General features: G+C 45.0%; 51 protein-coding genes, 1 pseudogene and 2 riboswitches (1 of these 54 cut by a window edge). All 52 genes and pseudogenes read right to left on the bottom strand.

Annotation, left to right across the window (positions count from 1 at the left end; genetic code table 11):
* Positions 1 to 520 precede the first annotated feature (520 nt).
* Entirely contained in the window at positions 521 to 757 is a 237-nt protein-coding gene (locus HMPREF9624_RS08150; protein WP_009537350.1) for a hypothetical protein, read from the bottom strand.
* 627 nt (positions 758 to 1,384) lie between these two features.
* Positions 1,385 to 1,777: a 30S ribosomal protein S9 gene (rpsI, locus tag HMPREF9624_RS08160; protein ID WP_009428996.1), complete on the bottom strand. Its 393-nt coding sequence runs from the start codon at positions 1,775 to 1,777 to the stop codon at positions 1,385 to 1,387.
* Positions 1,778 to 1,791: 14 nt separating this feature from the next.
* A complete protein-coding gene (gene rplM, locus HMPREF9624_RS08165; RefSeq protein ID WP_009429680.1) occupies positions 1,792 to 2,220 on the bottom strand; it encodes a 50S ribosomal protein L13 in 429 nt (142 codons plus the stop codon).
* Between the two features lie 318 nt (positions 2,221 to 2,538).
* A complete protein-coding gene (locus HMPREF9624_RS08170) occupies positions 2,539 to 4,443 on the bottom strand; it encodes a nucleotidyltransferase family protein (protein WP_009537351.1) in 1,905 nt (634 codons plus the stop codon).
* 83 nt (positions 4,444 to 4,526) lie between these two features.
* The gene (locus tag HMPREF9624_RS08175; protein WP_009537352.1) at positions 4,527 to 4,928 is read right to left on the bottom strand and encodes a hypothetical protein; all 402 of its coding nucleotides are present in this window, start codon (positions 4,926 to 4,928) and stop codon (positions 4,527 to 4,529) included.
* A 113-nt stretch (positions 4,929 to 5,041) separates the two neighbouring features.
* The gene (locus HMPREF9624_RS08180; RefSeq protein ID WP_036595035.1) at positions 5,042 to 5,449 is read right to left on the bottom strand and encodes a flagellar export chaperone FliS; all 408 of its coding nucleotides are present in this window, start codon (positions 5,447 to 5,449) and stop codon (positions 5,042 to 5,044) included.
* 208 nt (positions 5,450 to 5,657) lie between these two features.
* The gene (locus HMPREF9624_RS08185) at positions 5,658 to 6,908 is read right to left on the bottom strand and encodes a dicarboxylate/amino acid:cation symporter (RefSeq protein ID WP_009537354.1); all 1,251 of its coding nucleotides are present in this window, start codon (positions 6,906 to 6,908) and stop codon (positions 5,658 to 5,660) included.
* A 157-nt stretch (positions 6,909 to 7,065) separates the two neighbouring features.
* On the bottom strand, positions 7,066 to 9,612 hold the full coding sequence (fliD, locus tag HMPREF9624_RS08190) for a flagellar filament capping protein FliD (protein ID WP_009537355.1): 2,547 nt from the start codon (positions 9,610 to 9,612) through the stop codon (positions 7,066 to 7,068).
* 341 nt (positions 9,613 to 9,953) lie between these two features.
* Positions 9,954 to 10,778 carry a late competence development ComFB family protein gene (locus HMPREF9624_RS08195; RefSeq protein ID WP_009537356.1) on the bottom strand — a complete coding sequence of 275 codons (825 nt, stop codon included), beginning with the start codon at positions 10,776 to 10,778 and terminating at the stop codon, positions 9,954 to 9,956.
* Positions 10,747 to 11,559, bottom strand: a complete 813-nt coding sequence (locus HMPREF9624_RS08200) for a ParA family protein (RefSeq protein ID WP_009428542.1) — start codon at positions 11,557 to 11,559, stop codon at positions 10,747 to 10,749. The genes HMPREF9624_RS08195 and HMPREF9624_RS08200 overlap by 32 nt, the downstream gene beginning before the upstream one ends.
* A gap of 29 nt (positions 11,560 to 11,588) precedes the next feature.
* Positions 11,589 to 12,659: a hypothetical protein gene (locus tag HMPREF9624_RS08205; RefSeq protein WP_009537357.1), complete on the bottom strand. Its 1,071-nt coding sequence runs from the start codon at positions 12,657 to 12,659 to the stop codon at positions 11,589 to 11,591.
* A gap of 319 nt (positions 12,660 to 12,978) precedes the next feature.
* Entirely contained in the window at positions 12,979 to 13,929 is a 951-nt protein-coding gene (locus HMPREF9624_RS08215) for a chemotaxis protein (RefSeq protein ID WP_009429137.1), read from the bottom strand.
* A gap of 81 nt (positions 13,930 to 14,010) precedes the next feature.
* The gene (locus HMPREF9624_RS08220; RefSeq protein WP_009428502.1) at positions 14,011 to 14,499 is read right to left on the bottom strand and encodes a chemotaxis protein CheD; all 489 of its coding nucleotides are present in this window, start codon (positions 14,497 to 14,499) and stop codon (positions 14,011 to 14,013) included.
* Position 14,500: 1 nt separating this feature from the next.
* The gene (locus tag HMPREF9624_RS08225) at positions 14,501 to 15,118 is read right to left on the bottom strand and encodes a chemotaxis protein CheC (protein WP_009428885.1); all 618 of its coding nucleotides are present in this window, start codon (positions 15,116 to 15,118) and stop codon (positions 14,501 to 14,503) included.
* 32 nt (positions 15,119 to 15,150) lie between these two features.
* Entirely contained in the window at positions 15,151 to 15,954 is an 804-nt protein-coding gene (locus tag HMPREF9624_RS08230) for a flagellar hook-basal body complex protein (RefSeq protein WP_009537358.1), read from the bottom strand.
* 41 nt (positions 15,955 to 15,995) lie between these two features.
* Complete coding sequence (locus tag HMPREF9624_RS08235) at positions 15,996 to 16,766, bottom strand: flagellar hook-basal body protein (RefSeq protein ID WP_036595131.1); 771 nt, start codon at positions 16,764 to 16,766, stop codon at positions 15,996 to 15,998.
* A gap of 205 nt (positions 16,767 to 16,971) precedes the next feature.
* Entirely contained in the window at positions 16,972 to 17,751 is a 780-nt protein-coding gene (locus HMPREF9624_RS08240; RefSeq protein WP_009429807.1) for a sigma-70 family RNA polymerase sigma factor, read from the bottom strand.
* 51 nt (positions 17,752 to 17,802) lie between these two features.
* Positions 17,803 to 19,959: a flagellar biosynthesis protein FlhA gene (gene flhA, locus HMPREF9624_RS08245; protein ID WP_009537359.1), complete on the bottom strand. Its 2,157-nt coding sequence runs from the start codon at positions 19,957 to 19,959 to the stop codon at positions 17,803 to 17,805.
* Complete coding sequence (gene flhB, locus HMPREF9624_RS08250) at positions 19,952 to 21,037, bottom strand: flagellar biosynthesis protein FlhB (protein ID WP_009427896.1); 1,086 nt, start codon at positions 21,035 to 21,037, stop codon at positions 19,952 to 19,954. Before flhB ends, flhA begins: the two co-directional genes overlap by 8 nt.
* Positions 21,038 to 21,164: 127 nt before the next feature.
* Positions 21,165 to 21,917, bottom strand: coding sequence for a flagellar biosynthetic protein FliR (locus HMPREF9624_RS08255; protein WP_009537360.1), 753 nt, complete (start codon positions 21,915 to 21,917; stop codon positions 21,165 to 21,167).
* Position 21,918: 1 nt separating this feature from the next.
* Positions 21,919 to 22,185 carry a flagellar biosynthetic protein FliQ gene (locus HMPREF9624_RS08260; RefSeq protein WP_009537361.1) on the bottom strand — a complete coding sequence of 89 codons (267 nt, stop codon included), beginning with the start codon at positions 22,183 to 22,185 and terminating at the stop codon, positions 21,919 to 21,921.
* A 100-nt stretch (positions 22,186 to 22,285) separates the two neighbouring features.
* The gene (gene fliP / locus HMPREF9624_RS08265; RefSeq protein ID WP_009428714.1) at positions 22,286 to 22,942 is read right to left on the bottom strand and encodes a flagellar type III secretion system pore protein FliP; all 657 of its coding nucleotides are present in this window, start codon (positions 22,940 to 22,942) and stop codon (positions 22,286 to 22,288) included.
* Positions 22,935 to 23,369: a flagellar biosynthetic protein FliO gene (locus tag HMPREF9624_RS08270; RefSeq protein WP_009537362.1), complete on the bottom strand. Its 435-nt coding sequence runs from the start codon at positions 23,367 to 23,369 to the stop codon at positions 22,935 to 22,937. Before HMPREF9624_RS08270 ends, fliP begins: the two co-directional genes overlap by 8 nt.
* Positions 23,369 to 24,784: a flagellar motor switch protein FliN gene (gene fliN, locus HMPREF9624_RS08275; RefSeq protein WP_009537363.1), complete on the bottom strand. Its 1,416-nt coding sequence runs from the start codon at positions 24,782 to 24,784 to the stop codon at positions 23,369 to 23,371. Before fliN ends, HMPREF9624_RS08270 begins: the two co-directional genes overlap by 1 nt.
* 51 nt (positions 24,785 to 24,835) lie before the next feature.
* On the bottom strand, positions 24,836 to 25,285 hold the full coding sequence (gene flgC / locus HMPREF9624_RS08280) for a flagellar basal body rod protein FlgC (RefSeq protein WP_009429142.1): 450 nt from the start codon (positions 25,283 to 25,285) through the stop codon (positions 24,836 to 24,838).
* Positions 25,286 to 25,302: 17 nt separating this feature from the next.
* The gene (locus HMPREF9624_RS08285; protein ID WP_009537364.1) at positions 25,303 to 25,671 is read right to left on the bottom strand and encodes a response regulator; all 369 of its coding nucleotides are present in this window, start codon (positions 25,669 to 25,671) and stop codon (positions 25,303 to 25,305) included.
* A gap of 74 nt (positions 25,672 to 25,745) precedes the next feature.
* A pseudogene (locus HMPREF9624_RS12315) lies at positions 25,746 to 26,932 on the bottom strand (flagellar motor switch protein FliM).
* Positions 26,933 to 27,013: 81 nt separating this feature from the next.
* Positions 27,014 to 27,988: an OmpA/MotB family protein gene (locus HMPREF9624_RS08295; protein ID WP_009537366.1), complete on the bottom strand. Its 975-nt coding sequence runs from the start codon at positions 27,986 to 27,988 to the stop codon at positions 27,014 to 27,016.
* Positions 27,988 to 28,797, bottom strand: a complete 810-nt coding sequence (locus tag HMPREF9624_RS08300; RefSeq protein ID WP_009537367.1) for a motility protein A — start codon at positions 28,795 to 28,797, stop codon at positions 27,988 to 27,990. The genes HMPREF9624_RS08295 and HMPREF9624_RS08300 overlap by 1 nt, the downstream gene beginning before the upstream one ends.
* Positions 28,798 to 28,845: 48 nt before the next feature.
* Positions 28,846 to 29,076, bottom strand: coding sequence for a flagellar FlbD family protein (locus HMPREF9624_RS08305; protein ID WP_009537368.1), 231 nt, complete (start codon positions 29,074 to 29,076; stop codon positions 28,846 to 28,848).
* Between the two features lie 142 nt (positions 29,077 to 29,218).
* Positions 29,219 to 30,238, bottom strand: coding sequence for a flagellar hook-basal body complex protein (locus tag HMPREF9624_RS08310; protein ID WP_009429869.1), 1,020 nt, complete (start codon positions 30,236 to 30,238; stop codon positions 29,219 to 29,221).
* A gap of 153 nt (positions 30,239 to 30,391) precedes the next feature.
* Positions 30,392 to 31,234, bottom strand: coding sequence for a flagellar hook capping FlgD N-terminal domain-containing protein (locus HMPREF9624_RS08315; protein WP_009537369.1), 843 nt, complete (start codon positions 31,232 to 31,234; stop codon positions 30,392 to 30,394).
* A 9-nt stretch (positions 31,235 to 31,243) separates the two neighbouring features.
* A complete protein-coding gene (locus HMPREF9624_RS08320; RefSeq protein ID WP_009537370.1) occupies positions 31,244 to 32,470 on the bottom strand; it encodes a flagellar hook-length control protein FliK in 1,227 nt (408 codons plus the stop codon).
* Positions 32,471 to 32,486: 16 nt separating this feature from the next.
* Positions 32,487 to 32,924, bottom strand: a complete 438-nt coding sequence (fliJ, locus tag HMPREF9624_RS08325) for a flagellar export protein FliJ (RefSeq protein ID WP_009537371.1) — start codon at positions 32,922 to 32,924, stop codon at positions 32,487 to 32,489.
* 37 nt (positions 32,925 to 32,961) lie between these two features.
* Complete coding sequence (locus tag HMPREF9624_RS08330) at positions 32,962 to 34,272, bottom strand: FliI/YscN family ATPase (RefSeq protein ID WP_009428973.1); 1,311 nt, start codon at positions 34,270 to 34,272, stop codon at positions 32,962 to 32,964.
* 3 nt (positions 34,273 to 34,275) lie between these two features.
* Entirely contained in the window at positions 34,276 to 35,082 is an 807-nt protein-coding gene (locus HMPREF9624_RS08335; RefSeq protein WP_009537372.1) for a FliH/SctL family protein, read from the bottom strand.
* Complete coding sequence (fliG, locus tag HMPREF9624_RS08340) at positions 35,069 to 36,148, bottom strand: flagellar motor switch protein FliG (RefSeq protein WP_009537373.1); 1,080 nt, start codon at positions 36,146 to 36,148, stop codon at positions 35,069 to 35,071. Before fliG ends, HMPREF9624_RS08335 begins: the two co-directional genes overlap by 14 nt.
* A complete protein-coding gene (gene fliF, locus HMPREF9624_RS08345) occupies positions 36,114 to 37,778 on the bottom strand; it encodes a flagellar basal-body MS-ring/collar protein FliF (protein WP_009537374.1) in 1,665 nt (554 codons plus the stop codon). Before fliF ends, fliG begins: the two co-directional genes overlap by 35 nt.
* A 24-nt stretch (positions 37,779 to 37,802) precedes the next feature.
* Entirely contained in the window at positions 37,803 to 38,123 is a 321-nt protein-coding gene (gene fliE, locus HMPREF9624_RS08350) for a flagellar hook-basal body complex protein FliE (protein WP_009429810.1), read from the bottom strand.
* 391 nt (positions 38,124 to 38,514) lie between these two features.
* Complete coding sequence (locus tag HMPREF9624_RS08355) at positions 38,515 to 40,656, bottom strand: bifunctional diguanylate cyclase/phosphodiesterase (RefSeq protein ID WP_009537375.1); 2,142 nt, start codon at positions 40,654 to 40,656, stop codon at positions 38,515 to 38,517.
* A gap of 187 nt (positions 40,657 to 40,843) precedes the next feature.
* On the bottom strand, positions 40,844 to 41,653 hold the full coding sequence (locus tag HMPREF9624_RS08360; protein ID WP_009537376.1) for an ABC transporter substrate-binding protein: 810 nt from the start codon (positions 41,651 to 41,653) through the stop codon (positions 40,844 to 40,846).
* Entirely contained in the window at positions 41,638 to 42,099 is a 462-nt protein-coding gene (locus tag HMPREF9624_RS08365) for a hypothetical protein (RefSeq protein WP_242822637.1), read from the bottom strand. Before HMPREF9624_RS08365 ends, HMPREF9624_RS08360 begins: the two co-directional genes overlap by 16 nt.
* Positions 42,080 to 42,295 carry a hypothetical protein gene (locus tag HMPREF9624_RS08370; protein WP_009537378.1) on the bottom strand — a complete coding sequence of 72 codons (216 nt, stop codon included), beginning with the start codon at positions 42,293 to 42,295 and terminating at the stop codon, positions 42,080 to 42,082. Before HMPREF9624_RS08370 ends, HMPREF9624_RS08365 begins: the two co-directional genes overlap by 20 nt.
* 180 nt (positions 42,296 to 42,475) lie before the next feature.
* Complete coding sequence (locus tag HMPREF9624_RS08375; protein WP_009537379.1) at positions 42,476 to 42,907, bottom strand: CAP domain-containing protein; 432 nt, start codon at positions 42,905 to 42,907, stop codon at positions 42,476 to 42,478.
* 63 nt (positions 42,908 to 42,970) lie between these two features.
* Positions 42,971 to 43,046: riboswitch (cyclic di-GMP riboswitch) on the bottom strand.
* Positions 43,047 to 43,204: 158 nt separating this feature from the next.
* Positions 43,205 to 43,280, bottom strand: a riboswitch (cyclic di-GMP riboswitch).
* Between the two features lie 345 nt (positions 43,281 to 43,625).
* Positions 43,626 to 44,735 carry a phosphonopyruvate decarboxylase gene (gene aepY / locus HMPREF9624_RS08380; RefSeq protein ID WP_009537380.1) on the bottom strand — a complete coding sequence of 370 codons (1,110 nt, stop codon included), beginning with the start codon at positions 44,733 to 44,735 and terminating at the stop codon, positions 43,626 to 43,628.
* Positions 44,736 to 44,747: 12 nt separating this feature from the next.
* The gene (locus tag HMPREF9624_RS08385) at positions 44,748 to 45,911 is read right to left on the bottom strand and encodes a phosphonoacetaldehyde reductase (RefSeq protein ID WP_009537381.1); all 1,164 of its coding nucleotides are present in this window, start codon (positions 45,909 to 45,911) and stop codon (positions 44,748 to 44,750) included.
* 185 nt (positions 45,912 to 46,096) lie between these two features.
* Positions 46,097 to 48,127, bottom strand: a complete 2,031-nt coding sequence (aepX, locus tag HMPREF9624_RS08390; RefSeq protein WP_009537382.1) for a phosphoenolpyruvate mutase — start codon at positions 48,125 to 48,127, stop codon at positions 46,097 to 46,099.
* A gap of 11 nt (positions 48,128 to 48,138) precedes the next feature.
* Positions 48,139 to 50,172 carry a hypothetical protein gene (locus tag HMPREF9624_RS08395; RefSeq protein ID WP_009537383.1) on the bottom strand — a complete coding sequence of 678 codons (2,034 nt, stop codon included), beginning with the start codon at positions 50,170 to 50,172 and terminating at the stop codon, positions 48,139 to 48,141.
* A gap of 89 nt (positions 50,173 to 50,261) precedes the next feature.
* Positions 50,262 to 52,331 carry a LicD family protein gene (locus HMPREF9624_RS08400; protein WP_009537384.1) on the bottom strand — a complete coding sequence of 690 codons (2,070 nt, stop codon included), beginning with the start codon at positions 52,329 to 52,331 and terminating at the stop codon, positions 50,262 to 50,264.
* Between the two features lie 14 nt (positions 52,332 to 52,345).
* Positions 52,346 to 54,346 (bottom strand): LicD family protein, encoded by a 2,001-nt coding sequence (locus tag HMPREF9624_RS08405; RefSeq protein WP_242822638.1) that lies wholly within the window; start codon positions 54,344 to 54,346, stop codon positions 52,346 to 52,348.
* Positions 54,347 to 54,368: 22 nt separating this feature from the next.
* Positions 54,369 to 56,363: a LicD family protein gene (locus HMPREF9624_RS08410; protein ID WP_009537386.1), complete on the bottom strand. Its 1,995-nt coding sequence runs from the start codon at positions 56,361 to 56,363 to the stop codon at positions 54,369 to 54,371.
* Between the two features lie 53 nt (positions 56,364 to 56,416).
* A protein-coding gene (locus tag HMPREF9624_RS08415) for a LicD family protein (protein WP_009537387.1) crosses the window boundary here: on the bottom strand, positions 56,417 to 57,671 show its 3' portion. It continues 800 nt past the right edge of the window; only the last 1,255 of its 2,055 coding nucleotides appear in the window; the start codon falls outside the window, past its right edge; the stop codon is at positions 56,417 to 56,419.

Raw genomic sequence — 57,671 nt, forward strand, 5'->3', positions numbered from 1 at the left:
CCCATGAATAAGCCTTATGTTATGCGGTATCTGCTCAATTACGTTTCGCACTTTCCGCTGTCAGGTATTTCATGGGGCATACATTTGATTACACAGTTACCTTGTTCAGCCCTTCGGTATCATCCATTTCAGAATCATACCTACTACGGCTTCTGCTGACTTCTCACAGTTCGTTGTTGCTACGGCGAGTTTCCTCGTCTGTGAGACCTCACGGGATAAGCCTGCCAGTCTTTCCTCGTCTACCTGCCTGATTTACGCCTACGGGTTACGGTTGCCTTTTGGACTTTGCTGCTTTTAGCCAGCTCATCCGCCGTAAACGCCTTAATATCAGGTTTCTGTTCGTCAGGCTACGATTTCGCTATCCCTTCTTCTCGCCTACACCTCGCGATGTAAACCTTGGGAGTCGCTATGGGGTTCGTCGGCAACTACGCCCCTTGTGGACTTGCACCACAGATTGACGGCATGCCCGTCATACTAAAAAAAGAGAGCCCGCAGGCTCTCTTATATAATTCTTCAAAAATTACTTCTTAGAAGACTCTTCAGTGCTCTCAGACTCTTCAGCTGCTGCTGTAGTCTCTTTAGCATCCTTCTTATCGCTCTTCTTCTCCTCTGCTGCAGTGGTCTCCTTAGCAGCCTCTGTCTCTACCTTGCTCTCTGTTGCTGCAGTAGTCTCTGCCTTCTTACCGGAACATGCAACCATTGTAAGAGCTGCTGTCATTGCTGCAAGTACAAATAATCCTCTAACCATCTTTCTCATAATAGTCTCCTCTCTTCTGCCCATGCAGAAAAAACATTTTTCTTTCTTTTCCTCTTTCTTTCAACAAAATAACACATCGCTGAAAGACGGGAGTAAGGATACTCCTCAGCTTTTTAAAAGACAAGTTTTTTTATCAATTTTAAAAACTTATTAAGAAATTTTCCCAAAAATTTTTTCCATGTTTGTAGAAAAGTACAAAAGCACTTTTTTATATTATTCGCCAGAATGGAAAGTAAGCGCTGTCTCATCAATAAGTGCGCCTCACAGATGAGCTTAACAGACTCCGGGAATCGCTGTATCATTTCAACCCGTAACGGCATCTCCTTCGTTTCCCACCGGTGATGAGTAAGATGCCCTTTGGCATCTTACTGCGAGTAGTTGCAAGCCTTGGGCGAGCAACTCGCAAGTTTACGGGATAAGAAAAGACTCCCCAATTGCTTGAGGAGTCCCATATACTTGATATGTCTTTTCTTATCTCTTGGAGAACTGTACGAGCGATGAGTAAGATGCCCTTTGGCATCTTGCCGCGAGTAGTTGTGAGCCTTAGGCGAGCAACTCGCAAGTTTACGGGATAAGAAAAGACTCCCCAATTGCTTGAAGAGTCCCATATACTGAATATGTCTTTTCTTATCTCTTTGAGAACTGCGGAGCACGACGAGCAGCCTTTAATCCGTACTTCTTTCTCTCCTTCATACGAGAGTCTCTTGTAAGGAATCCCGCTCTCTTTAAAACCGGTCTGAAGTCGCTGTCCATCTCGCAAAGTGCACGCGAGAGACCGTGACGGATAGCGCCGGCCTGTCCTGTGGTACCGCCACCGCATACATTCACAAGAACATCAATCTTGCCTTCGTTCTGTGTAGCCACGAGAGGCTGACGAACGATAGTCTTCAAAGTCTCCAAACCGAAATACTCATCGATGGAGCGCTTATTTACGGTAATCTTACCTGTACCCGGCATGATATACACTCTTGCTACAGAGCTTTTTCTTCTACCGGTGCCGTAATTTCTATTTGTAGCCATTCTCTATTCCCCCCTTAGATTGATAATGCAACTGGTTGCTGTGCCTGGTGCTTGTGCTCCGGGCCTGCATACACGAAAAGTTTCTTGTACATCTGTCTACCTAAAGGTCCCTTGGGAAGCATTCCCTTTACAGCAAGTTCGATAACCTGCTCCGGCTTGTTGGCTCTCATATCTCTTAAAGAAGTTTCCTTCATGGAACCAACATAACGAGAATGGGTGCGATACAACTTCTGCTCAAGCTTCTTTCCTGTTACCTGAATCTTCTCTGCATTAACTACGATTACATAGTCACCACAGTCTAAGAACGGTGTGAAAGTCGGCTTTCTCTTTCCGCGAAGAACGGATGCTACTTCCGATGCAAGACGTCCGAGTGTCTTCCCCTCTGCATCTACCACGAACCACTTTCTTTCGATAGTAGAAGCCTTTGCTACGTAAGAATTCATAACAACCTCCTATGTGTAGGCTACTTACTCTGGTCCAGTCAGGGACTGATTTCAGTATTTAATGTAGCCCGGGCCTAAGGCCCTGCTTTAAGTAATATTCGGGCTTAGTGAACTCGGAAATGAGCATAGTTCACCTGTCCTTTTGCAAAAATGCTTTGTTATTCTACCCCTTTTTTCTACCGCTGTCAAATAGATTTTCGAGATTCACACTCTTCTCTTTCGAGATTCACACTCTTCTCTTTTTAAGCTTCAAGCCCTTTCTTTTTTGAGTTTCAAGACTTTACTTTTTTTGCTTTGGAATCTCTCTTCTTCAAGTATTTATTCCTCAGACTTCTCCTTCGGAAAGCTCCAGGACTGTACCTTTACCTCCCGGCCGTCCAAGGTGGCATACTCTTCCTTTTTATGCTCTTCGGAATGCTCTTCCTTCTCTTCGCTTCCCTTCGATGCATTGTATTTCGGGAAATCATAGCGTTCCCCTTCCAGAGACTTCCGGTACTGTTCTTCTACTTCCTTTTCGTTCTCTTTCAGTTCTTCCTCGGAAAGCGTCGGCGTGCCGTCTTCGGAAAGAAGGAGAGAAAGCATAGCAAGCGCTCTTTCTTCTTCCGCTTCACTCAGCTTCCCGCCGTGCTCTGTATTTTGATTCCCCAAAGTACTCCGAGCTTCGGCTCGCGGATTCCCTTGCGCTTGATAGTCTGCACTTACAAAGGGCTTTGGAGCAGAAAAATCCCATAGATTCCAGTCGTTTTCCTTATCCTCATCCGCTTCCTCATTCTCGTTGATTTCTTCTGAAAGAAAAGCAAGGTCTTCATTAAGAGGAAGTTCCACAGCTTCTTCAGACGGATTCTCCGGATTTTCCGCCGTTGTAGCGGAAGTCTCTTCCTCTTCGTCTCTCTTTTTCTTCTTATAAAATACTTTCTTTCGTCCGTTCTTTCGGAAAGGATCCGCCTGGTAACCGATTTCCTCAATAGAGTAGACGTTGTTTCCTCTATCGGGAGACTCTGTACTCTTCCCGTCCTCGGTCTTCCCGCTTTCTTCCTTCTCTTCTATTTTATCCGGAAGCAGAACAATTTTAAGCAGCTTCCAATCTCTCTTAATCCAGTAGAGCGGAAGCAGGAATCCCTTATCTTCCAATTCCGGGTAAAGGCTGACCATATACCCCTTATCCGGGAATACCCAGCGAAGCTGCCTTCCAATCGCTTTCCAGCGCTCCTGCCACTTCTTTTTCCACTTCCTCCATTTCTCGGCTCTTTCTTCCCGATTCTCCGCATCCCGAATGGCTTTTCTAAGTTTTTCAGCTTCCGGAATACTGTCTCTTCCCACCGTTCCGTTGGAAAGAATACGAGCTTCCATGTCATCATAAAGACTTATACTGTCCTTGGGATAAGGGAAAAGGGTCTCCTTTCTGCTGCTGAACCACATATCCGCAATTTGCAAGAGACTTTGGGAAAGAATCGGAATTCCCAGCTCCTTGATTCTCGAGTCCAGAAAACGATGATTCATATCCTTATAAAATAACTTATAAAACAGATACAAATCCAGGAGTTCTCTGATTCTCAGGTTATCCGAACAAAAGTGGTAGGACGCTTCAGCCAGCCGGAAAAGATAGCTGCTCTCAAGGGAAAGCACCTTTAAAGAGGGGCGATTTTTATCCGCATAAGCCCGATCCAAAAGACTTTTCATGGCTTTTTTATAAGTCTTTGTAAGGAAGGGAAGAGTGTGATAGATTTCAATCTGAAATCCCCCAATCCTCTTCATATGCTCTCCGAAACCTTTATAAAACATGTCTGTCTCATAACCGAGATCAATAAGGTATCCCTTGGCCAGATAATATCTCTCCTCGGGAATATAGAGGCGTAACGGAGAATTTGCCGCAGTTTCGGGAAGATGATAAAGTCTTCTTACCGCAGCACTTTCCAGAATCACAGCCGGTACTTTTAAGGCTTGAAAAGCATCCAGAATTTCCAGTTCGGAAGCTTCATAAACTTCCCCGTAACGTACCGCTTCCTGATATCTCTTAAAGAAGCGCTCACCAAAAATAGCGGGGACTCTCGCTCCCGCTGATAACATACCAAGATAAATAGCCGAGGATATTTCATGATAGTCAGCTATACGATAGAGTCTTCCCCAGTTCATTCTCCGAACCACAGGGAAAGAATCATCTTGCCGCAATGTGCCTCCCAACAAGTTCAATAAAAACTTGCCCTCATATACACTTCGATTCATTACCTTCCTTGTTTTCCTTTCCCACTCCCTGAAAACGAGGCGGCGGGTTCACCGTACCGCACTCGTTATGAATCAAAATCCTTCTATGTAAATATCTTTTCCGCGTAGTAGTCTTTTGTCCTGCCTGCACGAAATTCTATTTGTTTGTTCTTCCGCTTGACTTCTTCCAGCATCGCTTCTACCTTATGGTAAAGTTCCGAGATCTTTCTTTCCCATTTGTTGGAAAAAACCTCTTCCCCTTCTCCTCCGGTAGTAAGGGAGCGGAACAGCTTTGCATCGGCAACGCTTTCTTCCACCATGGCACGAATCTCTATATCGTTCGTTTCCAATTCCCCCAAGGATTCCTGTCTCAAATCCAAAAGCAAATCCAGGCTCACATTATCCTGTCTTTCCGCCGCCAGAAGAATCTCATCCGTCTCCTTGCCTATCTTGCTCATGATATTATATCTTCTCTGATATAGCGTGGCAAGTTTTTCCACATCCATCTCTTTCCCTCCCTTACGGTAGAAAAGAGGCTGTAAAAAAGATACAGTTTATGTTCTTTTTCCACATCCCCTTTTCACTTACGATATTGTATGTTGAAACGTTCCGTCTGATTTTAGCCTACTACCTTTACCTCTTTCGGCATATGGGTATCCATGACTTTTTGGCTGGCTCCGTAGAATCCGTCCCGAAGATCGGTTAAAATTGCAACAAGCTTCGGAAGCTCATCCTTTCTTCTGTCTCTTCCCGCAAGGACAAGACCCAAATCAAAAGTAACAAAGTCATATAAACGGAGCAAATCCCTGCTGATAGGCTGTTCCATATCCAGAGTCTGACGCAAGTAACGAATGATCATATTGCATTTCTTCATTGCCTCTTCAAACTTATCGTATTTTTTATCCTCCAATGCAAACTCAGCAAGCTTTAAGCTTTTGATTGCCTCATCAAAGGTCAAAACCAAAAGTTCTCCCTGGCTCATCTGCATAATACTCTGCTCTTGGTACTTTTTTTGATACTCCTTCATATCCTCTCCTATTATCCGAAATTTCAAAACAGGCACAAGCACTCCTCCTCTGTTTTGTAAGTGCTCTGCTAAAGTGCCTCCCGATTCATCCTCTTAGAATACTTCGTCCTATTCGCTATTTTATATAAAGTATTTTTCAAAAAAATCCCCGCCTCTCCTATAAAAGGAGACGCAGGGATTCTTTATTCGGAATATTTTTTACAATGTACTATTTTGCAGCTTTCGCTTTTCTCGCTTTTCTCTCTTCCAAATGGGAAACCACCATAGTGCAGGCTGCATCACCCGTAATATTGACGGTCGTTCTTCCCATATCAAAGATACGATCCACTCCGGCAACAAGGGCAATACCGTCTACCGGCAGACCTACCGAAGTCAATACCATGGCAAGCATAATCATCCCCGCACCGGGCACGCCGGCTGTTCCGATGGAAGCCAGAGTGGCAGTAAGGATAATGGTAATAATCTGGGAAAGAGTCAAGTGGATTCCATAGCAGGACGCAATAAAGATAGCGCAAATTCCCTGGTAAATGGCAGTTCCGTCCATATTGATGGTCGCACCGAGCGGAAGGACAAAGGAAGCAATCTCCCGCTTTGCACCAAGCTTTTCCGTACACTCCATATTAATGGGCAAAGTTCCAACAGAGGATGCCGAAGAAAAAGCAAACATAATGGCCGGCATCATGCCCTTAAAGAACTTTACGGGAGACAACCCTCCCAGTACTTTCACCGTAGCGGAATACACGAAAACGGCATGCACAATATAGCCGATATAAGCCGCAAGAAGAACCGTGGCAAGAGAACCGATAATTTTCGGACCGTTTGCCGCAATCACCGGGCAAAGCAGACAAAATACACCGATTGGCGACAGGCTCAAAACCATTTCCATACACTTCATGAAAATGTCGTTAAAATCATTGAAAGCGGCTACGACACGGATGTTCTTCTCCTCCACCAGAATAATGGCGAATCCGAGGATAAGAGCCATCACGATAACCTGCAACATATTTGCCTCGACCATAGGCTGAATAAAGTTTGACGGAAAAATGTTGACAATCGTATCCATCAGGGAAATTCCTCCCTTTACTTCATAGCTTAAGTCCGTTGTAGCGATTATTGGAAAAAATCTGCGAAAAAGCGTTCCGAAGAATAAACCTATACTCACCGCAAAAGCTGTCGTACAAAGATAAAAGACCACGGTCTTCAAACCGATGGATCCGACCTTCCTGATATCCTGCATGGAAATAATGCCGCACATGATGGAAAAGAGCACCACCGGCACAACGATGAACTTTACCAGATTCAAAAAGATGATTCCAAACGGTTTAATATAGTGTTCCACCAGTTCACTATGCCCTTGCAGGGCAAGACCGCAAAGAATTGCCAAAACCAATGCAATAAAAATCTGCATGGCCAGAGACGGTTTTTTTCCTTTTTTCATTTCCTTATTTTCTCCTGCCATATAATTCCCCCTATTCTATAAAATTTTCACAGGGAAATACTTTAATGCAAAACATAGGACTTTGTAAAGAATTTTATAGATTCATAAGAAATGGGAGCCGAAGAATCGGCTCCCATTGTTCCTTCTATTTCATTTCCTCTTGAAAACGTCCTGCTTCTTAGCTCAAACCGCTCAGGTAAGAAGACTGTGTATTCATCTTGCTGATTAATTTCTCCAGCTGAGAGAATTGCTTCAAATAACGATCCTGCTCCGTGCTGAGAAGTGTCTTCAGCTTTTCAATCTTATCATTATTTTCCTTTAAAGCCTGGTAAACGGTCGTGGATGTGTTCTTCAGCGTTACCTTATTGGAACCGCCTTCCTTAACCAATTCTCCGTAGGAGCCGCCGTTTCTGGACGCATAACGCGTTGCATAAGGTGTCATCGCCTCTTCAACGACCTTGGCAAATCCCTTGGAACCGTTGTGTCCGCTCATGATTTTCTTTACCGTTTCCGGATTCGTCTCCATTGCCTTCTTGAACTTTTCTTCATCAAAGACAAGTTTTCCACCGTCATGAACATCGGAAGACATACTGATTCCCGCCTTCTCCATATCTTCATATTTTAAGCCGGCCTTCTGCAAATCATTTATGGCATTGGTCATGACTCTGTCCATGGAGAATTTGAAGTTTCTAACGGAAGATTCTCCATAAAGAATTCCCTGCTTAGCCTTCTTCTCCCAGTTATCGATAGAAGTCTGACTGAGTTGCTTCTTCTGCTCATCGGTCAAAGGATCATATCCTTTTTCCTTTCTGGTCTTCACATGGTCATTTAAGGACGTAATCAGTTCGTTGTATTTCTCAACAAACTTCTTCATGCTGGCCGTTGCTTTTTCCACATTTGCCTTGGAACTGAAGCTTACCGTCTTGGAACTGTCAAAATTATACGATCCGTCAGGCTTTGTCACTGCATTACCGCTCGAATCCAATTCTACACCGAACTTTCCGCTTGCCGTAATGGTCATTCCGTCAATATTGAAGGTGTTGGAAGAAGAAGTCAGAACTTCATTGATGCCGTTTCCATAGTTGTAGACAATCTCCGCATCCTGACCGTGGTTTACCTCTCCGCCGCCGCCTGCTGTAGCACCGAAAATCTTATTGGCAACATTGTTGGCATCGGAAGCATCTCCTAAATCGATACTTCTTCCCGAACCGGTTTCACTGTGAATCAAAACAAATCGTCCGGAACCCTGCATGTAGGAAGCCTTTACCCCGGCATCCGCATCATTGATTTTCTTCAACATATCGGAAACAGTGGAGTCTGAAGTGATTCCCTTGATTTCTTTTCCGTTAATCGTTAAATGCGAAAGTGCTTCATCCAGTCCGGCTTTATTTCCGGCAAAGGAATCCAGACCAAGCTTATCCAGGCTGCTCATAATAGAGCTCTCCAAAGATACACGGTTGGAAGCTCCCTTTTCGATTCCCAGATTGCTTCTAACTGTCTGGTCGGAAGAGTTCACCGAAACCGTGTCTTTTCCATTGGCACTGTTGAAAGATAAGCTGCCTGTGGAACTGTCCACCTTGATTTTTCCAGCACCGAACTCCTTATCGATATTTTTCTGCATAGCCTGTGCTACGGCATCCAGTCTGTTCTGGTTGGTTGTGGAATCATTTCCGACAAACCGTGTCTCGATATCCTGTTTCTGCGCATCGGTTAAAATGCTGACCTCTCTGCTCTTTCCGCTATGAGAAACCGTGAGCTTGGTATCCTTTAAATAATCGAGGAAACCGCTCTCCTGTACGGAAGCCTTCGAGAACTTATGCTCCGCTGCGGTTCCCGCATTAAAATTGTCAAGGCTCAAGCCGTAAGCAGCGGAACCGGTTCCTGTCGGCGTACTTCCCGGTGCACCTGCTCTATACCCTAAAGCTTCCAGGGCAGTGGATTCTTTCTTGATGACATAGTCGGAGCTGCCTTCAATGCTGATGAAGTCTTCGCCCGGATTTGCCCCCTGATTATACTTAAATTTCAAATCTTTATTTTCACCAAGCTGTACATTTTTCTGCTTGGCCGCTTTGTTTAAGTCATTAACCAGTTTTTGCTTGTCTCCGGTATAATCGATTTCCACCGTCTTTCCGTCATCATCTTTATAAGAACTCGGGAAAGTAAAGCTTGCTTTCTGGTTAAATATACCTTTTGTGGTATAGTTACCGAATTCAAGGGTCTTTCCCTCTAAATTACTGGTTTTTACGGTTTTAGCACCGGCTAAGGCATCTGCGGAGATTCCGCTTCGAATTGCTGATACGCTACCCTTTACATCGGAAACAATGGACTCTGCCGTTGCAAGCTTTGTTACGGCGGAAATCTTAAGGTTCTTCGTCATATCGGAAGCTCCGCTTGCCGTAATATACTTTGCCGCTGCCGCGTCTCCTCTTACATCCACAACATTGGATTCGTAAAGTTCTTCACTCTTAACGGAAGTAGGCGATGCAAAAGATAAGAAGTCATCCTGAAACTCGATGGTCTTATCCGCAAGTTCTCTGAATGCATCTCTCTTCCATTCAATCTGTGTGGTTTCCTGTCTGGCCTTAGTCAGCTTAGTCTGTGTCCCTCTGGACATCTGTTCAATTAACGCATCTCTGTCGAGTCCGGACGCCATTCCACCAAAGCCCCTAAGGGAGGTGTTTCCGAGTCCAGAGCTACTAGTTGCGCTTGTTGATAAACCTGCCATGATTCATCCTTCCTCTCTTTAACGAAAGCCTCTGTAGTGAAAACTTCCGTTATGATTTTTAAACGAGAAATGTAGGTGTTCCCCGCTTATTGCTTAGCAAGACCTTTGTATCTGCAGGAAGAGCTTCCCTGCCACCTCCTCAAAAGCCCAAGAATGCAGGACTCCCTTCCAAGACATTCTTATTGCTAACTTCTCATGACATTATCGGCTCTTTTTTATACTTATATAAGAAAATAAGAAAGAGACCGGAAAAAGACAAGCGGTGAAAACCGCCTTCTTCTTCACAGTCTCCTGTTGTTTAAAACATTGCAGAAATGGAAACCGACAGCTTCAGAATCGCCTTAGGCAATATTCATGGAACCGCCCTTCAGATTCTTTCGTTCCTCCGCATCAAACTTCGTCGTATCCTTTCCACGGTTCGGATCATGATGCGGGTGTTCCTTTACATCCATTACCGCTTTCAGCATTGCCACAAAAATATCCGCATGGAATTTGCTCCGGTAAAAACCAATCATCGGAGAGGTCTTGTCTTTGTCCAGCACCACATACTTCGCAGGAAGTCTGGTTAAGGAGAGTGCCGTCACATCGGCAACACACTTGTCACAGGTACAACCGCCGTACTTCTGCATCAGTCCGCGCACATCCTTTGTCTGTAAGATATCCGCCATGACATTTACGATATGAAATTCCGGTTCCGCTTCATCATACTCGGAGAGAAGCTTTTTCTCCAAATTCTGCTGAATCTCATTCGTAATCTTATCATTTTCCGAAGACTCATCAATCACGGTGACTTTGCTCTTTTTATAAGCCGGTGGAACCTCTTCCTGCAAGTTCGAATCCTTTGCCTCTTTTTTCTCTTCCTTTTTTTCCTCTTTTTCTTCGCTTTCGGAAACTTTGTTCTGCTCTATGGTATCGAAATTCTCCACTGCGGTTTTAAAGTTGCTTACCGCTCCGTCAAAGTGCTCTGCGGCCTGCTTGGTCTTCTCTGCAGCCTCATGGAAGTCGGAAAGCAACGCCTCATCGATTTCCGCCTTGGAAGACTTGGACGTCGAGGTTCCGCTTCCCAAGTCACTCGCACTCTCCACCTCTTCCGCTGCCGGTGCGGAGGTAAGTAAGTTCATCACATGAGATGTTTTATTGGATTTCGTTGTTTTCTTCGTTGCCATACGCTATCACCTCTTTCAAATGAATATCCCCTGCTATCTCTTCAATAAAGCTCATATAATCCTTGACCGCAGGAGAGCGTTTATTGTAGGTGAAAATATCTTCTCCGTGAGCGGGTGCCTCCGCAATGGCAACACCCTGCCTGATTTTCGTTTGAAATACCTTGGTGGAAATCTGCTTGGCAAGACCGTCTGCCATCTCCTCCACATCCCTGGACAAGGTGGTACGCTTGTCATACTTGTTAAGAAGAATCCCCAGTACTTTCAAATTCTTGTTTAATCCCTGCTTTACGGAGTCAATCGTCTCTCGAAGCTGAGAAAGCCCTACTAAAGATAGTATATCCGAAGACATCGGAATAATCAAAAAATCGGATACCGCATAGGCATTTACCGTTAAAAGGTTCAGTGCCGGCGGGGTATCAATCACCATATAATCATAATAATCCATAACCGGAGCAAGCATCTCTTTCAATGCCACTTCTCTCTTTCCCGGAGCCAATTTTTCCAGACCCGTAGTGGAAAGGGAGATATCCGAAGGCAAAATATCCGCTTTCGGCAAACGCCGAATGGCCTGCTGCACCTTCACCTTTCCATGTAAGGCATCTAAAATTGTGGTCGGATTACCGCCTTCCAATCCCATACAAAAGCCTAAGTTGCCTTGAGGATCCAAATCAATGCCCAGAACCTTGGCTCCCCTGTCCGCGAGACCTGCACAAATTGCTGCCGAGGTAGTGGTTTTTCCCACACCGCCCTTTTGGTTGGATACAGTAATGATGATTGACAAAACAAACCTCCTACTTTGAAAAAGGAATTCTAGTTGTTAAATTCCTGTGTCGCATAGAAAGAAAGTTCCTCTTTGCTGAAGTCCTTCAGGCCTTCCTCCAAGCCCGCCTCGTCCAAGTTATAGGACTTTACCGGGTATGGCTCTCCAAACTGATTTTGAATCGTAAGGAGTATTCTTTGGTATTCCTGAAATTCCACTTCATCCGCAAAAGAATAATACTTGGCAACGCCCATACCGTCTCTCTTTGTTGCAATGGAATAGAGCTGATTCAATCCCTCATCTTTTTTGAACTGAAAAACGGAATAGTCTTCTCCTCCGCGATTGTTTCGTAAGAATGCAATCTCTCCCGTCAGCTTGTTCCGCCGAACCACAAAGGTGTAAGGTCCATCCGCCTCAGCCTCGAGGAGCGGCATGGTGCTGCGCTCCTTGATGGGAAGCTTCTCGTTCTCCGTCTTATTCTTTGCTTCTTCTCTACTTTCTTTCGTGATACGTGTTTCTTCTTTATACAAGATAACGGCTAAAACATTGGGAGAAAGCTTCGTTTCCTCTCTCACCTTATCCTTTAAAAGGACGATGTCCTTATAGCCGTCATCATTGATATCTATCAACGCATACGCTTCAGGGTGAATCACAGCCCCTTCCAGCGTAGTTGCCGTACTGTCAGCGTCTCCGCTCGCCTTTTCTACCTTTTTCCCGAAGTCTTTCTGCTTAAGACTTTCCAGTTCTCTTCTCAGGAAGGTACGATAATCATTAAAATAGCGAAGCTCTTTACCGTTCTTTCCTATGTAAAGCTTACCGTCCTTCGTAAATTCATCTTCCAGAAGCCTTCCGTCCTCATCAAAAAAATACTCGGCCTTGTCTTCCGGATCGATGTATTTTCCGGTAACCATCCTGCCGCCCTGTCCGATATAGTAGCTCTCTCCATTGTAGCTGAGCCACTCTTCCTCCAGAGGCGTATTCGGTGCGAGATAAAAATACCAGGCATCCCCCTGCTTAATCCAATCTCCCGAAAAATTACTGTCGGCGTAAGTTTTTTCTGTAAAAAATCCCCCTGCCAAAAGGCAAAGACTTAAAAAAACAGCCATACTACTCTTTTTCATTTTTTACCTCCTTATTATACCCAAAAGCCTAAAAATATGCTAGGAATTTTCAAAATCCGGATAAAATCCAAACCGGGATATCCTTCCCCGGACACCACCTGGTTTGAACAAGATATCACACGCTTTACGCACATTATGAATAACAAAGAGGGATGGTGAAGTTCTATCCTTTTTTTCACCATCCCTGTTCCTTTCAGGCAGATCCATGCCTTCTTATTTTTAATTCCGAAACGGACATCGTATACTAACACACAATATTCCATTTTCCGCAAGCCCCGCTATGGAAGCTACAGTTTCCATCCCATAGGCCTGACAGCTTTTATTTTACCAGCAATGCGTGATCGGATTCCCGGAAACGCTTAATCAGGGTGTCCAAAACTTCTACCAAGTGACCGATTTCCGGCTTGGTAAGCTGTTCATCCGCACCGAGTTCCTTCCCCTTTATTCTCATCTGATCATTGATCAGAGAGGAGAAAATGACTACCGGGATTCTCTTTAAGCGCATATCATCCTTCACAAGCTTCGTGAGCCTGTGTCCGTCCATCATCGGCATCTCGATATCCGTAATCAGAAGGTTTACCTTCTGGTAAAGATTCTGATCATTTCGCAGAGAGGACAGATAATCCCACGCTTCCTGTCCGTTATTGAAAATGGAAACATTGGTAAAGCCGGCCTTCTGCAAAGCTGCACCAATCATTTTCTGCAGTAAAACGGAGTCCTCTGCAATGACAATCGGAGCCGTCGTGATGTCTCTCTCACCCATCTGTTCAATTTCTTCCATCTTGATACTGGTTTCCGGAGAAATTTCCGCTACAATCTTCTCAAAGTCGAGGATGGTAACCAGCTGATCATCACACTGGGCAATACCGGTAGCCACAGACTCGGCACCGTTTGCCAGCGTTCTATCCGGCTTCTGGATACTCTGCCAGGAAATACGGCTGATTCCTTCAATGGAATCCACACGGAATGCCACCATCATCTTGTTGAAGTGTGTAATGATAAATAAATCTCTGACACCCTGCTCCGGTGTTACGCCGGTAAGATAATTTGCCAGATTAATAACTGTAATCAGCTGCTGTCTCGGCTTGAAAAATCCCTCTACTGACGGGTGGGAATGCGGCATCGGCTTAATCTTCTCCGTCATCATGATTTCTTTCACCTTTGCCACGTTGATTCCGTAAAATTCTCCTAAAACGCGAAACTTCATGATTTCGATTTCGTTCGTTCCGGACTCCAGTAAAATGCCTTCCTTTTCATTTTTCTTTTTCATCTTCGTATATCCTCTCCCTTTTTCGTTCTTCCTTAAACGCGGGACTTGCATCCTGCCCCCACTAGAGTTTTGTATCTATCCTTAAATCCGGACAATGTCCCGTCCATAGGTTCGTATCAATACTTCCCCATTTCCAGTGTCCAGACTCATGGTCCTTGCATAATTTGCTCCGGTATCTTCTCCGGTAATTTTCATACCTTCTTCTCGGAGAATTTGTTTTACACTTTCGATATTTCTTTGCCCAATGTTTCCGAAACCGGCATTTCCGCTGATTTCAAACATTTTGGCGCCCCCTGCTATACGTACCGTCGTCCTACTCTTTACCATCCCAAAAGCGGTCATCTTGCGTAGCGTCTCGCGTATCCCCGTATCTGCATATTTAAAAACATTCGGGTCATTTGCATTTACCCTTTCAGGCAACATGACATGCAACAGCGCTCCCAATTTGATGTATGAGTCATAAAAGGCAAGTCCGATACAAGAGCCAAGAGCGTAGGTGATGATGAGCCCGTCTCCTCGAGTCAGCTTCATATCCCCAATTCCTACTTTTAGCTGCTTATCCAACTGCATCTTACACTCCTAGCTTTCCGAGAATCGTATTTAAAGAATGGATATCCGGAAGCATCAATAACCAAGAGGGAATACTCTTTCCATCTACCAGAAAATCCGCATTACAATACATGAGCTTATCCGACTCATAACCGAATTCCACCATAGGCACGGTGAGAATACCTCCGAGCATATTGACTGTACTGCTGGGAACCGACAGGTTGATATCCACGCCTACCAGTTGGGAAAACGCATTGATATAGGAGCAGATAATGATATTTCCGACCTCTTTTAAGGCTGAAAATGCCATGTCGTCCATCTTACTGAAGTCCTCATACTCTTTTTCCAAAAGCTTTTTCAAGAGTCTTTTGGCAAAATGAAAGTCGTAGAGGAAAAGCATCAAACCGTCCAAGTCTCCACTCATCTGTACGAGAGTTGCTCCTACGATTTCCTCTTCCTGCCCAATTCTCTTCACTGCGCCGTTGTATCCCAGGATTTTCACCTTCGGGATGGTAATGCGCACTTCTCTCTGTAAGAGCTGGGAAAGTGCCGTAGCGGCATGGCTGGTACCGATACTTCCTATTTCCTTCATGACATCGAGTTCTTGAAGATTCATATCTTCATAGCGGTTGATTTTCATCTTCTTGATTCCTTATCTTGAGCTTCGTTTGTTTATCCTCTTAACTGGTTAATCGTCCCTTCCACTTCATCAGAGGTTTGTACCATTTTTAAGGCATAGGTAAATGCTCTCTGACTCTCGATGAGGCGGGTCATTTCCTTCGCCATATCCGTTCCGGAAGCTTCCAAGGTACCCGTTTCCAGCACCGGCTTCTCCACCAGGCTTTCCACATTCTTGGTATCCCCTGCACGGATTGCAAACTCATTATCGCCCTTACTTACTAATCGACTGGGATAAGTCATTGTATAAACACCAATTTTCTGTTTCTTCTCTTCCGTATCCCCGGTTGTGCTGCTCTGTGCTCCGCTGCCTTCTCCAGCTTTTGCAGCCTCTTCGATGACCTTTAAGGCAGTGTCGTCTGCGAGCATCTTCTCTCCCTTTTCATCCAAAACATGCTTTCCGGACTCTGTTAGGAGATAAAACTTTCCGTCCGGAAACTCTCCGGCATGGAAATGACCGTTTCTGGTGTAGCTGATTTCTCCCGATTTCGGATCCATCAGCTTAAAGAAAGCATTACTTGTTCCGATGGCGTAATCATTCGGTTGTCCGGTCGTTGTAAACGCAGCGGTTCCGTACTCCGTGTTGGTTCTGACCACTGTGGTGCCGGCTCCTCCGGCCTGCAGTTCGGTCTTTGCTTCCGGAGAATCATTCAGGTTATAATTAATCAGCTCCGAAAAAATGGCATTTTTCGGTTTGAACCCGTTGTTATTGATATTCGCCAGGTTGTTACTGATGACATCCATTTTCTTCTGACTGGCGTTGGCACCGAGTGCACCAACGTAAAAAGACATATTCATAGGTATTTTCCTCTGTAGCTTATATTCTCATTTCCGGATGCTTAAATTCTACCCACATCACTGCTTGCCTTACTCATCACCGTGTCGTACATCCTAAGCATCTGCGCGGCACTCTGCAGAGATCTTTGTGAGCTCATCATCGTCGTCATCTCTTCCACCATGTCCACATTCGACTTCTCAAGCATTTTCCAATTCACCGTTGTATCTGCCGGCTTCGCAAGCTCCGCCTGTGTCGTACTGAACATGTTATTGTCTTCCTTATGCAGGCCTTCATAATTTTCAAAATCCACAACTTTTATGGTGCCGTACACCTTCCTTGTATCCCCGGTACTCTGCGGATCAAAGATGCTGCCGTCAGGATCGATGGCAAAGTTGTCATTGGGAAGAACGATATCTCCTCCCTCTTTGCTCTGTACTTTACCGATTCCTGCAAGTTCCAGAACGCCGTTTTCATCTACGGAAAAATTTCCGCTTCTTGTATATAAGGTTCCCTTATCCGTACGAACGGCGAAAAAACCTTTTCCGTTTAAGGCTGTATCATAAATTCCGTCCGTTGTTTCATAGGAGCCCTGCTCGTAATCGGTATAGGTTCTGGCAGCTGACTTAATACGGGACGCCATCGCAAGATCTTCCGGATTTTTCTTGTTGTATCTTCCGGTCCGAATCATCATCTCTTCTTTGAAGGTGGTGCTGACCATGGTATCTTTCTTATATCCTGAAGTCTGGACATTCGCCATGTTGTTACTGATTGTATTCAGATTTCTTCTTTGGGTAATCATCCCCGATGCCAAATCATAAAAGCCTTGATACATATTTTTTCCTTTCTTTTCCGGATGCAAAAAAGAGCCCTGCATCTTCCACGAACCTGAACTTAACCTTCTTTTCCCAAGAGGTCACTCATCTCGCTTCTTGATTATCGGACTCTTTTCCGCTTTCTATAAGGGCATACACCCGGAATATTTGATTCCTTTTTTACTGTCACACAGGCTTACAACAAAATCTAACTTTCCAAGAAATCTATGCTCCTTCCCGATCTCCCATAAACTTTCTCAGTTTACGGAGAGCGATGCTGTGTAGCTGAGAAACTCGAGGCTGGGAGATTTCCATAACCTCGGCAATCTGGTTCATATTCAATTCTTCCACGTAGTAGAGAGAAATAACCAGTTTTTCCTTTTCCTGAAGCGCTTCAATGGCCTCCGTTAAGGCGCGAACATTTTCCTTTTGAATGAAACTGAATTCCGGCTGTGTACTGTGGTCTAATGAAGGAATCTGAAGCAGTGCTTCATTTCCCTCGTCGTACGTCATGTCCAAGGACAAAACATTCACCATATTACTCATACGCTGAATTTTCTGTAACTTCTTTATGTTCATATTCAAGTATTCGGCCAGTTCTTCATCGCTGGGCGCTCTGCCCAAACGACCATTCAACTCTACGGTTGCCTGCTCTATACTCCGGCTGTCTCTGTGAAAGTTTCTCGGAAGCCAGTCGTTTTTCCGCATCATATCGATGACCATACCTCTGATTCGACGAGAAATATAGGTTTCAAACTTATTGTCCCGGCTCTCATCATAGCGTTCGATGGCACGCATAATCTCGATGACACCTTCGTTTACGATATCATCGGTCTGCATAAAGTCATGATACATTTCACGCATTTGATAAGCAATGGAGCGCACAATATACACGTAACGCATGGTGAGTTCCTGCTTTACCTCTTGTGCATGCGTTTCCTTATACAGTGTAAATAGTTCTTCATTTGTTTTTCCCTCTAAGCTGGGATAATTCAGTGTATTCAAGATGGATTCCTCTTTCCCCGGATTTCAACTTAAACATTTCCGTGATTTTTCTTAGGCACTGCCTTTTTCTTCCATATCGTCTTCCAAACGAAGGCTTCCAATCGCCTGAATCTGAACATTGCTCGCCACTTCGTTAAACGATAGTACCCTTACATTCGGATAAAATTGTTCGATCAAATGGTAAAAATGGATTCGCATAACCTGCGAGGTGAGAATCAGGGGAGGACTGGTAAGATTGTTGAATTTCTTACTTTCTTCCGCCACCTGTCGTACCAGGCTCTGTAAGAGCTCAGGGCTCAAGGCAAGGTACAGTCCGTTCTCTCCTCGGGCAAGAGAGTTTACCATGGTTCGTTCCAGACCGGCATCCAAGGTGATAACCTTCATGTTGCCATCCTCACAATACATTCTTGTGATGGTTCTCTTCAGTGCAGCACGAACCTTCTCTACAATCTGATCCGTATCCTTGACCGGTAAACCATTCTCACTAATTGTCTCAAAGCAGGTCTCAACGATGGTTTCCAGGTCTTTTATAGAGATTCCCTCCTTAAGGAGCATAGTCAGGATTCTTTGCAGAAGATTGTAGCTGATTACGCTCGGAAAGGCTTCTTCGCAAAGCTCCGGTGCGGTTTTCTTCAAATTCTCGACAAGGCGCACCACTTCCTGTCTGGTCATCAGTTCAAAGGAATGTCTCTTAATCGTTTCCGACAGGTGAGAAAGCATAACCGAAAGGGGGTCGATAACCGTATAGCCGTACAGCTCCGCTCTTTCTCGATTTTCCGGACGAATCCACTTCGAGGGGATACCGTAGGCAGGCTCAATGGTTTCAATGCCGTCGATAGTGTCTTCCACTTCGTCCGGCTCCAAAGCCAGAACATAATCCGTCAGAATTTCACCCTTTGCAATTTCTTCGCCTTTGACCTTGATACTATATTCATTGGTCCCCAAATTGGAGGAATCCCGCAAACGAATGGAAGGCACCACAAAGCCCATATCCTGCGCATACTGCCTTCGGAATATAACGATTCTTTGAATCAAACGACCGCCTACCGATTCATCCGCAAGAGGAATCAGACTGTAACCGAAATCCATTTCAATCGGTTCGACCTGTAAGAGGTTATAGACGTTATTGACATCCTTATAGAAGTCCTCTTCACTCTGCGGCGCTTCTTCCTTCTGTCCTTCAGCAGGAGCGGCAGCCGGTTGCCCTTCCTCGTCCATAGCGGCCAGTAAGCCTTCACCCTCGTTCCTTGCCTGTTCAGGTTCTTCCTTGATTCTTTTTTCCAGATAATATCCTGCCGCAATAAAGCCGCCTGCAACGGGAATAATCTGTAAAATCGGCATACCCGGAATCAAAACCAAAACCATCATCGCCATACCGGTAATCAGCATCGCTCTCGGCTGCGCCGTGAACTGTTTGGAAACGTCTTCATTTAAAGAGCCTTCCGATACCGCTCTGGTAACAATCATACCGGTTGACACGGAGATTAGCAGTGACGGAATCTGTCCTACCAGACCGTCTCCCACGGTAGCAATGGAATAAGTGGAAAGTACGGTAGCAACCGGCTGACCCGATTGAATGATACCGATGATACTTCCTCCGACCAGATTGATGGCCGTCGTAATCAGAGACATGACACCGTCTCCTTTTACAATCTTTGTCGCACCGTCCATGGAACCGTAAAAATCGGATTCTCTCTGAATCTTCTGTCTTCTTTCTCTGGCCTGCTTTTCCGTAATCATACCGGAAGAAAGATCCGCATCAATCGCCATCTGCTTACCGGGCATTGCATCCAACTTAAAGCGGGCAGCCACTTCCGATACACGCTCCGCACCCTTTGTGATAACGATAAACTGCATGAGCACGATGATTAAGTAAATAATCAAGCCGACAACCACATTTCCCTGTACCACGAAATCACCGAAGGCCTTGATAATGGCCCCCGAAGATCCGCCACGGGTCAAAATATTTCTCGTTGTGGAAACGTTAATTCCCAATCGGAACAGGGTCGTAATCAATAGGAGGGACGGGAAGATGGATAACTCAAGCGGTTCTCTGATCGTCATGGTGATGACCAGAATCATCATGGAAATTGCCATGTTAACCACAATAGCCACATCGACAAGTGCCGGTGGCATTGGAATCATCAATAGCAATATGATCACCAGTACGAAAAGTACTACTGAATTTTGCAAAAGTCGTTTAAGCATTTCTATTATCTTCCTTTGCTCTATCTAAGATATCTTGTCTATTTTCCTTCCGGTAAATGTAAACCAGAATTTCCGCTACCGCCCCGTAAAAATCACCGGGGATTTCCTGTCCCACCTTACACAGGGGATACATGGCTCTGGCAAGCGGTCTGTTTTCCACAGCCGTAATCTGATGTTCCTCTCCGACCTCAATGATTTTCAGAGCAAGCTCATCCTGTCCTTTCGCCAGGACAACCGGAGCCTGATTCTTATCCGGATCATACTTAATGGCAATCGCCAAATGTTCCGGGTTTCGGATAATCACATCCGCATCGGGTACGGATTGCATCATACGCTGGTTCGCCTTGGAACGCATCAACTGACGAATTCTTCCTTTAATCTCCGGGTTTCCTTCATTCTGTTTGTATTCATCCTTTACTTCCTGCTTCGTCATCTTTAAGTCTGACTCGTATTGCCACTTCTGATACATAAAGTCAAAGATGGCAATAATCAGAAAGACACCGCATACCCGGGTAATCAGGTCAAACATCATACTCATCAGCGCAATACTGGAATTCCGGATGTCCATATGCAACATTTTGGCAATGGGAATAATATCCGCCTTCAGTATAGAATAAAGGAAATTTATCAAAAGTACAATTTTTATTATATTCTTAATCAGGTCTACAAGGTTTCTTTTGGAAAAAACCTTTGTAAAGCCTCTTGCAGGGCTCAGCTTGGAAAACTTCGGTACAACCAGCTTGAAACTGATGTTGAACCTGGTCTGCACAAGGCTTGAAATCGTTCCCAGGAACATCGTAATGAGCAAAAGCGGCAGCGCAGACTTGACCAAAAGCCACAAAAAGCGATAGTAAATCTGACTGGACACCGGTTCTCTTTCCTGAATCAATTCCAGTATGAAAGAGAGAAAATTACGTAAGTCCTTGTAAATGAAGGGAATCATAAAGCGTACCGCGTAGAATACCCCAAAAAGAACCACTACCGTAACAATATCCGCACTTTGAAAGACATTACCTTCTTTTCTCGCATCCTGCCGCTTTTTTTCGGAAGGCGCTTCGGTCTTATCGCCGTCAGCCACTATCTACCTCTCCTTCTGCTTTAACCCTTACCCCTAAGTGTACCTAAAACCGTGAAAAACTTCCACAGTTAAATGCATGATTTTTAAGTATTTTTTAATTCCCAACCGTTTTCGACCTTCTCTAATCCTACAAAAGACGCATGACCTGTCCCAAATAATCAAAAGCACTGCGAATAATATCGTTCATTTTGTCCGATATAGGAACGAGAAGGAAATACAGCATTAAAAAACCCAGGGAAATTTTTAACTGAAAGTTAACCTGAAAGATATTAATCTGCGGAATAACCCGCATCAGGATGCCCAGAGCCACCTCGGTCATAAGCTCAATTCCCATTATGGGAAAGGCCAGCTCCAAGCCCATTTTCATGGAAGCAACAAAGAGGTTCAGTATCAGCTTCGGCATGAGCAGGGTACGGATAGATACTTCTCCGAAGGGATTGGTATCTATGGTTTTGAATAAAATTTCCAAAAACCGAAGGTGACCGTCTACAGAGAGAAATATGAGCAACAAAAAAGTATAGAACAGACCCGTACTGACGGTAGCCTGACTGCTGCTCTGCGGGTCAAAGACCTGCGCCATGCTTAAACCCAAGGAAAAATCGATAACGGAAGTGGCAAATCGCAGGGAGAGAAAAGTCAAATCCATAGCAAAGCCTAGACAAAATCCTACGAAAAGCTCCTTTAAAAGCAGAAAACCGTATTCAATAAAATTGCTCGGTACCACATTTAGCTTCCCCCCCGTATAGCTATAGCAAAAGAAGGATAGCGCCAAAATCAATGCCGCTCTGGCTCTCGCAGGATAATTCACCCGACCGAAAATGGGATTAAATGCCACGGCTCCGCTCATGCGCATGACGATAAAAGAAAATAAGATAAACATATTATCCTCCCGCCACCAGTCCTAAAATCATCACAAAAAAGTCTTGCATGGTCTTCAAGAGGGTACTGCCCAAGACGGAAAGCAGAATGACTATCGCAATCAGCTTCGGCACGAAGCTTAAGGTTTGCTCATTGATAGAGGTTGCCGCCTGAAAAATAGCCACCACAATACCCAAAATCATACTGATTAAAAGAAAAGGCAGGGCTATTCGAAGCGCCAACATAAAAGTTTGGTTCATAATATCCAGGATTTGGTTGCTATCCAGCATTTTTGCTCCTTTCCTCCCGCTCTGCTCCTCTCCATCGTTTTCCTCCATGAAGAGCCTATCTCTTACTCTCTGCTTGCTCTGTCTTACTTCACTTCGGACTTTAACGAAAACTGTTCACCATACTTGCAAAAAGCAGATTCCAACCGTCCACCGTGATAAACAAGAGCAACTTAAACGGCATAGACACCATAGCCGGAGGAAGCATAACCATTCCCATAGCCATCAAGGTGGTGGAAACCACGACGTCAATTAATAAAAACGGCAGATAAATCAAAAATCCCGCAGTAAAGCCTCTTTTCAGTTCGGAAGTCATAAAAGCGGGCACTACCACTGTTAGGGGGTAGTCCTTGGGATCATTTTTCAGCTCGGTCTTACTCATTCCCACGAAGCGATCCAGGGTCTTTTTCTCCGTATTGCGGAGCATGAATTCCTTCATATCGTCTCCCATGCGTTCCAGAGCCTGTTCCTGCGTAATCGTACCTTTTTTATAAGGCTCATAAGCCTCCTGATTAATCTTATTAATCGTAGGAGACATGATATACAGCGTCAGAAAAAAGGCGATGCCCGCCAAAACCATATTCGGCGGAGTCTGCTGCACCCCCATCGCATTTCTCGTAAAAGAAAGGATAATGATGATTCTTGTGAAAGAAGTCATCATAATGACAATAGACGGGAGCAATGCCACCAAGGTCAAGAGATAAATCAATTCCAGTGTTGGCACAGACCCGCCGTTTAATCCAGTTAATAATTCATTCATCCGGACTCCTTTCCGAAATACGCGATCCTTCGCCTTCTACTCTATCTGCATTTTCCGTATTCAAGCTTTGAAAAATGCCGGAAAAATCTCCCTCTTTTTTCCCACCGATCGACCGAATAAAGTCCTGAATCGACCTTCCCTTCATAACCGATTCTACCTCTTCATACTCTTCCTTAAGCTCAGTAATCAGATTGATTCCCTCAGGTCCTGAACCCAGAAGTAGACAGCGGTTTTCCTTCTCCAATTGAAGAATAAACAGCTGTCTGTCTTGTGCAATCTGTATGAGATCGACCACCTTCATATAGCGGCCCTTTTGAAAATGTTTGCCGTACTTTCCGATGATTCGATTTAAGGTCCAGGCTCCTAAGATAAAAAGACAAAGAAGGAGAAATCCGGATACCAGGGAAATGCTATCCTCCGCAAACATTATAGGCTCTCCTCATTAATGTCTTTCTTTAAAATTTCCGTAATACGAATACCGAAGTTATCTTCTACAACTACGATATCTCCCTTTGCAATACACTCTCCGTTTACATAAAGATCCGCCTGTTCTCCGGCCATCTTATCCAAAACCACCAGAGAGCCCTGTGTAAACTCGAGGATATCCTTTACCAGCTTTCTGGTTCTTCCGATTTCTACCGAAATCTCCAAAGGAACCTTCATCAGGAGTTCTCGATTGCTGGCATTTTCTTCTTTTCCTTCCGCATCATCCAAAAATTCTTTGGAGTTTAACGGTTTTATGATGCTGGGTTCTGCAGGAGCCGCCTTACTGCTCTTTCCGCTCTGCATCTCTCGCATGAGCTCCATCATCTGGGTCTGAGACTGTTGCATCTGTGTAATCAGCTGCATCGTCATGGGATCCATCATCCCGCCCATAACCATTCCCTGGGGGATAGCCTGCGGAGCGGGCGCCGCCTGAGGAATCGGCTGTGCCGGAGCTGCTTCCGGCATCGGTTGAACCGGTGTTGCCTGTGCTTCTTGCTTCGGAGGCTGATTCTCTGCCGGTGCCGCATTGTTCGAGGATGCCGGCTGTACAGCCTCAGCGCTACCCTCTTCCGCCTGTGCCTGCAACAGACTTGCCAGAAGAGCATCTGCCTGTGCCTGGTCAATCGGGCCGGACTTCGCGGCCTGCGGTACTTCCACCGGGGATTCTGCCGGAGCTGCCTCCTGCACTTCCGCCTGCGGGGCTTCTACCGGAGCTGCCGGCTCTTCGGAAGGAATGTACTCATCATCGTCATCTTCTATGCCGAACTGTGCCTTAAACGGCTCCAAAAGACGCTTCACAAGGTCTACAGACATGATATTGATAAATTCGCTACTCAGCTTTCCTTCTATCTCTAAGGTAAAACGAATAACGACGCTGTCTTCCGATCCGTCGAAATACTTATCTTTAAACGCATTTCCGTCGTCAATCTCATAGGAAATCGGGGTGGAAATATCCACGGTTGTGCCTAAAAATTCGGATAATGCCGTGGCGGAAGCCCCCATCATCTGGTTCATGGCTTCCCGAATCGCACTGGCATTGATTTCATCCATCACGAATTCTTCTTCCGGAATCTCTGCTCCCATCATCATCGAGACGATGACACGCACATCATTTCGGGAGAAAAGCATAACGCTCTTTCCGCTGAGCCCTTTTACATACGAAATTTCAACTCCAACTGCAGGTTCTAAATCCTGGAAATCAAAATCATCCTTTGTCAGCACCTGTACAATCGGAGTGGTAATGTTCACCTTCGTGCCAAGAAGTGTGGATACTGCTGTTGCCGATGAACCCAGGCTGATATTCATAATCTCGCCTATGGCATCGAATTCCATTTCATTGAAGCTCGTGGCACTCATCTATCATACTCCTTTATTTTCCCTAAAAATCCAATCATCCTCTTATCTTATTTATTTTCCAATGTCCAAAGCTCTCTGTGCCATGGTCTTCATCGCATTCAGGGCTGTGACATTTGCCTCATAAGAACGTGTAGCGGACATGGAGTCTATGGTTTCCTTCAAGACATCCACATTCGGATAATTTACATAACCGTCAGCGTCGGCATCCGGGTGGTTCGGGTTATAGACTCTCTTCATTTCCCGATCGTCCGTAATAACTCCCTGCACTCTTACTCCTGCATGCTGACCCCGGAAGCCTTTGCCATTCGCTGCATTCCGAAGCGCATGCTGAAAAGAGCGGTCTCCATAACTTTCCAAAACCACATCTTTCCTTTTGTAGGCACCACCGGACTCCGTTCTGGTAGTATCTACATTTGCGATATTCTCTGCGGCAATGTCCATTCTAACCCTCTGAGCACTAAGGCCCGAAGCGCTTATATCGAATGAATTTAAAAATGACATACTCTTCCTCTACTCTCTTAAACTCCTAAAATTGTTTTTACCGTGGAAGTGATACGCTCTGCATTAAAGGGCTTCACAACAAAGTCCTTGGCACCGGATTTAATCGCATCCACAACCATGCTCTCCTGTCCCATTGCAGTACACATAATCACCTTTGCATCCGGATGTGCTTCTCTGATCTTCTTCAAAGCCTGCAAACCGTCCATATTCGGCATCGTGATGTCCATGATGACCAGATCCGGATTCTCTTCATCAAATTTCTTTACCGCTTCCATGCCATCCTGTGCTTCCACGAAGGTGCTATCAGCAAATCCGCCCTTTGTCAGGGAATTCTTAATCATCATTCGCATGAACGCTGCATCGTCTACTAACAAAATCTTTGCCATCTTCGTTTCTCCTATCCTTATCTTTGCTTTCTATATCTGTAGGCGATTTCGCCTAAAGAATCATTTTTGCATCCCTATTCATCCAGGGAAGGATCCGTATCCAAAAGTTCCTGAAGGTCTTCCGCGTCAATGCCGGGATTGCTGATAAATTCTTCATCCTCCTCCGACTCATCCGGACTTTGAGTAAAACCCTCTGTATCATCTTTCGGCAGTTCTTCTTTTTGCATAATACGTTCTTCTATTCGAACGGCTATGTTTTTCTTAAATACACCCATTTTTCCGGTAAACCACGGCTGTCTTCCCACATAGAGCTTTACCGAAGAATCTTTCTCCTTGTTCAGGTCGATTACATCTCCCACCTTCAGGTGATACAAATCCTCTATGTCCAGCTTAACAATGCCCAGCTGCCCCGTTAAGGAAAATTCGGAAGTGCGCAGATGTTCCATAATCACATCCTGGTTGTTTTCATAGGCAAATCCTCTTGCCAGATGCTTCCGATTGTCAATAATCTTAAACATATGTTCCAGCAAGGTTCCCGGAAGACATATTCTGATTCTTTCCATAGCCAAACCGGAAATGTCCACATTCAGAACCACAATCATTACCGTCTCGTCCAGACCGACTTCCTGTACCATGGAGGGGTTGGTCTCCACTTTCGAAATCTTGAACTCCGCATTGATGTAGTTGCTGAAGCCGTCTCCCAAAGCATGGACAATGTATTCCATGATTCGTCTGTAGAGTGCCATCTCCACATCGGTGTAACGATAGTCTCCGTCCGTCTTCATAACGGAGTCCGTGCCGCCGAGCATATGGCTTACCAAAGTTAATGTAAGCCCCGGAGAGATATAACTCATAAGGGGTACGTTGCTGGTTCCCTTACCGTCTACATGCGTCTCCACAATGGTCATACAATCATTTTCATGGAACGCATTGACATATTCGTAGTATCTTGTTTCCCTTAACTCTAAAACCGTAATATCCGTCATAGTTCGGAAAATACCGTTTACTTGAGATGTCAAAATACGAGCATAGTTATCAAAGATGCTCTTTAACAAACGAATCTTCTCTTTGGTAAACTTTCTCGGACTGTAGAAATCGTACTTACTGAAATTGTCTTCCTTAGCAGGAGCTTCCTCCTTCTTCGGACTTTCCTGGACCGAAACCTCTACAGCCTTCGGTTCCTCTTTCTCCTCTTTGGGGGACCGTCCTGCATGGATTTCAGAAGTGCATCGATTTGGCTTTGGGATAGTACATCTGCCATCTATAAACCTCTTCCTGAACTCTTGTGAAAAAGCTTTCCCTTTCCCACATAACTCCTTTCGTATGCTTCGGACTTCTATCCTTACTCCGAAGCTGACGTAGCGCCTGCGTCAACTGTTTCTGCCTGTGGCTGTTCAGCAGGAACTGCCTGTGGCTGTTCTGCAGGTACTGCTTCCGCATTCCCTTCTCCTGCCACCTCCTGCGGTGCTTGTCCGTTTTCTTCCGCTTGAATATTTTCCGGAACCCCGTCGGTCACGATTGTCTTATCGCTGTTCTTTCCGCTGTAGTATTCCTGGAAATATTCATCCAAACCTCGAATCTGCGCGCCCTGATCAATGAGAAGAATCTCCACACGCCTATTCTTGGCTCTGCCTTCGGATGTATCATTTTCGGCAATGGGATGAAACTGCCCATAACCTATGCTAACCAGCTTATCCGGAGAAATAATTCCCCGTCCCTGTATAAACAGGCAAACCTCCGCAGCACGCATCACGGAAAGCATTCTGTCATTTCTCGGATTATTGGCTCTGTTCGGATCTCCCTGAGCGGTATGCCCCATGATGTTGACCTGAGAAATCTCATTCGCCTGATCAGCCAGCGCATTGCAAAATACCGTTAAAGTCTCTTGTCCCTGCGGTGTAATGACGGAACTGTCTCCATTAAAGAAGGCCTTATCCTTAAACACAACAAAAGTATAATCCTCTCCTCGGGAAACTTCCACCCCGGAAATTCCTGCATCATTCAAAGCCTTCGCAATCTGCAGGTAGAGTTCCTGCGGATCGTTCAGATTGACCTCGTTTGGGGGAATCGAACCGTCTCCCACGGAACCTTTTCCATCCTCATTCGTTACCTGTCCGTTCAGGACTATCTGTTCTGCCGATTCTTCGCCCGGCCTTCCGTTCGGAAAGATAGAGCGAACAAAGACATCCCATTTTGCCTGATCCAGGCTGGACATGGAATAGAGAAGCACGAAGAACGTCAGTAAGAGCGTTACCAAGTCTCCGTAGGTGTCCATCCAGGATCCGCCTTCGTCACCGCCTCCGCCTCTTTTCTTCATTACTTTTCACCTCCGCCGCCTGCTCCGGCTTTAGCCAGAAGCTTCTTTTGTTGTTTCTGATCAAGAGAGGCGAGAAGTCTTTCTCTGATTACCTTCGGATTGTCTCCGGATTGGATTGCAATAACGCCTTCAATAATAACCTGGCAGTAAAGCACCTCTTCATTATCTCTTATTGTGAGTTTTTGTGCAATAGGGTGAAAGATAACATTACTTAAAGATGAGCCGTAAAAAGTGGTAATCAAGGCAACACCCATATCCTGACCCAGGGTACTGGAACCGCCCGAACCGGAAAGGTCCATTCCTTTAAGCATGTTAATCAGTCCTACCAGAGTTCCAATCATACCAAAAGCCGGCGCCAAAGCCGAGCCTTTTACATAAAGTCCCTTGGCTTCTTCATGCCGGGTCATCATATCTTCTACTTGCCTTTCGAGTGCCGCTCTGACCTTATCCGGGTCATTGGCGTCTACAATCATGACCACAGCCTGTTTAAAGAACGGCTCCTTGATTTCCTCCGCTTTTTCTTCCAGCGCAAGTAGTCCGCTCTGTCTTGCAATCAGGGCCAGGTCAACTATAGCATCTACTGTCTTGGGAATGTTGTATTTTTTTCCGCCCCTAAGACAAATTGCAATATGTTTCGGAACTTCCTTTAAGATACGGAAGGGATAGCAGGCAACCAGTCCCGCAATGGTACCTCCGATAACGATAAGCACACTGGGAACGTCCCAGAAATTTCCCAGCTTATTCACACCGATTCCGTTAACGATTAATATAGCGGCTAAAATCCAGCCGATTAGCATTGTTAAATCCATGGTCTTTTAACTGCCTCCTTGCAATCATTCTCCCTTTCAGGCCTATTCTTACCCCTTGATTTCATAAACATCTTCTCCTGTATGGAGTTTGTTCTGAAAGGTAAAGCAATTTCCCAAAAACTCCTGTACCTGCTTCACGATTGATTCAACGCTGTCTCTGACAAGATAAAAATCACCATTTGCCAGCTTGATTTTTGTTTCCGGAATTTGTCGTATGTATAAAACTTGAAAATAATTTAAGAAAATTTCTTCTCCGTTTAATTTGGTTAGGCGAATCATGATTCCCTTCCTCTCTTCAACCTAATGATATAAAGTAAGTCTCTTTACTCAGAAAACGAGGATGCGAAATAAGGAAGACTGTAAAGATTCCCTTCTTTCTTTCCTTATCTCGCAACCTCATAGCTGCTCTGTTAATTCAAAATTATCTCTTCATGTTAACCAGTTCCTGCAGTACCTCATCCGATACGGTAATGATCTTGGAGTTTGCCTGGAAACCTCTCTGTGCGGTAATCATATCCGAGAACTCCTTGGCAAGGTCTACGTTGGAAGCCTCCAAGTATCCTGCCATAAGGGTGGGGGTAGAACCTTCTCCCGGCATTGTTGCGGAAATGTATCCCGTGTTATCGCCTACACCTGCGTTAAAGGTATTGTTTCCCGCCTTGGTAAGACCTTCCTGGTTCTGGAATGTCGCTACCGCTACCTTTCCTAAAACAACCGACACGGAAGTAACCTGTGCAGCGGCTCCTCCGACTCCGGGAGTCTTGTTATCAATAATTCCCTTTACGATTCCGTCTTCACCGATTTCCACGGACTTCAACTGTGCCGCAAAGCCGGTAAATACCGGAGTTCCCGTAAGAGTAACCGTTCCAGCATTATCCGCAGCCGGTGCTCTAAGCGGTACCAGCTTCTTTCCGCCGTCTCCGTACTTGGTCGGCTCCGTCAAGGAATCGGGCTGGAAACCGTAAACAAAGTTATGGTTTGCATCTACGATATATCCGTTTGCATCTACTGAAAACTGTCCTACTCTGGTGTAAGCAAAGTTGTTCTTTTTCATCTCTGCGGTGGTAGTCTTCGTATTTGCCGGATCCAACTCAATCGACTTATTGGATGCACTGGTTACAAAGAAACCGGAACCGTTGATAGAAGCATTAAAACCGCCTACATAAGAAGGAGTACTGGATGTATAGTCCGTCGCAATGGAACCCGTAAGAGAACCATAGCCGTACTGTGCCGGGTTAGCACCACCGATGGTTGCATTACCCGTTGCTTCCTGCTTACCTCCGGAAGAAGTGGAGGATGTCTGATACATCGCATCCTTAAAACTGTAGGTCTGCGCCTTAAATCCAAAAGTGTTTACGTTTGCAATATTGTTACCGATAACATCCAACTTATTTTGATGTGCTCTCAAGCCTGCCACAGCAGAATCCATTGCTCTTAACATATTATCTTATCCTTTCCTCAATTCATTATGCATTCTCAAAAGAGGTTCTGTTTTGTCTGTAAGTTTACGTTTTTTTATCGACCATTTTTTGATTTTGTATAAAGGATATTGTTAAATTTTAATTCTCGTTTTATACATGGTCATCCCGTACGCCTACGCTGATGTCGAAGTGCTTGGACTTCCGCTTGTTCCCGTTACCGCATTACTCTGTAATCCGACACCCGGTCCTATTTCCGTAGTGCTCTGCGCTCCGGTGTGTGTTCCTGCCGCAGGAGCGGTCTGCGCACCAGAAGCGGGGGCGGTGCCTGCTCCGACAGAACTCGGCGTAGCCGCTCCTCCCGCACTTAGCGGAGTAGCCGTATTGCTTGTACCCGCTACGGCAGACGTTGTACCGTGAGAGGCTTGAGCGCCTGCGGTAGACGTTGTACTGTGAGAAGCTTGAACACCTGCGGGTGCTGCGCCTGCGGTTGCCGCGCCTGCAGCTGTGCTCTGCGTGCCTGTAGCGTTCACAGCAGTCGCCGCTGTTGTTGCAGTTCCTGTACTGAGCTTTCCAATCTGCAAAAGGCTCTCTAACGGATATTCCGTTGTATCTCCCTCAATACGGAATGTTGCTTCATTCCCTTTCATGTTAACGGAAGCAATAATGCCGCTCTTCTCCTTCGGCGCATTGGGATCTGGATTCTTATCCGCATCAGGCACCTTAACTGTTACATCCTTCCCGATCAAGCCGGCAAGATAAGTTGTCTTGGTCAGTGCCATTTCTTCCTTCATGTTGCTCGTCATGGTTCCCAAACTCTGTACCATCGCCATCTGCGTCATCTGCGCCATCATTTCACTGTTGTCCATAGGATTCGACATATCCTGATGGGCAAGCTGTGCCGATAAAAGTTTGAAATAACTCTCAATGGTTAATGTATTTTTAGCATTGGACTTCGCTGTATAGCTCCCTGCCTCATAGGGGCTTGTAGCCGAAGACACACCGCGTATATCTGCCATACTTCCTCCTTACTCACTAAGACCGAGTCTCATTCTGTGGATAAATCCTTCCGTGTTGCCTCTTCTTCTTTCTTCCAGTTCTTCACGGAGTCTCCGCTCCGCCTCATCCTTATTTTCTCCATTGTTATGAGAAGGATTCTCTTGGAAAAGATTTTCTCCCTTCGCTTCCTCATGGACAACGACCTTCGTGACTTCTCCGGTTTTCTGCTCCAAAATTCTGGCCATATCCAACGCGCCGTTTTGCAAGAGGGATAGGGTCTTCGGATTTTCCGCAAGAATAACCAAATTGGCTTTGCCGGCGGAGAAATTCACTTTTACCGTAATCTGTCCCAGTGTTCTGGGCTCCAATTCTATCTTGATTTCTCCTTTGGAAAAATCGATTTGTTCTCCTAAAAACTTCGCCACGTCTTCAGGAATGCTTTCTTCCTTTGTATAAAGTCTGAGCGGTTCCTCCGCTTTCTGAACGGGGCTGCTCTCCGCCTCTTTCCGGAACAAACTCTCCGGCTTTACGGCATGCTCGGGTGCAAGCTCTTCTTTCTTTAAATCCGGTCTTGCAACTCTCTCTCCGCTTTTCTTTGCAGACTTGGTCTCTACTTCATCCTTTACAGTCGTTTCTTCCTCCTGTAAAGGCTGTTTTTCCATTCTCACAGCCGAAAACACAGTCTCCTGGTCTTCAGCCTTCTCTTCTTTCGGAAGGACTGTTTCGGCAGCTACCGCCTTTGTAGCGGGAGCTGAAAGCTCTTTTATCTCCGGCTGACTGCTTTCTACTGTTGCAAGAACTTCAGGAAGTTTCTCTCCCGACTCTTGCACAGCGGCTACCGAAAGGGCTTCTCCCTCTTCCGTCTTGGCCTGTAATTCCACCTTAAGCTGGTCTCTTTGAATCAAGAAACTGTTCTCGGTCAGAAGCGTAGCCATTTTTCCGTCTTCCGAAGCTTCTTTCTTACTCTCCGTTTTCTTTTCTTCCGTCTTTTTCTCGTCCGGTTTCTTTACTTTTCCGCTATTCTCGTCTTTTTTGTTTTCGACGCTTCCCTTTTTATCGTCTTTTTCCGTACGAACATCTTCCTTCTTCTCTCCTTCTTCCTTCGAAGCCCGAAGAACTTTACTGAAGTCTAAGGGAGCGCTTCCGCTATCTTCCGTTTTTCTGTTTTCTTTTCCCGATGAGTATACCGAGTTCTGTTGAATAAGACTGCTCTTACCTGCGCTGATTTCCTTGTTCAGCATCATTAGTTCCGCCATATTTTCTCCCGCTTAATCAGGCCTTTCTGGCATGAGAAACGAATTCCTCAATAAAGACCTCTTCGACTTTCTGCCCAAGGACATGGTACTCCTCCAGCTTCTTTTCCTTCAATTTCTCAAAGGCCTTGGTATCCATGTTTGCCTTGATTACTTCTTTCTTTTTTTCCTCAGCAAGAATAGTGAGGCGGGTAAGTTCATCCTCTTCCTTTTTGATGCGTTTTTCCATTCTTTCCAGTCCGCGCACATAAATCATCATGTTTTCAATGGAACATCCTTCCCTTTTGACGACTTCAAACTCCTCTTCATAATGATGAAGTTCCTTTCTCAAGTCTTCCAAAAGTCTTTGTTGCATCTGCACGTCCTGCAATTTCACAGCATATTCTTTCTTAAGTTTGTCTAAGATTTTCTGCTTAAATTGGTAAACTGCCTCCAGACTGTAGCTGAATTTTTTCATTCCGCTCCGCCCTTTCTTCTCAGGAATTTCTTACCTCCTAAGAGATATCGGTAATTTCCTCCATTTTTATTACTGTTTCTTCATAGGAAAATGATTCTTCTACTTTTTGCTTAAGAAATTCATTGATTAGCGGATATTTTTCTATCGCCTCATCAAGTTTAGGGTCACTGCCTTTTTTGTAGGCGCCAATGGAAATCAAATCCGAATTCTTTCTATAGAGTCCCAGCGTGTTTCGGATTCTGGAGGCGGATTTTTTATGTTCTTCCGAAACCAACTCATTCATAAGACGGGAAATACTCATTCCGATATCAATAGCGGGATAATGATTCTCCGCAGCGAGCTGTCTGGAAAGCACAATATGTCCGTCCAAAATACCGCGGACCGTATCCGCAATCGGTTCATTTGTATCATCACCCTCTACCAGGACGGTGTATACGCCGGTAATAGAGCCCTTTTTAAAGGCTCCCGCCCGTTCCAAGAGTCGCGGGAATTCCGCATAAATGGAAGGTGTATAGCCTCTCGCAATCGGCGGTTCTCCCGTTGCCAAACCGATTTCTCTCTGCGCCATGGCAAAACGGGTCAGAGAGTCCATCATCAGGAGCACATCCATCCCCTTATCTCGGAAATATTCCGCTATCGTGGTTGCAACAAGAGGTGCTTTCAGTCTGAGCATGGCAGGCTGATCGGAGGTAGCCACTACCAGAACGGTACGCTTCATTCCCTCTTCTCCCATATCCTTTTCCACGAATTCCAAAATTTCTCGACCACGCTCTCCTACCAGTGCAATAACGTTAATGTCCGTTTTGACATTTCTCGCAATCATGCCCATAAGTGTGGATTTTCCGACACCGGATCCGGCAAAAATGCCGATACGCTGTCCTTTTCCCACGGTATTTAGGCCGTCAATGGCTTTGATTCCGAAGTGCAGACGCTCTCGAATAGGCGGTCTGTCCAAGGGGTTCATATAGGCGTTATTTACCGTATAGTATTCGCTGTCGGGAAAGGGCTCTCCTCCATCCATCGGGACTCCCTGAGCATCAATAATTCTTCCCTTTAGAAAATCGCCAACAGGAACACGGAGACGACGTCTGGTGTTTCGAACAAAGGCACCGGACGTAATCCCCATCGCACTCTTGTAGGTCATCAGCTGTACACGATCTCCCTTAAAGCCGACCACTTCCGCAGCGACCTGAGATTCCGTCTCATCACTGTATATCATACAAATGTCTCCGATACTGGACTTACCCGTACCGGAGGCCTCCATAGACATTCCCACTATATTTTCAATTTTTCCGATATTCTCCACCGGGTCCATCTTTTTAATGGTGGAGAGGACATTCTCATACATGACTTACACACTCTCTTGGGTATCCAGGTGCCCGAGTCTTTCTCTCAGATTTTCCATCTGGGTGCCGATGCCGGCATCCACAATTTCTTCCTGGGTCTCTAAGATGAGTGTCCCCGGCTCCTCTTTTTCCACAATCACAAACTTAATATTGTCCGAAACCTGCGAAAGCTCTGATGCCACGTCTGCGTCTGTCTCTACCAGCATTTCATAGTCTAAACGGTCAATATGAATCTTCAGCCAGGCTGTTTTCTTGATTCTTTCCGCTTCTTTTAAAATCATCCTCCGGATGACTTCTCCGGAGGAGCGAAGACTGACATAGATTACCTTTTCCGCTACGGCTATCGCCACATCCTTTAATTCATCCATATAGCGATACAGTCTTTCCGTCTTCGCATCTTCTACGGTACGTAAGGTTCGGTTCAGCTCCTGACGAAAATCATCCAACTCTTCCGCATGCTCGGATAGGATTCTCTCCTCCGCTTCTTCCTTCCCCTTTTCATATCCTTCCCGAAATCCCTCTTTATAGCCATCCTCCTTTGCATCTTCCTTGATTCTCTGCGCTTCTTTCTCCGCAGTATCGATGATGCGCTGCGCTTTTTCCAGTGCCAGATGCAGTAAGGTTTCGTGATAGGGATCTTCTTCTTTTTTCTCCGGAAGTGCTAAGTAATCCTCTTCTTCCGTCGGCTCCTCTTCCTGAAAAAAATCCTCAGGAGTTTCTTCGGTCACAGGCTTTTCCTCGTCAAAAGAGCCAAGATAGTTGGAGAGCTCCTTATTCGAAGCGGACCTGATAATCTTCCTAGACGAGGACATTGTCTTCATCTCCTCCCTTATTGATGATTACTTCACCCTGATCTTCCAGGGTACGGATGAGGTTAACAATACGCTGCTGTGCCTCTTCTACATCCTTCAAGCGGATATTTCTGGATACTTCCATATCGGAATGCACCGTCTCCGCCATACGCTTGGACATATTGTTGAAGAAAATCTGCTTCATCTCTTCGTTTGCCGTCTTCAGGGCAAATACGATATCCTTGGAATCACAATCACGGATAAAGCGCTGTACGGAACGATCGTCCATGGTAAGGATGTCTTCGAATACAAACATCTTGTCCTTGATATCCGCAGAAAGATCGGGATCGGTTACATCCAACTCGTCGAAGATCTTCTTCTCATTACTTCTATCGATATGGTTCATGACATCGGCTACAAAATCAATACCGCCGAGGTTCATATTGTCTTCACTGGTAATAATGGTATCGAACTTTCGCTTCATTTCGTCTTCTACAATGGAAATAGCTTCCGGGGATACACGATCCATCTTTGCCATAGCCACTACCGTAGGAATACGCTTGGCTTCCGCCAAATTCTCCAGTACCTGCGCCGCCTGCTCCGCATCCATATAGGATAAAATCAAAGCAATGACCTGCGGACGCTCGTTCTGTAAAAGAGAAAGTAACGCCTTCGGATCTCCCTTGGAGAAGAAGTTGAAAGGCTTGGATGCCAGGGTATGAGACACGCGATCCAAAAGGGACTTTGCCGCTGTTTCTCCGAAAGCCTTTTCCAGGACAGCCCTCGCATAGTCCATTCCGCCGTCTGTCATCATCTTATGCGTAAGACACAGGCGGTAGAACTGCTCTAAGGTGGTTTCCACCATCGAGTTCGTGGTTTTTCCCATCTTGGCTACCTCAAAGGTCAACTCCTCGATGTCTCTTTCTCCCAAGTATTTGTATATCTGCGACGCACGTTCAGCCCCCAGAGAGACTACCACGAGGGCAGCCTTCTGTTTTCCGCTGAGGCTATGATGAGGCTCCGCGCCTTCCGGATTCGCATTTGTTTTAACTTTACTTTCTTGTACTTCTGTGCTGTTTTCTGCCAAGGTTTTGCTCCTCTTCTCTCATCCAGCTTTGAATAAGCTTTGCTACAACCTGTGGGTTCTGATCCGCAAACTCGCCAATACTCTTCTTCAGCTTCATGCCGTGAATCATTCTGCCTTCCGCATTGAGCTCATACTCATCCGGCGTGTCATCGATCGGTGCTATCTCATCACTCGGCTTAACACTGAGTGCCTCTTGGTTCGCCATCTCTTCTTCCATAAGCTTCTTCTGCTTCTTTTTCTTCTTCGCACGAAGAATCAGAATCAGCAAGATCAGGATTAATAAGAATGCGGATACTCCCGCTCCGATTAATGCCCATAACGGGAATCTCTCGAGTACTGTCTTCGGCTCTTCCGGAAGCGGTTCTTCTTCCGTCTTCTGTACATTGGTCTTATTCAAAGAGCGCAAAATCGTAATTTTGTTCTCTGCATCTTCTCTATTGATGCCCGCCGCATCCGCGACAAGATTAATCAAATCTCCATCCGGAATGCTCTTGTCATCCGTATTGATTACAATCGCAACCGTAGCGTCCTCCAAGACGCCGGGGGAAATTTCCTTCTGCTCTTTTAAAACATTGTAAAGCCATTCTCTGGTGGCACTGGAATTGGCATAGCCGTCCACCGTGGTATTGCTTCCGTTTTGTGTCGTATATCGCGGCGTGTCCGCATTGGCATCCGCTCCTGCAACACCGGCGGCATTTTCACCGGAACTTCCGGCATTCTCTCCCGCCACTTCCTCATTCTTAAGAAGACCGGTCTTGTCTGTGGCTTCCGTCTTCTCCGGAACGGAGTACTGTGTGTTTTCCTGAACCAGCTTGGCCATGTTCAAGGTACCTTTTACAGAAACGGCTAAGTTCTCTCCGCCGTAAATCTTCCCGAGTACCCTTTTAATATTGGTAGCAATGTTATTCTCTACAGTGGCCGTAAGATTCGCCATACTGGTCCCGGAACCGCTTGCGCCGTCTTCCGCATCCGCAGCCACTTCCTCCATGGTTCCTGCATCAAAAACCGAAACCTTGGTAAAAGTCATTCCTTTTACAGAACGGGCTACCAGGTTTTTAATGGCTTCTGCATTTTTCTCGCTCAGAGTCTGCCCTTCATCCATGGTCACCACTACGCTGGCACTGGCCTGAATCGGATTATCGGACTCTATGGCATAGTTCTGCTCCGTGCCTTCCGCAATGGTTACCTTTGCATCCCGCACGCCGTCAAACAGGCGAATGGTTGCCCCCAAACGATCCTGCAAATCATAGAGAGTATATTGTTTCTTATCGGACTCCGTTGTCATCAAACCGGAATTTCCGATATACATATTGTAAGCAAAGCCGGATTTGGGGTATCCCTTCGATAAAAGCTGTGCTCTTAAGGTATCTACCGATTGAGAAGGAACCTTAAGAGAACCGGACTTTCCGTCATAAAGATAAGGAACGTTCTGTTCCTGCAAAAGAGAAACAACCTGTTGTGCCTCGCTTTGACTCAGAGAACTGAAAAGGGTCTGGTATTCTGTTTTTTGTCCTTTAGCAATCAAAACAACAGCTACAACGATCACGAGTAACGTCACAGCAGCAATGATGCCTAAGAGTTTCTTTGATTTTTGTGACAGATTCTGCCACATCTCCTTGAGTTTTTGCACCTGAAAACTCCTCTATCATTCATCCTACAGGCTGATCTTCATTAGATCGTTATAACTCTCCAACGCCTTATTCCGTAAAGTTACCAGCAAATCCAAACTGATTTGCGCCTTGGCTTCCGCAATAGGCAGACTGTGGGCGTCGGAAAGCTGGCCTGTAGCCAGTAAATACTGTTTATTTTCCACGTCCAGCTGTGTAGTCTTTACATTATCAATTGCCGATTTAAAAACATCTCTAAAAAGACTGCCATTCTCCGTTCCTGTCAGTCCTCTTTCCACCGCTGTCGTATCGCCTATATTTCCAAGCTTCCAAGAAGTCATAGGCTGAATAAACGCTATATTTTCCATCGCTCCTCCTCCTTTAGGACACAATGTTATTCTCTCTGTGCTCATCCGTGATGCATAGTATCAATCCTAAAAAAGCCGAGAGTACCTGTTTTTAATCTTTTTTTAATTTTAAATCCTATGTACTATAGCAAAACCCTTGCTATTTGACAAGTATAAGATTCATGAATATGACCAATTTTTTTATCTATTTTTTTCTAAGTATTTTCATCGATTTAGAATTATATCACAAATGACTCGCTTTAATTCGTCTATTTTTTCAGCAAAAAAGACAGCGTAATTCTCTATCTTATTTAATCCTGTTTTCTTGCCTCTTTTTAAGAAAACCGTAATCCTATCTTTTCTTTCTTAAAAAAGATAGGATTATGCCCTTTTTTCTTCTTTGTTTTTCGGCTTATAAACCTTCGCCCAGTTTCCCTGCAACAAGAGAAGCGACCTGTGCATTCCAAAGGCGTCTGATGCTCAAGAGGATTTTCTCCTCCTCATCCAGCATGGAAGCCTTAAGGCTCACCAGTAAGACGATTTTCTTTCCGTTTTCGTCTACTCCCATAAAGTATTTTTCCTTGACGGCTTTCTCCCCCTTTAGGGCACTGTTTTGCCGTAAGAACTGGAAAAAGCGTTTTCCCTCTTCCTTTGAAAAAGTATCCCTGGCATAACACGTCAGAAAATCTTTTTCCTCCTGCTGCATTCTGCCTTCCGCCCTAAGGTAAAGCAACTCCGTCTGTCCCATTCTGGGGCTCCAAAGGAGAACCAGCTCATACCCCTTATATAAGTCTTTGACCTTTTCGATCATTTTCTTCTGCTTCAGCTTTAAAAAATCCCCCTGATAGACCTGAAGATTTACAATATAAGCATTTCTTCCCGGAATGTGACTAATCTCTCTTCCCCGAATACTGAAGAAGGTATCTCCCACGATGGTATCCAGCGTTTCTCTTTCTCCCGCGGACAGATTGGAAAAGAAACGTCTTACCACCTTATACATCTCTTCCTGCTTATTATTAATGATTTCCTCCGTCCCCTTCACGCTTAATCCTCTGACACTGGAAAGCTCCTGTTGGAAGGATTTGTTGGCATAGAGAAACTCCATCTTATCGCCCACCATTTCCACAATGGAAAGGGGAATTCCTTCCACATAATTTCCCACCTCGGACGCAGCATGCTGCTTTATATGGGCATACCCGCTAAGCAGATTGACATTCCCGAGGTCATCGTTGTATCTTCTCTTCCCCGGTGTCTCAAAACGAAAGCCCATTTCCTTACAATGGGCAATACTTTCTTCGTAGGGACGGGGACGACCGATATAATACCCCTGCAACTTTTCACAGCCGATTTCCCGCAGGAACTCCAGCTGTTCCTCCGTCTCCACTCCTTCAGCAAGCGTACGGATTCCGATTTTCTTAGCCATATCCACAATAGAGCTGACAATTTTTTGAGACTTTTCCTGGAAATCCTGCAACAAAAGCATATCGATTTTCAACAAGTCAAAGTCAAAGTCCTTCAGAATATTCAAAGAGCTGTAGCCGGATCCGAAATCATCCATCCAGACCTTGTAACCGGCCTCGTGAAACCGCTTTATCTGGTTACTGATCAAGGCCGGATTTTTGTTTAAAACGGATTCCGTGATTTCCATGGTCAGCATTTCTTTCGGTACATCGTATTCTTTTACAAGCTTCTCAATCTCCGCAAAAATATCGCAGAGTTCAAAATCCATACGGGAAACGTTAAAAGAAACCGGAACCATGTTCTCCCCCTTTTCCCGAATATTGGAAAAAGCCTGGCAAATCAGAGAAACAACGTGAATATCCAGTAAATGAATAATATGATACTCTTCCAAAACCGGAATAAACTCTCCGGGAGAGATAAATCCAAACTGCGGGTCCACCCAGCGTACCAGAGCCTCCAGTCCGCAAACCTCCTTGGAAAGCGCACGAATCAGGGGCTGATAATAAACCTGGATATCCCCTCTCTTCATGGCATCTTCAATATTATCCACAATAAAACGCTGGCGGAGCAGCATATGGCTGAGTTCCTCATCGTAGTAACGATAAAAGCTTTCCCTGTCTTTTTTGATGGAATCACAGGCCGTTTTCGCATTATCACAGGCATTGATGATATTTCTCTTCTCAGAGACAACATGAATTCCCACCTTAAAGTCCAAAAACATGGGTAAATCCAGCTTTTCAAACTCGGTATGCGCTTTCAATAAGGAATTATGGCAATCCTCCGGAGTCGTCAAAAGGGCATACTGATCCGCAAACATTCTGGTAATCAGTGCATGCGGAAAAGCGGATTGAAGAATCTTTGCCATTTGAATCAGCAAAAGATCTCCCTCCTCGAAACCGAATCGGTAATTATACAGTTTAAAATCTACAATATTAAAATAGCAAAGAAGCTGCCCCTCTTCCAAAAATTCCGCTGCCAACTCTCTAAAGGGCTGATTCTTTATCGTCTTACTGAGAGGGTCCAGCTGACTCTCCTTCAATTGTTTCTTTTTCTCCATCCATTTTGGAAGAAGAAGATTCTTCTCTTTACTCACTTCGGCTCCCTCCGATATTACGGCTTCCTGCCGCCCGCGCCCAGGCAGTTCATCCTGTCTTTTCGTTTATTTTTCGATAAAATTTTTTTATTAAAAAATGAAAATATTTCATGGCTTCCCTGTTTTATCGTCAAAAAAAAGAGAAGATATAACTTCTCTTTTAAAATTTTGCTTTTTCATCTCGTTTTTATTCGGAAAAATAGGACTCATAGCGCCGGTAGAGCGCCTCAAATTCTCCATTCTCCTTTATTTTTCGAAAGCCCCTGTCGAAGGCTCTGAGAATCTCCCGGTTTTGACCGCGACTCACGATGAAAGAGATTTCTTCTTCCTTGTCGAGAGAGAGCATCTCTAAACTGTTGTCTCCTTCCCGCATTTTCAAAAGGGCGGGGCGAAGATCACAGATGGCATCCGTTTTTTCCTCTTCCAGGGCGGAAAAAAAATCTTCATTACTCTGTACCACGCTAAGGTAATAGCCCTCCTCCTCTCTTTTCTCTTCGAGAAAGGATGCGGCGGCGCTGCCTTCCTTTACCAGAACCGTCTTTCCCCGAAAGTCTTCCAAACTCTTTTCTGCCGGATTATCCCTGTCTTTCCTTAAAAGAATGGCCAGGTGCACCGTCAAATAGGAGGTAGAATAGCTGAGTCTTTTCTCCTCGTCTTCTATGCGAGACAGACCGCCAATCGCCATATCCGAAGTTCCCGTAATCACGGAGGGAGCAAGTGCGGATTGATTTTTGGGCAAAAACTTTAAAGTAAAGCTTTCCTTTTCCGCAATCCGTTCCATCAGTTCGATTTCAAATCCAACGGCCTTCCCTTCCTCGTCCTCCGCGGTAAAGGGATAATTATCCCGGTCAAAGCTCAGCCGAATTTCTCTTCCGGAAATGGTGCCGGTCGGTTTCTTCCCGCACGCAAAGAGAAGCAGAAAAAAAAGACAGAAGACTGACTTGCATAGCCTTCTTTTTATCTTCTCTATTCCTCTCGATTCTACTCTCTCGGACATTCCCTCTCCATAATCTTTAACAAAGCCAGTACGCTTTGAAAAGAGAAAGCCTTCTCCTTTTCTCCGATATAGACTTCTCCCTGCCATGTACAGTGCTGCCTAAACTTCGTATGCACAAAAAAAGTGGCGAGCTTTCCTCGCTCTTCCAAAATGGAATGCTTGGTGAGCGTCCTCACCTCATCCACAAAGTCTTTCTTCCCTCTTCTGTCGGGATAAACATACTTCTGTCTCTTCCGGAAGCTTCTGTCCCGTGAAGAGGTCTGCGGATAATCCCACGCATCGTACTGCATTTCCATCTTCTTAATCAGGTCCAAAACGCCATAGAAAGGGACCCGCTTCGTAGAGTACTGTTCTATCAACTCTCCCCGAAAGTCCCCGTCTACTCTTTCCATGATTAACACGCCCAATAAATCTATGGCATAAAGCTCAGCTAACGACTTCTCCATCTTCTTCATCCTCATCCTCTAAAGACAAAGTCTCATCCAACAATGCTCTATCCATTAACTTCAGAAGTTCCAAACTGCTCCTAAAATATTGAGCCCGATTTTTCTCAGCCCAAATAACCTTCCCTTGCCACGTATCATTTTCCATGCATTTTATTTGAACGATAAAAGTACTGCCTCGAACCTCTTTTTCTTCCATGGCTCACCCTCCCCTTATCTGTATTTTCTACTTTACTATGAAATCACGGAGAAAAAAAGAACTTTTTGTTTTCAAACGAATGAAAGGACTACCGATGATATGTCGGCAGCCCTTTCATTTCTTTCTTAAGGTTCACGTTTTCTTATTGCATATTCTTCAAACGAAATTTTATAGTTTTTATTAGATTCCAAACTCCTCTGCCCAGTAAACTTCTCCGTCTACTTCAACAGTAAAGATTGCACCACTTTTGAAATCCGGCTTTAAGATGTTGGCTCTGTGAGATGGAGAATTCATCCAAGCCTGAACAACTTCTTCAGAACTGTCATAATACTGTGCAAGATTCTCTCCATAGAGAACCTTATCATCAGCAGTATACCAAGGTCTTCCGTCCGGTCTTGTGTGGGAAAAACTGCTTACGATTTCATTTGCTCTTACTTTAGCAGCGTTCTCAACCTGGTAGTTCCAAGTGAGTGGGTTTAAGCCGTTAGCAACTCTGATTTCATTCACTTTGTTGAAAGCTGCCTGAGCATCACCTTTTGCAGCGAATGCTGTCATTGCAAAAAATGTGGCAAATAATGCTGTAAGTAAAACTAATTTTACTACCTTTTTCATACATAACTCCTTCTTACGAGGGAGTCAGGAGCAGAATCATTTCACCCTGGTCAGGGGATTCATGATTGCAGCTGGCTGACATTTTACAGTCCCTATAGCTTTGCGTCGCCGGATTTCCCCGGGTTTGCCGATGTCCTACCGTTAGTACGGTGACACCATATGATGAAAAGAAATACTCTACACTTTCTTTTCGAGTAATAAAAAACCGACAGCTAGAATTCCCTTTCTAGTTGCCAGCTAACCGAATCTTCATATGAAAAAGCTTGTATAGATTGTTATACATCTTCTTACAGGGAAGATCGCAACTGGCTGCCATGTTACAGGCCCTATAGCTTTGCGTCATCGGGTTTCCCCGATTTTGCTCAAACAGATCCGGTCAGAATCTGTTGGTAAGTGGTGAGTACTCAGCGGCTTCTCCGTCCGGTAAGTTATCCAATTCACTTACAATTTGGATTATAGCATATATTAAAGAGATGTCAACAGAAAAATTAAATTTTAAGTTTTTTCTTTTTTACCTCTTTATAAAAGCTTCTCTCAGTGTATATTATCGCCAAGGAATTAAATTATATAAGTAATTTTCAAATTACTTTTAAAAAATAATTTTAGCTGTAAAAATAGGGCGTTGCACACGGCAATTTCCCTATCTTTACAGCTATATAATCAGGTATAAAGTAGTTTAATTAGATACAAAGTAGTTTTACAAGATACAAAGTATTTTTTACAGTTCTTCCATAAAGGCTTCTTTATTCTCAATCGCGGTGGTCTTCGGTCTTCCGAGGTCCTCCCTGGAAAAGACGGAGCAAGCGACCTCAATAAAAATCGGGCCGGTCTCCTTTCCGCTCTCGGAAAGGGCATTTTCCAAAGCGGCCTTCTCCTTTGCCAGATAAACCTTCCGATAGCCTACCGCTTTCGCAAGCTCTCGATAATGGACTGTCTTCGATACGGTGGGCTGCCCTCCTACCGTCTCATGTGCTTCATTATTAAAGAGGATATGGACAAAATTCTTCGGACTTACGGAACCGATGGTCGCCATGGCTCCCATATGCATGAGTGCCGCACCGTCTCCGTCCAAACAGAAGATTCGCTTATCCTTCTTTTCTAAAGCAATCCCAAGTGCAATCGAACTGGCATGCCCCATAGAACCCACCGTCAGGAAATCCAATCCGTGCCCTTCTCCTTCGGCATCTCTGATTTCATAGACTTCCCGGCTGATCTTTCCCGTTGTGGAAACAATCGGATTCTGTCCGCTGTAACGAAGAACACAGCGAATCGCATCCTCTCTGCAGAAAGAATAGGAGTTCCTATAGGAATAAGACTCCTCCTTCGTAAGAGCTCCCTTCTTAACTACAATAGCCGCCTGCCTTCCTTCCTCAAAAACGTCTTCAAACCGCTTGCAGGCCTCCTCCAGCTCTTCCTTTGTGCTCTCTTTCTCCAAAACAAAGTAGGGAATCCGCATCAAATCCAAAAAGGACAGGGTAATCTCCCCTTGAAAAACATGTTGCGGCTCATCCTTTACCCCCGGTTCTCCGCGATAGCCGATGATGAGAAGCATGGGAATCGCATACACGGATTTAGCGCAAAGAGAAGCCAGAGGATTCATGGCATTTCCCTGCCCGCTGTTTTGCATATATACGGTGGGCACCTCTTTTGTCGCCAGAAAATGTCCTGCTGCAAGCCCCACGGCATTCCCTTCATTTGCCGCAATAATATGCCGCTCGGAAATCCCGTAGCGCTCCATCAGACTGTCGCAGAGTGCCTTTAATTGGGAATCCGGTACACCGGTGAAAAAATCCGACGGAATCCGTTCCAAAAACTCTTCTACTTTCATCCTTCTTTTCTTCTATCCTTCCAACATAAGAATTCGCCTGTAAATCTGTTTTAATTCCTCCTCTGAAAGACTCATGGGGTGATTCTGCAGCCGCTCCAAATTGACGGACTTGGCAAGAATCTCCACCGCCTCTTCCAAAGACTGCACATCCGGAGACTTCTCCCGCAAGCGCTCTTCATAAAAACTCTTCTCCTTCGGCAGAACATCCACCTTCTCTAAAAAAGCCTTGTAACGCTTTGCCCCTTCTTGTGCGGTCTTTACCCCAAAGCAATGAGCCAGGTAAACAAGCTTCTCCGGGTCATGAACTCTCTCTTCGTTTTCCGTGAGCAAGGGATAGAGTTCCTTATTTACTATTGCTGTAGCCAAGCCGTGCGGAAGCGAAAACAGACTTCCCAGTTTATAAGAAAGTGCATGCCCTCCCGTCGTTTTCGTAATGGCAATCGCCTTTCCTGCAAGCGTTGCCGCATCGGAAATCGGATTCCATGACCGAGGATCATTTTCCAGATAAGCATCGGCATGACGAAGAATCCCATCTATCGCTTCCTTCCCGTAATAGAGGTTGTCTCCCTCACTCGCCCTGGACCAAATCGATTCCATGGCATGACTTAGGGCATCCAGTAAGGTTACCTTCTTCTGATAAAGCGGTAAGAATTCCAGGCTCCTTGCATCTTCTACGCGAATCAGAGGGTATATGCTTTCGTCCTCTATCGAAAGCTTCTCCCCGCCCTTGTACAAAACGGAAAAGGGGGTACATTCCGATCCGGTTCCCGCCGTAGTCGGAATTGCGAGCAAAGGAATGCCGTTATCCTTCCAGGGTTTTAGAAGAAGCTCCTCTTCCTCCAAGGAAGAAAAAAGCTTTATCGCCTTTGCCGTATCCATCGCGGAGCCGCCTCCCACCGCAAAAATCACATCGGGCGAAAAACTCCGAAAGACTTTACTGCCCGCTACCGCCTCCGAGAACTCGGGATTGACCGAAAAGGCGGAAAAGCGCTCCACGGTGAGGGACAGCTCCTGTTCCAACTCCGCAAATTCTTTTCCTATAGCCAGACCGGAGAAGGATTTTCCCGCTACAAGGAAAATCTTTTTCCAGGCATTTCTGCGAATAAAATCCCCCAGTTCTCTTTTAACATTCCCTTTTCCGAGGACTATTTGTGCCTCAATGACATCCTTTCTCATATCTACCCCTACTCTCCTACGTTTTATCTTTTAAAGCTTGGATTGTAAATCTTCTTTGCCGTTTCAATCGATCATAAAGATAAAATTTCCGCTATATTCTACTGCAAAGTATCGGAAGGGAAAATATGTTTTTTTCCGATTTACCACAAAAAATCTTCAAAAGCAAAAATCATCCCGATTTCTTTTTAGTCCTCTTCCGGAATCAAGCGGATAATCTCTTTAAAGGGCATGAGAAAACTGTCACATTCTTCCGCTCTCTCATTTTGAAGAATGGTCTCCGCGGCATTCTGAATGGCCGGTACGGTGGCACGCATAAGTTGGTTGGCATAAATCACGACATTCACGCCCCTTTTCTTAAACTCCTCTTCTTTTACACTGTTAAAGCTGGTCGGGACTACCACAATATAGGTTTCCGAATCCTCTTTTCGGAAACGCTCCACAAAGGTAAAGATTTCCTCCGGACTCTTCTTCCTGCTGTGAATCATAATGGCATCCGCGCCTGCCTTTACAAAGGCAAAGGCTCTTTCCAAAGCGTCCTCCATTCCTCTTTCCAGAATCAGGCTCTCGATTCTCGCACAAATCATAAATTCTTTTGTCCGTTGTGCCTTCTTTCCGGCACGAATCTTTTCGGAAAAACTCTCTATGCTGTCCTGAGTCTGCTCCACTTCGGTTCCGAAGAGGGAATTTTTCTTCAGTCCCGTCTTATCCTCGATAATGACCATGGAAACACCGAGACGCTCCAAGCTGCGTACCGTGTAGACAAAATGCTCTTTGATACCGCCCGTATCTCCGTCAAAGATAATGGGTTTGGTTGTAACCTCGGTAATGTCTTCAATGGTTCTGAAACGGGAGCTCATATCCACAAGCTCTATATCCGGTTTTCCTTTTGCCGTAGAATCGCAAAGAGAACTGATCCACATCGCATCGAACTGATGAGCCCCGCCATCCTTATAGACCTTGGTGTTCTCCACAATCAGCCCGGTTAAGCCGTCATGGGCTTCCATCGCATTGACAAAGCCTTTTACCTTCAATTCCTTTCTTAATCGCCCTCTTCTAAAATCCGGCATTGCCAAATCCGCGCGGGTCCGCTTTTCCAGGTCCCGATATTTTTCATTATTGTTATACGGCAGTTCTACAAGTTTCCCGCCATAGCCTGCCAAAATGCTACAAACTTCTTCCCGAATCGGCTTCTGAAATCCGCTTTGCCAGTCGTCTCCATGCACCACAAAATCCGGTTTATATTTTTCCAAGTTTTCCCGGTAGGAAAGACTGTTTTGCTCGACCACTCTTTCCACTCCGGCAATATTTTCAAACATGGCCTTCCTCTCCGAGAAAGGCAGCAGGGGAAAACGCTTGTAGGAGGATACCACCTCATCACTCAGGACTCCCACTATCAGTCTTCCCAGTCTCTTCGCCTTTTTTATCAGGGTGAAATGACCGTTATGCAAGATATCCGTTGAAAAGCTGAGATAAACCGTCTTCTTTTTAATGGCACGAAGCAGGAGGGAAACCACTGTCAAATCCTCTGGATTGTCCACCTCCTGGCAAAGCTTCTCTTCCGCATCATAAAGGCGAAGCGAAAACTGAGAAAGCACGGTATTTAAAGCTTCTTCCGCATACAGCTTCTTCCAATTCGTTTCTCCCTCATCCTCTCTCTCACAAAATGCGCAGATTGCGGAGAGCCAAAGTCCCCAGTCCTCCTTCTTAAGCTTATAGAGCGGCTGTGCACTGAAGGCATGCTCAAAAAAGGAAACGCCCACCCTCGTAATTTTTCCGTCCAAGACTTCCGCCTTAAAGTCCTTCTCCGGAAGCTCCTTTGTTGTACTCCCTGCCATAAGGGAGCCTTCTTGCTCCATGAAATCGAAGAAAACATCATTTTCCACAACGAGATCTCCGTGCATTAAGAGCAGGTCCGTATCTTTCAGGACTTCCCGAGCCAAGTAAATGGAATAGATATAATTTGTTTCCGCAAAAAGAGGATTCCGCACAAAACTGTATTCCAAATCAAGGCCAAGGCTCTCCACATAGTGAATCAGCTTGTCCTCAAAGGGGCCTGTCGTAATCACGACCTCTTTTATTCCATAGTCCTCAATCTGCCGAAGCTGTCGGCTCAGTATAGTCTCCATGCTGGCAATTTCCGTCATACACTTGGGATGATTCTTCGTTAAATCTCCCATTCGACTTCCCTTCCCGGAATTTAAAATCAGTGCTTTCATACTATGCTCTCCTATTCCTCTATTTCCCTATTTTTTTCATCCTGAAGCGCTATACGCTGAAAATAGGCATGAATCTTCTCTCCGGCAGTGCCGATATTTACCGCAATCTCCTTTATCTTACTATGGGAAAATGCCTTGTCAAAGGGACGGGGAAGCGGTTTATCCGAAAGAAAATCCTGCAAATTGTAAGCTACATTTTCCTGCAATCCATAGGAAAAATGCCTCCATGGCAGAAATCCGGAAATCAGTTCTTCCTCCTTAAAATTGCACTCTACCTTCCACTTCTTCAGTTCTTCTTCCGGAATATGATAAATAAGCTTTCCCTCTTTCTGTCCCGTCTCTTCGAGAACACGCAAGGTTTTTAAAGAAAACCGAATATCACAGGGATAGTTTTCCGCTTTGCAGAATATATACTCCCCTTCCCGATAGCTCTCATAAAATGCATCCGGCTCAATAAAGATATGTTCCAGTTCCACTTTTTGAGGAGCTTTTCCCTTCTCGAGCACAAGAAAATGTCCCCCGGCCCTGGGACAAAGTATCCAGCGACCATGCTCAAAGTAGGCTTCTCTGTACTCATCTCCGGGGATTTTCTCTTCTTCTGACAGGAGTCCCCAGTCGGCTAAATCCAGCTTATCCAGAAAAAGAGTCTTCCCCTCTATCTTGCCTTTTAGTAGGAATCTCCCTTCAAATACCAGAGCTTCTTCTCCCTCCTGAGGATGTATTCCGGCAAAACGAAGCAGGAAATATTGCAAAAGCGGCCACAACTTTTCATTCCGCTCCTTATTTTCTGAAGAAAGGGCATAATCCAGCATCACTAGCGGTTTCTCCGCAACATTAAAAAGAGAGGTGATTGAAGTTCCCCAATCGCCAATATAGAGGGCGGACAAGGCTATCGCCCTATCCAGTTCCGCCGAATCATCGTAAATTCCTATTTTTTCCGTAATAAACTTCTCCTTTAACTGTTGAAAACGAGGCAAAAATTCCCTCTTCATAGTCAGGAAAGTATTCTCCAGTAGTGGATGAGGACGCCACAAAAGACAATATTTAGGATGGTCTTTAAAAAGCCGAAAAAGTTCTTCCATCTTACGCAGAAATCCGTCGGGATTCTCCAGCATACAGATCAAACTCGTATTGTAATAGTATAAGCTTCTTCCTTTCGCAATTTCCTGCCACGCAGGCGGAAGCTCTATTTTCTTCGTTTTAAGCCCTGCTGCCGCATCAAACTTCGGATTGCCAAGCACTACGCATTTTCCCGTTACTTCAGAGGGAAGGCAGTTTTTATGTACCTCATTTTGTCCAACAATGTAATCCACATAAGGAAAGGCCGGAAGGAAATTTCTCCACAGGTTCGACGCAGTCGTCGTTGTAAAATAAGGGACATAAACCAGATTTTCGGTATACTTCTTTAAATTGAAAGAGTAGTAGCGCGGGTGTACGGAAGTGACTAAATTTGCGTCATCATAGGGATTGTGGATATAGATCAGGTCCGGTTGTTCCTCCTCTATCGAAAAGTCTTCCGTGATAAGCGGAATATGTGCCGGAAATTTCTCCCTCTCATTCTGCGCTTCGCCGAAACTTCCTTCTTCCGCTCTTTCAAAATAGCTAATCGGCATAACCAGCGCTTCGCAGGATGGATCCTTTCTTGCCGCAAGATAAATAGACTCCATGCTGTCCCACATGGAAGCTTTATAGGGTAAGAATAGAATCAGACTGTGGACTGCTGTCTTCTCTATCCCATCCCTGATCTGAAAATAGACGGATTCCGCCTTTTGCAAAAAATCCATTCCCGATTCCGCTATCGAGAGCGCCTGATAAGTACGAAAGAGAGCTTCCTGATACTGTAAAAAAAGAGCCGTAAGCCCATCGGCCTCTGCCAAATTCGCCCGCACTTCCCCTTCTATTTTCTCCATTCCCTCCTGGCACAGCACAAGAAGAGAGGTCGCTTCTTTTTCTCTTCCCTCTGTAATAAAGCTTCGCAGTGTAGAATGTGCTTCCTCATAAGACTGTAATAACGAGAGAAGCTGCTCTTTTTTTCTCTTTCGCATATCGTTCCGTCCTCATTTTTCTCCCCCTACGGGGCTTTCTCTATACAAATTTTACCCGAAAAATCCGGCTGCAAAATGAAACTACCACTCTATTTCTTTTCAAAAAGAATCTGTTTCAATGATTCTACCACTTCCTTCGTTCCCTGCCCCTCTTTCTCTCCAAGAAGACAGGAGCCTGCGCCGAAAATCTTCTGTTGCATCATTTGCATCAGCTCCTCTGTGCTTTTTTCCTTAAGACAGGCTTCTTTCGAGGCAGGATGCTCCTCTTTTTGCTCCATCTCCTTTTCCAAAAATCGAGAAATCTTTTCGAGATAAGCTGCTCGCATTCCTTCCGACTGCACTATGGTGTAATCAGCATGGAATATCCCGGGAACGGTCACATAGTAACGCATATTGTAGAAGGCTTTTCCGTCTTCTTCTGCTTGAGGGTCAATTTCGTCCGTCACAAACCAGGGAATGTAGACTAATTTATTCGTATATTGCTTTAATTTTTCACTATAGAAAAAAGGATCCACACTCCAAACCGGATTAAAGGCATCATAAGGAGAATTCATGACAATGCAGTCCGGCAGTTCCGCCAAAAAATTATAGCTTCTATAATCTGTAATCGGGTATTCTTTCGGAAAATTCTCCCCTTCATAATGCATCTCCGAAAGACTTCCGTCTCCCATTCGGTCAAAGTAAGGAATTGGCATCAGCTTCACTTCCATATCTTCTCGCTCCCGCAAAGCATCGATGAGTGGACGAATACTTGCAAAATGCTTTGCACTGTGCGGAAGAAAAACAACCTGTCTTCGCATTTCTTTTTCCAGAGTCGCACGCAAGTTCTGTAGAAGCGCTCTAAGTCCTTCCAACTGTTCTTTACTATTTTCTACAATGGTAGATTGCTTTAGATTCTTTTCCGATTGTTCTATCTTCTCTTCCAGCTCGTTCTCTTTTTCTTCCGAGGTGTCCCAATAGGCAAGCACTTCCGTTAAGGAAGAGTGCAGTTGAAAGAGTGCTTCACAGAAGCTTTCCAAGAGGTGGACACTTTCCGTCCCCTCACCCTTCCTTTCCTCTATAGCGTTTCCGAGCATTACGGCACGCTCCTGGAGAAACGGAAGCGCGGAAAGAACTGCCTCATATTTCCTTTCAGAAAACACTTTCTCGAGTTCCTCTTCCTTAAGCACAAAGGAATCCAGAAACTGCATGGCAATATCCCGGAAGTTCTCTACGCGCGGTCTTTCCAGATCTTTCTCCTGAAAAGTATAGTCAAAGAACCACTTATCCTGTAAATCTTTTCGAAGTCTTTCCTCGTACTTCTTAAAATAAGGATAGTTATGCTCTCCGCCGGCCTTCGCGGGAACCCGGTACTCTCCATAAATCACTCTTAACACCGTATCATATTCTTCAGGTACAGGAAAAGAAGTTCCACAAAAAGGCAGCTCCTTTGTTCCCAGAAAAGCCTTCTTCGGAAAGCAGGTATTCGGATGATACAGCTGAAAGGGAAGATATGCCACTTCTTCTCCTTCTCCATTAAACTCTTGACAAATTTCGTGAAAAACACGGTATAGTTCCGGAAGAAGCTTTCCGCTCGTATTCAATTTTTTATGCAGTAGTTCCTCAATGGAAGCTAAGCCCTTCTGTAGCGCTTCCTCACTCTCTTTTCCTTTCTCCACTCTATCAATCAAATCAAATAAAGCATCCAACTTTTCTTTCCGCTGCGCTTCTTTCTCGGGGTCTTTTGCAAGGTCATCCAGTACAAAAACATCGACTCCAACCGGATACGGGAATTCACAAAATTCCTCCAGTACTTTCTCTCGAAACCGCATCTCTCCTACACCCACTACAGGAAGAAAGTCGCTATAATCCGCCTCCTGATCTCCATAAAAAAAGGTCATTTCCGAAGGAAGTTCCTTACTAACCACCTCTTGAAACCTCGAAAAGGAATCCCTCAGCATAATGATATCGATATCATCATCCCAGGGAATAAAGTTTCCTTCCCGCACAGCGCCTAGCAAAGTTCCGGCACTGATATGATACGTTATGGCATATTTTTTACAGATTCGATCAATCTCGGTTAAAACTCTATACTCTGCACCCCATGCTCTCTTCATCATGCCGGGGATATAGAATCCGTCCCGCACTTCATCATAAAAAAAATCTGCTGCCAAGTTCATAAACTATTCCCTCTCTATTCCTTTTCAAATAGAATCTGTTTCAATACTTCTACCACTTCCTTCGCTCCCTGCCCCTCTTTCTCTCCAAGGAGGCAGGATCCTGCACCGAGAATCTTCTTACACATTTCTACTAAAACTTCATCTGCATTCATTTTTCCAAATGCATTTTCCTCTGCTTTTCTATTCTTCTGCAGCCTTTCTTCCTCCAAAAATTGAAGAATTTTTACGAGATACGCCTTTTTCATTGCTTCCGACTGCACTATGGTGTAATCCGCATGAAATACCCCGGGAACGGTCACATAGTACTGCATATTGTAGAAGGCTTTCCTGTCTTCCGGATTCTCCGGATCAATTTCATCCGTCACAAACCAGGGTATATAAATCAATTTTCCCGTAAATCGTTTCAGATTTCTGCTGTAAAATGCAGGCTCTATGGAAAAAACGGGATTATATTCGTCATAGGGAGAATTCATCACGATGCAGTCCGGAAGTTCCTTCTCAAAATCATAGCTTTTATAATCCGTAATGGCGTATTCCTTTGGGAATTCCCCGCCTTCATAATGCATTTCCGTGAATGCTCCATTTACTGCTTTATCATAATAGGGAATCGGGATAATCTTACAAGCCACATTTTCCTTCCGCAGTGCATCGACCAACGGGCGAAGACAGGCAAAGTCTTTTGCCCTATGAAGAAGAAAGACCGCCTGTACTTTCAGCTCTTTCTTGACTCTATCTTTTAATGCCTTGAGAAGAGAAACGGTCCCTTCCTCCTGCATCTCTTCCTTCTTTTCTTCCGGAGATGATACACTCTGATATTTTTGGTACAGCATTTCACAATAGGATTCCAATAAAGAAATGGATTCCGCATCCTTTCCTATCTTTTCCTCGAGCAGTTCCCCGAAAGCAATAGCCGTTTCTTGTAACGTTGCAAGAAGGGATTGATATGAGTAATATTCCCCTTTTCGGAACAGTTCACTCCCTCTCCTCTCCTCCAAAAGAAAACCGTCAAGAATCCCCAAGTACTGTTCCCTAAGGCTCCGGACGGGGTTTCGTTCCATACTCTCTTTCTGAAACGAATATCTCGGAAAAGCCTTAGCAGGTAAGATATGAGAAACTCGCTCCTCGGACTCTCTGTAGCACGGGTAAGTATGATCCTCTCCTGACTTGCTCTTCTTATGCCAGTCTCCATACTCGGAACAAAGTCGCATTTCATACCCTTTTGCTACCGGAAAGCGCATTCCACAAAAGGGAAGAAATATTGTGCTTTCATAGGCTTTCCTTGGAAAACAACAATTCCCTAATAAATGGTGGTAGGGGAAAATCGCTATATTTTTCCCTATCGTTCCATTGAATTCTTGGAAAAACCGGTTAATCAGGCCTTTGATTTGAAGGTTCAAAGACAGGTTTCTGTCAAAATGAATTTGGAGAACCTCTTCCAGCTTTTCCAAAAGTAGCTCTACATCCTCCCTGCTTTTCCCTTCAAATACCTTGTTATTCAAACTGTAAAGCATGGTTAGAACTTCTTCCCTGTATCGCTCCTCCTCTTCTTTATCGGAAAGTTCATCCAACAAGAAAATATCAATCTCCACTTTATAGGGAAAAAAGCAGTACTTTTCAAGCGTAGGAAGAGACATCACATCCTCTCTAAGTCCCACCTTCGGCACAAAACTGGCCGTTTCTATATTCACTTCTATGGCCCTAATATAGAGCTCGTCCGGAAGCTCCTCTTTTGCAACACTTAAAAATTTCAGGTAGTCCTTTCGAAACATCTCAATGTCCACATCATCATCCCAGGGAATGAACTGTCCCCCCTCCCGGACCGCCCCAAGAAGAGTTCCGGAGCCTAAGAAATAGGGAATCCGATGCTTTCTGCATATTTTATCGATTTCCTTTAAGACATTAAGCTCTGCGCCCCATGCCCTTTTCATCATGCCGGGAATATAGAATCCGTCCCGTACTTCATCATAAAAGAAATCCTTTTCCCATTGCATCGTAGTGCCTCCTCTTTTCACCATTTCCACTCTTCTGATGGAGCTATCACAGCTCTTCCAATATCTTCCGAAATGCTTCTGCCACTTCCTTCGTCCCCTGTCCCGCCTTCTCTCCAAGAAGACAAGAACCGGCACCTATAATTTTCTTCTCCATCTGCTCCAAGACGTCTTTCCTATTCAACAAAGCTTCTTTTCTTTGGATCCTATCCGCGTTTCCTGCGTTCTCTTCCAAGTCTTCTTCCCCCTCCAAAAATCGGGAAATCTTTTCGAGATACGCTTCTCGCATTCCTTCCGACTGCACAATCGTGTAATCCGCATGGATGATTCCGGGAACAGTCACATAGTAGCGCATATTATAGAATGACTTTCCGTCTTCCGGATTCTCCGAATCAATCTCATCCGTCACAAACCAGGGGATATAGACCAATTTATTCGTATATTGCTTTAACTTTTCGCTATAGAAAAATGGATCTACACTCCAGACCGGATTAAAGGCATCATAGGGGGAGTTCATTACGATGCAGTCCGGCAGTTCCGCCGCAAAATTATAGCTTCTATAATCCGTAATCGGGTATTCTTTGGGGAAATTCTCCCCTTCATAATGCATCTCCGAAAGACTTCCGTCTCCCAAACAATCAAAGTAGGGAATAGGCATCAGCTTCACTTCCGTGTCTTCTCTCTCCCGTAACGCATCAATGAGCGGACGAAGGCTCGCAAAGTGCTTTGCACTGTGCGGAAGAAAAATGACCTGTCTTTTAATTTCTTTTTCCAGAGCCGCATGCAAGTTCTGCAGAAGTGCTCTAAGTCTTTCCAGCTGCATTTTACTCTCTTCCATAGCGGAAGATTGTGGTGCCATTAAGGAAGAGTGCAGGTGAAAGAGCGATTCACAAAAGCCTTCCAGAAGACAAACACTTTCCGTCCCCTCACCCTTTCTTTCCTCTATAGCGTTTCCGAGTATCACGGCACGTTCCTGCAAAGAAGGAAGCGCAGAAAGCACTGCATCATACTTCCTTTCCGAAAACGCTTTCTCCAGTTCCTGCTCCCCCAAAACAAAGGAATCTGCAAACTGCCTGCAGATTTCTCGGAAATTTTCTACGCGCGGTCTTTCAAGATCCTTCTCCTGAAAAACATAGTCGAATAACCACTTCTCCTTCAGTAACGCGTGAAGCTGCTTTTCATACTTTTTAAAATAGGGATAATTATGCTCTCCCCCGGCTTTTACCCGTTTTCGATAATTCCCATAAATCACCTTTAAAACCGTATCATAATCGACAGGTGCAGGAAACGGATACCCGCAAAAAGCAATCTGTGTTTCTCCCTGAAAGGCTTTCTTTGGAAATTTCGTTTTCGGATGATACAACTGATAGGGAAGATATGCCACTTCTTCTCCTCTTCCGTTATACAACTGACAAAATGCATGAAAAGCATGGTACAGCTCCGGAAGAAAATTTTCTTCCTCCGTAAAATGGAACGGAATCAGCTCCTCAATAAGCTGAACCTCTTTCTGGAAGCATTCTTTCCCGACTCCGTTTTGCTCAACAGAAGCAATCATAATCGTCAGCATCTTCAATACTTCTTTACGACGAGACTCTACCTCTTCGTCCTTTGCGAGATCGTCCAAAATAAAAATATCGACTATCGCAGGATAGGGAAATTCATAAAATGTCCGCAAGGCTTCAGCACGGAACTCCATCTCCGAAATCGAAATAGCGGCTAGATAACCTTTATCTTTCTCTCCATCTTGGCCAAACGAAAACGTCAACTCCGATATTATCTCCCCCTCCACCACCCGAGAAAACTTTTTAAAATCATCCCTCAACATAATGACATCCAAATCATCATCCCAGGGAATAAAATTGCCCTCCCTGACAGCACCGAGCAGCGTTCCCGCACTGATAAAATAGTGTATGTCATATTTTTTACAGATTCTGTCAATCTCAGATAGAATCTTCATACTTGCGCCCCATGCTCTCTTCATCATCCCGGGTATATAGAATCCATCACGCACTTCATCATAAAAGAAATCTGCTGCCAAGTTCATAAATAATCCCCCTTCCTACAGTATTTCACTTTCTCTTTTTTCTTACTTCCTGCTCATTTAGAAAGGAGCTGCAGAAAGTACATAACTACTTCCTTCGTCCCCTGTCCCTCTTTCTCTCCAAGGAGACAGGAACCGGCGCCTAGAATTTTCTGCTGCATCATTTGCATCAGCTCGTCTATGCTTCTTTCCTTAAGGCAGGCATCCTTTCTTTGTAGACTATCCCCGTTTTCTGCTTTCCCTTCCAGGTTTTCTTCTTCCCCCTCCAAAAACCGGGAAATCTTTTCGAGATACGCTTCTCGCATTTCTTCCGACTGAACAATCGTGTAATCCGCATGGAACACCCCGGGAACAGTCACATAGTAGCGCATATTGTAGAAGGCCTTTCCGTCTTCCGGATTCTCCGGATCAATTTCATCCGTCACAAACCAGGGGATATAGACCAATTTATTCGTATATTGCTTTAATTTTTCACTATAGAAAAAAGGGTCCACACTCCAAACCGGATTAAAGGCGTCATAAGGAGAATTCATGACGATGCAGTCCGGCAGTTCCGCCGCAAAATTATAACTTCTATAATCCGTAATCGGGTATTCTTTCGGAAAATCCTCCCCTTCATAATGCATTTCCGAGAGACTTCCGTCTCCCATTCGGTCAAAGTAGGGAATCGGCATCAGCTTCACTTCCGTGTCTTCCCTTTCCTGTAACGCATCGATGAGCGGGCGAAGGCTTGCAAAATGCTTTGCGCTGTGCGGAAGAAAGACGACCTGTCTCTTGCAATCGCGCTCCAGCGCCTCTTTTAAGTTCTTAAGGCAGTTCCCCGCTTTTATCAACTGATCCGCTGCAATCTGTTCCACTGCAACCTGCTCCGTTGCAAGCTGTTCCGCTACAAGCTCTCCCGATGCATCTCCGGAAGGTCCTTCCTGCAAAGTAAGATAAGCCTCATACAAGGCTTCGCAATACCTTTCCAAAATAGAAACTGATTCTTTTTCCTTCCCCTTCTTCTGCTCTATGGCTGTTCCGAGAGAGATTGCTGTCTCCTGCAAAAGCGGGAGCTCGGAAAGTGCGGGAGAGGCATTGCCTCTTTGAATCTGCTCCGCTAAAGATTTACTTTTCTCCAGAAGGTAGTCTGCCGTAAGAAAAGTTAAATCTCGAAAGCTTTGAACCTTCGGTCTTTCCAAGTCTTCCTTCTTAAACGTATAGCTAAAGAAGCGCTCTCTTCCGAGCATCTTCGCGAGCTCCTGCTCTTTCTCTTTGAAATAAGGATAATCGTGCTCTCCGCCTGCCTTCACCTTCTTATGGTAATCCCCG

This window comes from Oribacterium asaccharolyticum ACB7 (assembly GCF_000238075.1).
Lineage (GTDB): Bacteria > Bacillota > Clostridia > Lachnospirales > Lachnospiraceae > Oribacterium > Oribacterium asaccharolyticum.

Excerpts from the sequence above, each read along its gene's own strand:
- HMPREF9624_RS08150 (WP_009537350.1), bottom strand. The coding sequence starts at position 757 with ATGAGAAAGATGGTTAGAGGATTATTTGTACTTGCAGCAATGACAGCA.
- rpsI (WP_009428996.1), bottom strand. The coding sequence starts at position 1,777 with ATGGCTACAAATAGAAATTACGGCACCGGTAGAAGAAAAAGCTCTGTA.
- rplM (WP_009429680.1), bottom strand. The coding sequence starts at position 2,220 with ATGAATTCTTACGTAGCAAAGGCTTCTACTATCGAAAGAAAGTGGTTC.
- HMPREF9624_RS08170 (WP_009537351.1), bottom strand. The coding sequence starts at position 4,443 with ATGAATCGAAGTGTATATGAGGGCAAGTTTTTATTGAACTTGTTGGGA.
- HMPREF9624_RS08175 (WP_009537352.1), bottom strand. The coding sequence starts at position 4,928 with ATGGATGTGGAAAAACTTGCCACGCTATATCAGAGAAGATATAATATC.
- HMPREF9624_RS08180 (WP_036595035.1), bottom strand. The coding sequence starts at position 5,449 with ATGAAGGAGTATCAAAAAAAGTACCAAGAGCAGAGTATTATGCAGATG.
- HMPREF9624_RS08185 (WP_009537354.1), bottom strand. The coding sequence starts at position 6,908 with ATGGCAGGAGAAAATAAGGAAATGAAAAAAGGAAAAAAACCGTCTCTG.
- fliD (WP_009537355.1), bottom strand. The coding sequence starts at position 9,612 with ATGGCAGGTTTATCAACAAGCGCAACTAGTAGCTCTGGACTCGGAAAC.
- HMPREF9624_RS08195 (WP_009537356.1), bottom strand. The coding sequence starts at position 10,778 with ATGGCAACGAAGAAAACAACGAAATCCAATAAAACATCTCATGTGATG.
- HMPREF9624_RS08205 (WP_009537357.1), bottom strand. The coding sequence starts at position 12,659 with ATGAAAAAGAGTAGTATGGCTGTTTTTTTAAGTCTTTGCCTTTTGGCA.
- HMPREF9624_RS08215 (WP_009429137.1), bottom strand. The coding sequence starts at position 13,929 with ATGAAAAAGAAAAATGAAAAGGAAGGCATTTTACTGGAGTCCGGAACG.
- HMPREF9624_RS08220 (WP_009428502.1), bottom strand. The coding sequence starts at position 14,499 with ATGCAGTTGGATAAGCAGCTAAAAGTAGGAATTGGGGATATGAAGCTG.
- HMPREF9624_RS08225 (WP_009428885.1), bottom strand. The coding sequence starts at position 15,118 with ATGAAAATCAACCGCTATGAAGATATGAATCTTCAAGAACTCGATGTC.
- HMPREF9624_RS08230 (WP_009537358.1), bottom strand. The coding sequence starts at position 15,954 with ATGAATATGTCTTTTTACGTTGGTGCACTCGGTGCCAACGCCAGTCAG.
- HMPREF9624_RS08235 (WP_036595131.1), bottom strand. The coding sequence starts at position 16,766 with ATGTATCAAGGCTTTTATGATTTGGCATCGGGGATGATTACCCAAAGA.
- flhA (WP_009537359.1), bottom strand. The coding sequence starts at position 19,959 with ATGCTTAAACGACTTTTGCAAAATTCAGTAGTACTTTTCGTACTGGTG.
- HMPREF9624_RS08255 (WP_009537360.1), bottom strand. The coding sequence starts at position 21,917 with ATGTTTATCTTATTTTCTTTTATCGTCATGCGCATGAGCGGAGCCGTG.
- HMPREF9624_RS08260 (WP_009537361.1), bottom strand. The coding sequence starts at position 22,185 with ATGCTGGATAGCAACCAAATCCTGGATATTATGAACCAAACTTTTATG.
- fliP (WP_009428714.1), bottom strand. The coding sequence starts at position 22,942 with ATGAATGAATTATTAACTGGATTAAACGGCGGGTCTGTGCCAACACTG.
- HMPREF9624_RS08270 (WP_009537362.1), bottom strand. The coding sequence starts at position 23,369 with ATGTTTGCGGAGGATAGCATTTCCCTGGTATCCGGATTTCTCCTTCTT.
- fliN (WP_009537363.1), bottom strand. The coding sequence starts at position 24,784 with ATGAGTGCCACGAGCTTCAATGAAATGGAATTCGATGCCATAGGCGAG.
- flgC (WP_009429142.1), bottom strand. The coding sequence starts at position 25,285 with ATGTCATTTTTAAATTCATTCGATATAAGCGCTTCGGGCCTTAGTGCT.
- HMPREF9624_RS08285 (WP_009537364.1), bottom strand. The coding sequence starts at position 25,671 with ATGGCAAAGATTTTGTTAGTAGACGATGCAGCGTTCATGCGAATGATG.
- HMPREF9624_RS08295 (WP_009537366.1), bottom strand. The coding sequence starts at position 27,988 with ATGAAGAAAAGAGGCGGAGGCGGTGACGAAGGCGGATCCTGGATGGAC.
- HMPREF9624_RS08300 (WP_009537367.1), bottom strand. The coding sequence starts at position 28,797 with ATGGATTTAACAATGCTAATCGGCTGGATTTTAGCCGCTATATTAATC.
- HMPREF9624_RS08305 (WP_009537368.1), bottom strand. The coding sequence starts at position 29,076 with ATGATTCGCCTAACCAAATTAAACGGAGAAGAAATTTTCTTAAATTAT.
- HMPREF9624_RS08310 (WP_009429869.1), bottom strand. The coding sequence starts at position 30,238 with ATGTTAAGAGCAATGGATTCTGCTGTGGCAGGCTTGAGAGCACATCAA.
- HMPREF9624_RS08315 (WP_009537369.1), bottom strand. The coding sequence starts at position 31,234 with ATGGCAGATATACGCGGTGTGTCTTCGGCTACAAGCCCCTATGAGGCA.
- HMPREF9624_RS08320 (WP_009537370.1), bottom strand. The coding sequence starts at position 32,470 with ATGGCGGAACTAATGATGCTGAACAAGGAAATCAGCGCAGGTAAGAGC.
- fliJ (WP_009537371.1), bottom strand. The coding sequence starts at position 32,924 with ATGAAAAAATTCAGCTACAGTCTGGAGGCAGTTTACCAATTTAAGCAG.
- HMPREF9624_RS08330 (WP_009428973.1), bottom strand. The coding sequence starts at position 34,272 with ATGTATGAGAATGTCCTCTCCACCATTAAAAAGATGGACCCGGTGGAG.
- HMPREF9624_RS08335 (WP_009537372.1), bottom strand. The coding sequence starts at position 35,082 with ATGTCCTCGTCTAGGAAGATTATCAGGTCCGCTTCGAATAAGGAGCTC.
- fliE (WP_009429810.1), bottom strand. The coding sequence starts at position 38,123 with ATGGAAAATATAGCGTTTATTCAGCCTATGACTTCTTGGAAGCTTGGA.
- HMPREF9624_RS08360 (WP_009537376.1), bottom strand. The coding sequence starts at position 41,653 with ATGTCCGAGAGAGTAGAATCGAGAGGAATAGAGAAGATAAAAAGAAGG.
- HMPREF9624_RS08365 (WP_242822637.1), bottom strand. The coding sequence starts at position 42,099 with ATGGAGAAGTCGTTAGCTGAGCTTTATGCCATAGATTTATTGGGCGTG.
- HMPREF9624_RS08370 (WP_009537378.1), bottom strand. The coding sequence starts at position 42,295 with ATGGAAGAAAAAGAGGTTCGAGGCAGTACTTTTATCGTTCAAATAAAA.
- HMPREF9624_RS08375 (WP_009537379.1), bottom strand. The coding sequence starts at position 42,907 with ATGAAAAAGGTAGTAAAATTAGTTTTACTTACAGCATTATTTGCCACA.
- aepY (WP_009537380.1), bottom strand. The coding sequence starts at position 44,735 with ATGAAAGTAGAAGAGTTTTTGGAACGGATTCCGTCGGATTTTTTCACC.
- HMPREF9624_RS08385 (WP_009537381.1), bottom strand. The coding sequence starts at position 45,911 with ATGAGAAAGGATGTCATTGAGGCACAAATAGTCCTCGGAAAAGGGAAT.
- aepX (WP_009537382.1), bottom strand. The coding sequence starts at position 48,127 with ATGAAAGCACTGATTTTAAATTCCGGGAAGGGAAGTCGAATGGGAGAT.
- HMPREF9624_RS08395 (WP_009537383.1), bottom strand. The coding sequence starts at position 50,172 with ATGCGAAAGAGAAAAAAAGAGCAGCTTCTCTCGTTATTACAGTCTTAT.
- HMPREF9624_RS08400 (WP_009537384.1), bottom strand. The coding sequence starts at position 52,331 with ATGAACTTGGCAGCAGATTTTTTTTATGATGAAGTGCGGGACGGATTC.
- HMPREF9624_RS08405 (WP_242822638.1), bottom strand. The coding sequence starts at position 54,346 with ATGGTGAAAAGAGGAGGCACTACGATGCAATGGGAAAAGGATTTCTTT.
- HMPREF9624_RS08410 (WP_009537386.1), bottom strand. The coding sequence starts at position 56,363 with ATGAACTTGGCAGCAGATTTCTTTTATGATGAAGTGCGTGATGGATTC.